Genomic DNA, 57671 nt, shown 5'->3' with positions numbered 1-57671 from the left:
GCCAAGCGACAATATTAATGCCCATTACAACACCTCTGGTAAAAGTTAATGCTGTGAAAAAGTTAAAAGCAAAAGTTATATTATTTGGTGATAATTATGATGAAACTTACAAAGAAGCAATAAGGATTAGCGAAGAAAGAAATTTATGTTTTATTCATCCTTTTGATGATCCAGATGTAATAGCAGGACAAGGAACTATAGCTATTGAACTAGAACAGCAACTAAAGGAAAAACCCTATGCAATTTATATTGCTGTTGGTGGTGGAGGATTGATATCAGGAATATCCTTATATATTAAAAAAATATGGCCTGAAGTAAAAATAATTGGGGTAGAGCCTGAAGATGCAAACGCTATGACAAAGTCTTTGGAAGAATCAAAAATTGTGGAATTATCTTCTGTTGGTCAATTTGCAGATGGAGTGGCGGTTAAAAAAATTGGTAAAAATACTTTTGATATTGGCAGAAAATATATAGATAAGATGATTACCGTTAATACTGATGAAATATGTGCAGCTATAAAAGATGTTTTTGAGGATACCAGATCAATACTAGAGCCCGCAGGAGCATTATCAATTGCAGGGATGAAAAAAGATATTTTAAATTTGAATCATTCAAATAGAAAAATGGTTGCGATTGCATGTGGTGCAAATATGAATTTTGAGCGGCTTAGATTTGTCGCAGAAAGAGCAGAACTTGGTGAGTGTAAAGAAGTAATGATGGCTGTTGAAATTCCCGAACGTGCTGGAAGTTTAATTGATTTTTGTAAGTTACTTGATAATAGAAATTTAACTGAATTTAGCTACAGGATGTCCAATTCTAAGAATGCCCAGATCTTTGTAGGAGTTCAAGTCTATGGATTAAATGATAAAAAAAATCTTATAAATTTATTTAGAAATTCGGAGTACTCATTTATTGACATAAGTGATGATGAATTATCTAAAAATCATCTAAGACATATGGTAGGTGGAAGATTACCAAAGAATTTTAAAGAGATGGATAATAAAAACTTTGTTGAGCTTTTATACAGATTTGAGTTTCCTGAAAGGCCTGGCGCATTAATAAACTTCTTAAATAATATGAAATCTAATTGGTCAATAAGCGTATTTCACTATAGGAATTATGGAGCTGATGTTGGGAAAATTGTTATTGGAGTTTTAATCGATAAAAATGAGATTTTCGAGTGGAATAAATTTGTAAGAATTCTAGGCTATAAATTTTGGGATGAGACTCAAAACGATACATATAGATTATTCCTTGGTGCATCAGATTAAATTTAAGGTAAATTAGGAAAGATTTCGGTAATTAAAATCAATCAATCTGATCTAAATACCACGCCAATATCTGATATAGATCTTGTTACTAAAGTTGAAGCTGTTCTATATTTGAAAGGCAGACCAATAACAAAAAAGGATCTTTCAGAAATTACTAATTCTGATATAAACTTAATAAATGATGCAATTAAAGATCTAAAAAATAAATACTCTAATCCCAACTCAGCTATTGAATTAAATGCAGTTAATAACAGTTTTTCTCTCGAACTAAAATCTAGTCTTAATGAATTCGTCGATGATTTACTTCCTTCTGATTTGAAAACATCAGAATTAAGGACATTGGCTACTATTGCGATCAAAAAAAAGATCCTACAGTCGGATCTTATACTTCTTAGAGGTTCAGGTGCTTATGATCATATTAAAGAATTATTAGAAAAGAAATTTATCGTCAAACGAAAGCAAAAAGATGGTAGATCATATTGGTTATCATTATCAGAAAAGTTTTTTCAAACTTTTGCTGTAAGTAATGAATATCTCTCAAATATAGGAAGCAGTAATAATAAGCAGCAATAATAAGTAAATGTTAGGATATATTAAATTAGGAAAAAATAATGTTATCTGAGATTTTTGCAGTTCTGGGCCAAACTTTATCAATTTATTCTTTCATATTGATAATTAGAATTTTACTTACATGGTTTCCAGGGATTGATTGGAGTAACGGTGTTTTATCTGCATTAACTTCTATCACAGATCCTTATCTAAACATTTTTAGAGGTATTATCCCTCCAATAGGTGGATTTGATATTTCATCCTTATTAGCTTTTTTACTTTTAAATGTTATACAAAATTTAATTACAAATCTCCAGTATGCAAGCTTAGGTTATAGCTGAACTTACCTATCATCTCCAGAACCTCTTATCTTTCCTTTAGCAGCTCTTAATTTTAATTTTTCAAGGTTTTGTAATGCAACATCCTCTAAATTGAAATTTAATTCTGTACAAAGATTTGATATGTACCACAAAACATCTCCTAACTCTTTTTTAATACCTAATTTTGATTCGTTATCAAATATTCCATTTTTATCTCTTATGACCTTTTTCACTTTTTCTGCCACCTCACCAGCCTCTCCAACTAAACCAAGAGTTGGATAAATAATATTTGAGCCTAAATCTGGATATTGTGCTGTTTCTCTAGCTTTTTTCTGATAAGTTTTAAAATCCATGACTTAAATAACTAACTTTGGGTATGGTAAATTTATTTATATCTAGCAATATTATCTATATATGTCGAATATTGATTTAAAAAGAAGAACAAAAATAGTAGCAACTATTGGACCTGCAACTCAATCTGAAGAGATAATTACAAATTTAATTAAAGCTGGAGTAACAACATTCAGATTAAATTTCTCACATGGAGATCATAAAGATCATGCTGAGAGAATAAAAACCATAAGGGAAGTATCAAAAAAGTTAGATATAGATATTGGAATATTGCAAGATCTTCAAGGACCTAAAATACGATTAGGGCGCTTTAAAGAAGGGCCAGTAAAAGTTAAAAAAGGCGATAAATTCACACTGACATCAAATGAAGTTGAATGTACAAATACTGTGGCAAATGTAACCTATGACAAACTTTCTCAAGAAGTTAGCGAAGGGAAAAGAATACTTTTAGATGATGGAAAAATAGAAATGATTGTAGAAAAAGTTGATAAAAAAGCTAATAATTTGGAGTGTATTGTAACTGTAGGAGGGGTTCTTTCAAACAATAAAGGTGTAAATTTTCCAGATGTTCAATTATCAGTAAAAGCATTAACAGAAAAAGATAAAGAGGATTTAAAATTCGGTTTATCTGAAGGAGTTGATTGGATAGCACTAAGTTTCGTAAGAAATCCATCCGATATAAATGAGATAAAAGATTTAATAAACAAAAATGGGCATTCAACTCCTGTAGTAGCAAAAATAGAAAAATTTGAAGCAATTGATCAGATCGATTCAGTATTACCCTTATGTGATGGGGTTATGGTTGCAAGAGGTGATTTGGGAGTAGAAATGCCTGCTGAAGAAGTTCCTCTTTTACAAAAGGAATTAATAAGAAAAGCTAATACATTAGGTATCCCAATAATTACAGCGACTCAAATGCTTGATTCTATGGCTTCTAACCCAAGACCAACTAGGGCTGAAGTTAGTGATGTTGCAAATGCAATTCTGGATGGTACAGATGCTGTAATGCTTTCAAACGAAACTGCAGTTGGCGATTATCCTGTAGAGGCAGTTGAAACGATGGCAACCATAGCAAGAAGAATTGAAAGGGATTATCCACTTAAGGCTATTGAAAGCCACTTACCCAGCACGATCCCAAATGCTATTAGTGCAGCAGTAAGTAATATAGCTAGACAACTTGATGCAGGAGCTATAATCCCTTTAACTAAATCAGGTTCTACTGCTCGAAATGTAAGTAAGTTCAGACCACCAACACCTATCTTGGCAACTACTACAGAGAGGAGTGTAGCGAGAAGATTGCAACTTGTTTGGGGAGTTACTCCCATAGTAGTTAAAAATGATGAAAGAACTGCAAAAACTTTTAGTTTAGCAATGCAAATTGCTCAAGAAATGGGGATCTTAAATCAAGGAGATTTAGTTGTTCAAACTGCAGGCACATTAACTGGCATTAGCGGCTCGACAGATTTAATAAAAGTCGGTTTAGTAAGAAAGATTGTATCAAGAGGAATTTCAATAGGGGAAATCGGAGTTACAGGTAAAGCAAGAATAATAAAAAATAATCTTGATATGTCCTTAATTTGTCCAGGAGAAATATTATTTGTTCCCGAGGAATTAATGAAAAATATTCCACTTAGTAAAAATATTGCGGGCATTGTTACGAACCAAAATGTAAATGATGTTTATGGTTTGTTTAATAAAAATAATAAAAAAATTTCTACAATTTGTAATTTAGAAAATATGGATAATCATCAAATTAGCAATGGCGACCTTGTTACACTGCAGCTAAATGAAGGTGTTATATACATGGGGCAAATTGAAGATGAGGATTCAATAGATAAATATAAATATGTCTAGGAATATCTCAATAAAAGAAGCCTTAGGCATGGCCACAAAAACCTTGGTTTCGAACAAATTGAGAAGTTCGTTAACAATGCTTGGGATTATTATAGGAAATGCATCAGTTATTACACTTGTTGGACTTGGAAGAGGTGCTCAAACATTAGCAAAAAACCAATTAAGTAATTTAGGTGCAAATGTTTTATTCATTGTTCCTGGAAATAATGATACAAGAAGAAGAGGTATTTCATTTCCTAAAAACCTAGTTTTAGAAGATGCATTAGCAATAAGCAATCAAGTCCCAACAGTTAAAAAAGTTGCTCCTCAAATCTCTGCTAACGAAATAGTACAATCAAATTCTAAAAGCCTTAATATTTCAATTGCTGGAGTTACTCCAGAATTTCTTGAAGTAAGAAGCTTTGAAGTAGATAAGGGAAGATTTTTATCAAAAAGTGATGTTAATAGTGCAAGAAGTTATGTTGTAATAGGTCCTGATCTTAAAGACGAATTTTTCAAAGATAAATCTTCATCACTTGGAAAAAATATCAGAATTAAAGACCACACTTATGAAATTATCGGAATATTAAAACCAAAAGGTGCTGTATTTGGAAGTAATCAAGACAAAAATGCTTATATTCCATTAACCACCATGGTCAATAGGATTACAGGGAAGGACCCAACATATGGAGTAAGTTTAAGCTTCATTAGTGTTGAAGCGATAAATAAAAATGCAACTAGTGCCGCTAAATTTCAGATTACTAACTTATTAAGGCAAAGACATAAAATAATCAGAGATGATGACTTTGCGGTTAGATCACAAGAAGATGCATTAAATATAGTAACCAACATAACAAGTGGACTAACGTTTTTATTGGCTGGTATTGGGGCAGTATCTTTAGTTGTTGGAGGCATAGGAATCATGAATATTATGCTAGTTTCTGTAAGCGAAAGGACTGAAGAGATTGGACTTAGAAAAGCAATAGGAGCTAAACAATCAGATATATTAATTCAATTTTTAATTGAGGCATTGATTTTATCTACAATTGGAGGATTAATTGGAACAACAACGGGATTATCAGGTGTTTTTCTTTTATCTCTGATAACACCACTTCCTGCATCAGTAGGAATTACAACTACTTTTTCCACCATGATCATTTCAGGATCAATAGGCTTAATCTTTGGCGTTTTACCTGCAAAAAGAGCTTCTAAATTAGATCCAATTGTTGCATTGAGAAGTTTATAAATAGAACTTATAATGATGCTCAATTTTTATAAATTAATTGAGATACTGGTGAGTCTTCAATTACTAGTAATAACATCAATGATATCTGTTTATATTCCACTACCCTTTATCTATAATTCTAGTAATAACTTTGAGTTGCCTATCACATGGCAAATTCCAACCATAATTATATTAACACTTATATTTCATAAAAAAGTTGTTTTCAGAGCATTTTTTATATATATAATTCTGGGTTTATTTATAATTCCTGTTTTTCATCAAGGAGGTTCAATAGGTTATTTGCTAACTCCAAATTTTGGCTATTTATTAGGTTTATATCCATTAATCAAAATAATTGATAATTTAAATAATAGAAATAAAATTAAAGTTGGAAACTTTTTAAAAAATGGATTTTTAGCAATAGGTGCTATGCATTTAACTGGAATATTTTACAACTTCATACAAATTATATTCTACAGTCAATTAAATATATTTTTATATAATTTAGGGAAATACTCATTAGGTAAGATTGGATATCATTTTTTAATGCTTTTTCCACTTTTATTACTTATTAAACCTATAGAACGTTTAAAACGTAGTAAATAATGATTAATAAAATACAAACAAAAATATATTTTTTATCTCTAAGTATTTTTATTGTTCTAATAGATCAATTGACGAAATATTTAATGCTTTATTATAAAAAATTATTTATTAATAAAGATCTTCTTTTATTCAAATTAGACTTTGTAAAAAATTACGGGGCAGCATTTAACATATTTAGTGGTAGTAGAATATTTTTATCTTTAATAAGTATTTTGTTTTCAATATTACTTATTTATTTAATATTTAGGAAAAATACTTTAAACGCATTCGATCTATATTCTTACAGCTTTATACTTGGGGGAACTATTGGTAATGGTATAGATAGGATATATAAAGGTTTTGTGGTTGATTTTATAAATTTAAATTTTATAAATTTTCCAGTCTTTAATATTGCTGATATATCTATTAATATTGGGTTCATTTTTTTACTGTATAACATTTTTAAAAATAATCGTTAAAATGAATTACTTGAAATTAAAGTATATAAAATATATATTATTAATATTATTTTTATATATTTTATTTTCGATATTTATAAGAATAGTAAATATTTATACCCTTATATTTTTAATAGTAATTATTTATATTTTTTATAATATTGATAAAAAATTATTCAAAAAAATAGTTTATAAAGTTATATATAAAAATAAAAAAAATACACTTTCATTCAAAAATACATATGGTGCTGCCAAGATAAGTTTGGAAGGGGTAGATAAAATTAATAAAAAAATTAACGATAAAGTAAAAGTTGAACTTTTAAATTACCAAAAAAACAAACTAGAATCTCAATTAAAAACAGGAGATTATAAAGTTACTCTTTTTGGAGCAGGTTCCTCAGGAAAAACATCTATTGCAAGATCTTTATTAAAAAATATTGTCGGACAAACTTCCGCAAAAATAGGTACAACAAAGCAAATTAATAGCTATAAAATTCGCATCCCAATTTTAAAAAGAAACATTAATATAGTTGATACTCCGGGTTTATTCGAACCATCTAAATTAGGAGAAGAAAGAGAAAAAGCAACAATTATACAAGCATCAAATTCCGACTTAGTTCTCTTTGTGTTAGATCAGGACATAAATAAATACGAAAACTATTTAATTAAAGAATTATTAAAATTAAGAAAAAAAATTATAATAGTTCTAAATAAATGTGATTTGAGGTCTAAAGATGAAAATAACCTCATCAAAGAAAATATAATTTCTATAACTTCCGCTAGAAAAAATAAAATTTCTGTTGTTCAAACAATTGCTGTACCTCAACAATATTCCTTTATTAAATCAGATGCTTTAGATTTAGTTCCAGAGGTAGGAAGTTTATTTAGAGAAATAATTGAAACGCTCGATAATAATGGTGAAGAGTTATTGGCGGATAATATTCTTTTTCGCTCAAATAAATTAGGTATTAAAAGTAAAAAGTTCGTGCAAGAACAAAGATATTTAATGTCAAATAAAGTTATTAATAAATATATGTGGATAACAGGAGGGGTAATACTAGTTAATCCATTACCAGCTGTTGATTTCCTTACTACTACCTCCGTAAACCTTCAAATGATAATGGAATTATCAAAAATATATGAAATAAAGCTTACAAAAAAAGATGCAAAAGATTTAGCGACTTCATTGCTAAGCGCATTGGCTAAACAAGGAATCCTAAAAGGGGGTCTCGCCATTCTTTCTCCTGCTTTAGCTACAAGCCTGACTAAAATTATATTATCTAAATCTATACAATCAGTTACAGCAGGCTGGTTAATAAGAATAGTAGGACTAAGTTTGATTGAATATTTTAAAAATGGGCAAGATTGGGGAGATGGAGGAATCCAAGAAGTAGTAGATAAGATCTATAGAATAAGTAAGAGAGAGGACATTTTAAATAACTTCGTAAGAGAAGCTATTTCAAAAATTGAAATGAAAAAGTATTTTAAATCAAATAAAAGTTTGCCTCCATTTACTATGTAAAATTGGATAATTGATCATTTAGATAAGTTCTGAAATCAAAGATAGTTATTAAGAGTAAATAAGCAATACAAATAGCTATAGATATAAACCCTGTTACTATTGCAATAATTTTTGGTCTACCCATATTCATAAGTTAGGCATCTAAAAGTCTCAAAAGTTCTTTAATATGAGATTCCTTTGTATTGTAATTTCCCATGACAACCCTTAAAAAATATCTACCTTTAAATTTAGGTCTAGAAAGCATAAAATTATTGTTAATTAGTTCATTAACTTTAGTTTGAGTCCATGTATCAGAGTCTTCTGGCTCAAGTTTCTTTGGTATAAATGAAACAATATGAAGAGGACCTGAATATATATCAAATTTATTCTTACTAATATTTTTTATAAAAAAATCTTTTCTTTTAATTGATGATTTTAATATATTTTCTATTCCATTCAGACCTAAAAAACGTAACCCAAGCCATAATTTGATAACCTCTGCAGGTCTAGAACCTTGTATGCCAATTTCTCCTCTATTTATAATATTTTCTTTAGATGATATATATGGTAGTCCAGTATTAAAAGTATTTTCTAAAGTACTCATATTTGAAACCAACAACAAAGATGATGTCTTAGTAATGCCTATGATTTTTTGCGGATTTATCGTTATCGAATTAGCCTGATTAATATTATTTAGACCTTTTATTGGAATAGAGGTTACAGCAAAAATGCCTCCAATAGAGCCATCTATATGAAGCCATATATTTCTTTCTTTGCATATTTCACTTATTTCTTTAATAGGATCAATGGCTCCCCTCACAGTTGTCCCAAGGGTGGCAACAATAGCAAATATTTTTTTATTTTTTATTGTACATTTATCTAAAGACTTTCTGAGATAGTTTATGTCCATTCTACCTTGATTATCAGTTTTAATCCTGACAAGATTGGTAGTATCAAGACCCATTACTCTTATACATTTAACGAAGGAAGAATGAGCATCTTCACTAACAAGTAATACAGAATTAGGATTTGTAGCTAATCCAGCATTATTTCTAGCTGCTATAAGGGCATTAAGATTACTTAATGTACCTCCGCTAGCAGCTATACCTCCTGAGAGATCATTAAACCCTATTTTCTTGGCAAACCATTTGCATAATGATTCCTCAAGCAAAGTTACACTTGGTGATAACTCGTAAGCGAGAAGATTATTATTTAAACCAGCAGCAATTAAATCTCCCAAAATAGAGAAAATTAAAGGTGGGGGATCAAGGTGAGCTAGTGAACCAGGATGAACGGGATTAAATGAATTATTCAAAAGAGATTCAATCTCAGAAAACAAATCTTCTTCAGAGTTGCCATCTTCTGCAGGCATAATGCACTTGAAATTATCATCAAAAGGTAAAGGACCATTTTTATCAGCTTTAGAGAACCAGTCACAAAGAGTTTTACTTGCTCTATTAAGAAGAGTAATCAATTTGTCATTAGTCCCTAAATATGAGGGGAAATATATATCTTTATTATTAATTAAATCTTCAGCCATCAGATAAGATATCTATTAATAATTCTATTCTCAATATTTGTAAATGAGATATATTTTTGAAAATGGAAATAGTAATAAAGATCAACAAAAAAAAACAAATAATTCGAATTACACTTTGTGGATGAAGTCAATATTAAGAAGATCAAAAGAAATTGGAAAAGTTGAGCTACCAATCTGTTCAATAATTTTAGATGAGAGAGGAAGATGTATCGGGAGAGGGGTTAACAGGAGGAATATAAATAAAGACCCATTAGGTCATGCTGAGATAATGGCACTTAGGCAGGCATCACTAATAAAAAATGATTGGAGATTTAATGAATGTACGATTATCACAAATCTAGAACCATGTACTATGTGTTCCTCTGCTCTTATTCAAGCGCGGATGGGTAAAGTTATTTTCGGAGCTTACGATAAGAAAAGAGGTGGATTGGGAGGCTCAATCGACCTATCAAAACATGAAAGTGCTCATCACAAAATGGAAATTGTAGGAGGTATTTTAGAAGACGAATGCAGTCAAATTTTACAGCTATGGTTTAAAAAGTTGAGGACTCAAAAATAGAATATTTTTTTAACTCAGTATCAAATAGGTTTAATAATCTATCAACATTCTCCTCACTTGAGTTAAAACCCATTAATCCTATGCGCCATACCTTACCAGACAATTCTCCAAGTCCATTTCCTATTTCTATTCCAAAGTTTCTTAAAAGATGATTTCTAAAACCATCTCCATCAACTGCTGGAGGTATTTTAACTGTGGTTAAAGTTGGCAATCTATAATCCTCTGATACATGTAATTCCATTCCAAGACTTTCTAACCCATTCCACAGTTTCTTTGCATTAGTGTTATGTCTATTCCAAACATTTTCTAAGCCCTCATTCGCAATTAATCGTAAACCTTCACGAATAGCAAAATTCATATTTACAGGGGCAGTATGATGGTAAACGCGATCAGAACCCCAATATTTATTTAATAGAGATAAATCTAAATACCAGTTAGGTACTTTTGTTTTTCTTGAACTTAGTTTTTCTTCAGCTCTATTATTCATCGTAAAAGGGCTCAATCCTGGAGGACAACTTAATCCCTTTTGACTACAACTGTATGCTAGATCAATTTTCCATTCGTCAATCAATAGTTCTAGAGCTCCAAGAGAAGTAACTGCATCAACTAAAAACAAGCAGTTATTTTTTCTACATACATCCCCAATACCATCAAGAGGTTGTAAAACACCACTTGATGTTTCAGCATGGACAATAGCAAAAATTGCTGGTTTTTTAGTTTCTATTTCATACTTGATTTCTTCATAAGAAAAGGATTCTCCCCAAGGTTTTTCAATAACAGATACATCTGCTTTATATCTTGTTGCCATATCAACAAGTCTGTCTCCAAAATATCCTTTTTTAGCGATAAGAATTTTTTCTCCTTCCTCTATAAAATTAGCTATTGATGCTTCCATAGCTGCACTACCAGTACCACTCATTGGAAGAGTCAGACGATTATTACATTGCCAGGTATATCTTAGAAGTTGTTGAACATCAGACATCAATGAAATATATGCTTCATCTAAGTGACCAATAGGATTCAAAGAAAGAGCGCTTAAGACTTCTGGATGCGCGTTTGAAGGACCAGGACCTAATAAAAGTCTAGAGGGAACATAAGTCTTTGAGAAATGAGATAAATTCTCTTCATTTAAAGCCGAAATAAGTTTTGCTTCTGTCAAAGCATTACATTCAATTACTTTTAAATTAAACTAATATCTCCACATAAGCGATATTTATTTAAAGAAATTCATTCAATTTAAATATTTAAGTAAACAATTATTAAACTTATGACTTGAAACACTAAAAGAAGACATCAAGTCTTAAAAAAAGTTACCGTTGATACATAACAAGAATCATCAAGTTATTAATTTCATAGAAGGTATTAAAAAATTATGTCTAAATCTCCTCAAGATGTTTTAAGTCAAATTAAAGACGAAGGAATTGAACTCATCGATTTAAAATTCACTGATATTCATGGAAAATGGCAACATTTAACTCTTACATCAGACATGATAGAGGAGGATTCTTTTACAGAAGGTTTGGCATTTGATGGCTCATCAATAAGAGGTTGGAAAGCAATTAATGCCTCGGATATGTCAATGGTGCCCGATGCAAGTACAGCTTGGATAGATCCTTTTTATAAACACAAAACTCTAAGTATGATTTGCTCTATTCAAGAGCCAAGAAGCGGAGAACCTTATGATAGGTGTCCAAGAGCTCTAGCTCAAAAGGCATTAAAATATTTAGACTCGACTGGTATAGCCGATACTGCATTTTTTGGGCCAGAACCAGAATTCTTTTTATTTGATGATGTTAGATATGACTCTAAAGAAGGAGGTTGCTTTTATAGTGTAGATACTATTGAAGCCCCATGGAATACAGGGAGAATTGAAGAAGGGGGAAACTTAGGATACAAAATACAATATAAAGAAGGATATTTTCCGGTAGCTCCAAATGATACTGCGCAAGATATCAGATCTGAGATGCTTCTTCTTATGGGTGAATTAGGTATCCCCACAGAAAAACATCACCATGAAGTTGCTGGTGCCGGCCAACACGAGCTAGGAATGAAATTTGATTCGTTAATAAATGCTGCTGATAACGTTATGACTTATAAATACGTTGTCAGAAATGTTGCAAAAAAATATGGAAAAACAGCAACATTTATGCCCAAACCTGTTTTTAACGACAACGGAACAGGAATGCATGTTCATCAAAGTTTATGGAAGAGTGGACAGCCACTATTCTTTGGTGAAGGATCATATGCAAATTTATCTCAAACAGCAAGATGGTACATCGGAGGCATACTTAAACATGCTCCATCATTCTTAGCATTTACTAACCCAACTACTAATAGTTATAAACGATTGGTTCCAGGATTCGAAGCACCTGTGAATCTAGTTTATTCTGAGGGTAATAGATCAGCTGCGGTAAGAATTCCTTTAACAGGTCCAAGCCCTAAAGCTAAAAGATTAGAATTCAGATCAGGTGACGCACTTGCAAATCCTTACTTAGCATTCTCTGTAATGATGCTTGCTGGTATTGATGGAATTAAAAATCAAATTGATCCTGGTGATGGAGTAGATGTAGATTTATTTGAACTTCCAGCTGATGAACTTGCAAAAATTGATACAGTACCTTCATCTCTAAATGACTCACTTAATGCGCTAAAGGCAGATAAGGATTATCTATTAGCTGGTGGAGTATTTACTGAAGATTTTATTGATAACTTTATCGATATAAAATACGAAGAGGTACAACAACTAAGACAAAGGCCTCATCCCCATGAATTCTTCATGTATTACGATGCATAATTAAAAGAACACATTAGTTTAAATTATTCAATTTGAGAAATATCACAAAATATTCTCAAATTGATTTTTTTTTTGTTGGAATATAGATATATAAATTGAAAAATGGCTAGGGAATCAATTTCAAAAATTGCATATAAAACGCTACAACAAAGTAAAAGCATTGCAGGTTTCGCTCACAAGCAGATCAGTTCAAGATTAATGAATTTTATTCTTCCCGATTCAAAGCTTGAAAATTTTGATATAGATAGAGATCTTCTAATGCAAATCCAAAATTCAATGGATATCTTAAGAGAAGAAGATTGGAATGATGCAGAAAAAAATATATATCCAAAAAAATTATTGTTTGACGAACCATGGCTTAGATATATAACTCAATATCCTAAAATTTGGCTCGATATGCCTAATACATGGGATAGACGCAGAAAACAAAACTTTGATGATCTTCCAAAATCAATTGATAAAGATAATTATCCTCAATATTACTTGAGAAATTTTCATCATCAAACAGATGGTTATTTATCAGATTTTTCAGCTAGCATTTATGACCTACAAGTAGAGATACTTTTCAATGGAAGTGCTGACTCAATGAGGAGAAGAATAATTAAGCCAATAAAAGAAGGACTTGAAATTTTTAGCGATAGAAAAAAAAGTTCCATAAAAATACTTGATGTGGCTACAGGATCAGGAAGAACATTAAAACAACTAAGAGCCGCATTTCCTAAAGAAAAAATTACAGGAATTGATTTATCTGATTCATACTTAAAAGAGGCAAGTAGATTTATTTCAGATTTAGATGGGGATTTAATTGAGTTAATAAAAGGTAATGCTGAAGAATTACCTTTTGAAAATGATAGTTTTCAATGCATTTCTTGTGTTTACTTATTTCATGAATTACCTAGAACAATTAGATCTAAAGTATTAAATGAATTTTTTAGAGTTCTTGAACCTGGGGGGATATTAGTATTAGCTGATTCAATTCAAATAAGTGATTCACCTGACTTTACATCCGTAATGGAAAACTTCTATAAATCTTTTCATGAGCCCTTTTATTGTGATTACATAAAAGAGGATATAGATTCTAAAATAGAGGAAGTAGGGTTTAAAGATGTAAAATCAAATTCCTTTTTTATGACCAAAGTATGGTCTGCTATAAAATAAATAAAAACTTCTATGACCTATTGGGATAAAGATACTATTCAGCTAGTCCAAAGTCTTAATGACAAATTAAAGATTGATCATTCTAAATGGCATAAAGATAAAGGAAATAAATATAAACGATCTGCAGAACTAATTTCGGCGGGATTATGCCATTTAATTATTTCTTGTAATGAGAAAGAAACAATTGAGTATATAGAAGAAAGTATTAAATGGTTAAAAGAAATTAACGTAGATAAACCTTGTCCTAGTAAAAATCATCTTTTTAAAGCCAACTGAAGTCTATTACCTTTAGTACTCCATCTAATATCATCAAAACATTCGTTAATAATATATAGGCCACGGCCATTTACACTACTTACTTTTTTTGGTAATTTGTAGTCTCTTTTTTTTATTTCTAAACCATTACCTTGATCTTGAATTTGCCAAACACACCAATTAGGAGTAATTATTCTTCTTACTCTAATATTTTTTTTAGGATCTAATTTATTTCCATGTTTTACTGCGTTAACTAGAGCTTCATGTAAACCAAGTTTTATAAGATAGCATGATTGAGAATTTTTAATTGGTTCTAATAATTGATCGACAAATTCATTCAACTGTAATGATGATTCGAATTCATAATTTGACCAGTTAATCTTTGGTCTTTTAAAAAATTTTTTTAAATTATTTTTGCCCCGGAATAAGGACATAATAATATTTTGATACTGTCTTAATTTTAACTTATTAAATACCAGAATTTAAAGAATATTATTATGTCTCTCTGCAATAGCAGGGTGCCGTAGAATAGAGTCCATAAGTCTTACTCCTCTTAGTTGATTTATTAAAGGCATATGTCCATCAGGAGCATCCAATGACCAGCAAAAAGCTCCAGGATATCTAGTCCATAAGCCCTCTTTTTTCCAACCTATTTTCGGCCACATTAACTCATATTTTTTTCCTACTGATTTTAATATCTTTGCCTGAATTGAGAATCCAAATCTACCAGTAGAATAAATAGTCCATAACCTATCTATTGTTTCTAGATCTTTACCTGACATATCCTTAACTTCACTATAGAAAACATATCCACGTTTTTCAGCTAATTTTCCAGCCAATCTTCGTAAATAGGAACTTGTTAATCTATCTGCCTCTTCAAATGCTTGCTCAACCAACATCAATTGCAAATCTTCATAATTAATATCAATATCTGAATATGTATTAAACCAATTATTAAATTGAGAGTTTTCAAAGAATTCAGGCTTAAATTTTTTTAAAACTTGCAATATCCAACCAGCAGCCCAGTCATCTCCATCCCTATCAAAGATATCAAATAGTGAAGGGCCAATATTAAAAATATTTTCGACTTCAAATTCTATTTGATTTAATGTATTTATTCTTTTTCTTTGATTGGAATCTACAAATTTTTTTATCAGATCTAATGTAGCATTATTACAGTTATCTTGTTCTTTGTTATTCATTTTAAAAAATCAATCTAAAAAAATAAAAACTATCCATGTATTTCAAAAGAAAACAACTAGAGAAATTTAGAAGTTTTAAAGGACCACTTATAGATGTTAGGAGCCCGAGTGAATATTATAAAGGACACCTGCCTAATTCTATTAACATTCCACTATTTGATAATGATGAGAGATCTATAATTGGCACGATTTATAAAAAAGAAGGAAGAAAAAAAGCAGTCATAAAAGGATTAAAATTTTTTGAAAAAAAAATGGAATTACTTCTTGATAATTTATTTATAAGTATTGATTCTTATAAAACTATTCCTAATAAAAATAATGAATCTCTTATCAGAATATATTGCTCTAGAGGAGGAATGCGTTCACAAAGTATTGCATGGTTATTAGAAAAATTTAAATTAAATCCTGTTACACTTGATGGAGGATACAAAATATATAGAAGATGGGTATTAGATAGTTTCTCAAAAAAATTGAATATAGTAGTTATAGGCGGAAAAACAGGAACAGGGAAGACAAGATTATTATCATTACTAGAGAAATATAAATATCAAACTATTGATCTTGAAGCATTTGCTTGTCATAGAGGCAGTACATTTGGAGGTTTAGGAATGAAAGAACAACCTTCAAATGAACAATTTGAAAATACAATAGCAGAAAAATTAAATACTTTTAAATGTTCTAATAATATTTTTGTAGAAGCTGAAAGTGCAAATATAGGTAAATGCAAAATTCCTCATGAATTCTTCAATCAGATGAAAAATTCAAGAAGAATTGAAATTTTAAGGAGCAAATCTAACAGGTTAGATGAGTTGATAAATACTTATAGTATTTTTAAGAAAGAGGAACTCAAAGAATCTGTATTAAGGATAAAAAAAAGATTAGGACCGCAAAGAACAAAAATAGCTCTTGAATCAATTAACAATGAGAAATGGGACTTAGTTTGCAGATCAGTTCTAGATTATTACGATAAGTGTTATGAATTTGAAAAGGTTGGCAAAACAAATATTAAGTTATTAGATTTAACTGACAAAAAATATGATGAAAGCATTCTAGAGTTAATAAATAATGTTTTATAAAATAATTACAAACGAATGTGAAAAATATTTCCTAAGATAAAAAATTAATAAATGAATATTATGACAGCAAATAAAACTGCAAAAATACAATTTTATGAAGGAACTAATGAACCAGTAGTGCCTGAAATAAGACTGACTAGGAGTAAAGATGGTACTACGGGCCAAGCATTATTTTTGTTCGAAAAACCTCAGGCATTATCTTCAATTACAGAAGGTGAAATCACAGGTATGCGTATGATTGATTCCGAGGGGGAAATACTAACTAGGGAAGTTAAAGTCAAGTTTGTTGATGGAGAACCCATATTTTTAGAAGCAGTTTATATTTGGAAGAACACATCAGACTTTGATAGATTTATGAGATTTGCAAATAGTTATGCCAAATCAAATGGATTAGGATATTCTGAGAAGAAGTAGAATATTTTGAAAATTGAGTAGTTCATCATATTTCAAGTTAGTAGTAATTTTAATCTCTTCATTAATAATATGGACTTTAAGAGATTTTCTCCTGTTAATAATTTGTTCTCTAGTAATTTCAAATATTGTATGTAATTTATGTAATCAAATGCAAAAGGGGTTGAAAATTCCCCGATCGCTGTCTTTATTTCTTGTCTTAACTGTTATATCAGTAATTGTATTTACTATTTTTATTCTTGTATTGCCTCCATTTATAAAAGAATTTAATGAAATTTTAGTTGATATTCCAAATGGTTTATCAAAAATAAATATTTTGATTAATACAAATCTGAACAAATTTAATAGCCTATTTTATGGCGAACAATCAGAAAATGTTATAGACATATTCAGTCTTATAAATAATGTAGTTACAATTCCAGATGCCTCAACTATTGCAAAAGCTATTCAAGAAAGTTTTAAGAATTTAATAAATATAGCGGGAAATCTGGGTTCTGGTCTTTTGAAATTAATATTTGTATTAGCAGTGAGTTTGATGATTTCTATTGAACCAAAACAATATAAAGAAAATATACTTCTATTAATTCCAAAAAATTATCGCAACAAATTTAGAAATATTCTGGAAAAATGCAATATTGCATTAGCAAATTGGACCTTTTCTATGGTCATAAGCTCATTATCAGTAGGTCTATTATCACTAATAGTTTTGTCTATATTGGATGTTAAATATGTTGTCTCAAATGCTTTAATAGCAATGGTTCTTAATATAATTCCAAATATAGGTCCAGTTATTAGTGGTATATTTCCAATTTCAATTGCACTATTAGATAATTTTTGGAAGCCAATGGCTGTTTTAGGAGCATATGTAATCATTCAAAATATTGAAAGCTACATAATAATGCCATCTATAATGAAGAAAAAAACAAACTTACTTCCTGGTTTGACATTAATATCACAATTTGGATTTACCTTCATTTTTGGTCCATTAGGCTTAATACTATCTCTTCCATTAGCTGTAGTAATACAGGTTTTAATCAAAGAATCATTTAAAGATATTTAAAAACTACTTAATTAATTTTTTATATAAATATGGATAGGAAAAAAGTATAAAGAAAGCTAAGGGATGTTTACCGATAGCAAAATATAGTGAATTAAAAGTAAAATGATCAAATAATATTCTTAGCTCAGTAGAAAGATCTATAAAAACCAAAGAAAATAAAATTATCAAATAGTAATTCAATTTCATGAAATTAGAAGCTTAAGTTCAGTCCTTAAGCAAGAAAGATGGTGCCAATAAAATACTTGAATAACTTCCTACTATAATTCCTAATGATAAGGCCAAAGAAAACCAAAATAGCGAGTAAGATCCAAATAAAATTATGCTTAATAAAGGGATAAGGGTTGTAATACTTGTAAACGTTGTTCTCCTAAATGATTCGTTTACTGATAATTGAATAGTTTCGTTATAGCCTTCTTTATTTGATTTTAAATTCTCTCTAATTCTATCAAAAATAACAACAGTATCATTTACAGAATAACCAGCTATAGTTAATAAGGAAACAGCAAATAAACTATTTACCTCGACAGATAATATAATTCCCAACCAGGAGAATAAACCGAAAACAATTACTAAATCATGGAATAAAGCTAATAGTGCAAATAATGCATATTTTTTATCAAATCTAATTGTTATATATAAAGATATTGCAAATAAAGAAACTAACAATGAAGTAACACAATTAGTAAGTAATCTTTTCCCAAGCTTTGGACCTATTAATCTTGAATCCTTACTCTCGTAATTAAGAGGCCCAATAATATTATCAAGATTATTAATAAGATTATTTGATTCTTCTATACTCAAATAAGGGGTTCTTATTGAAATTAATTTATTATTATTTTGGAATTGCAATTTAATATTATTTAAAACGTTTTTATTTTTAGAGATCTCTCTTAACTTTTCTAAAACTGAATCTGGGGAAAAATTAGAACATTCTTCTTCACAAACTCTCTCTATTCTTAGTTCATTTCCTCCAATAAAATCCATCCCTAAATTTATAGGTTTTTTATAAGAAGTATTAAAAGTAGAATATAAAATTCCTAAAATACTCAACAAAATAAGAACAGTTGAAAAACCTATTATCTTTCTTTTATTTTTTATTAGTTCAAGATTGTATTTCATGGGAAAATTGTAAATAAAAAATTTAATTTGAAAAATTATTCCTTGGAAGATAGAGATTTTTTTGTCTTAAAGATTGATATGTTATAAAAAATCGCAAAATAGTTTTAGAACAATTTAATGAGGTAAACAAGCTTATTAAGACTCCAATACCTAATGTTGCCGCAAAACCTTTAACAAAATTTGTTCCTAATAAAAACAATACAAAACAACTTAGAAGAGTTGTAATATGGCCATCAATTATGGATGAATTAGCTCTTTGAAAACCGCTATCAATAGATCTCGTAAGAGTATTACCATCATATAATTCTTCTCTAATTCTCTCAAATATTAGAATATTTGCATCAACAGCCATGCCAATGCTAAGTATAAGCCCAGATATTCCAGGTAAAGTCAAAGTTACAGGAATTAAAGAATATAGGGCTAAGTTAAAAAAACCATAAAGTACTAAAGAAAGAACTGAAACAAAACCTAAAACTCTATAATTAAAAATCATAAATATACCAACAAATATTAATCCGCTAATAGCTGCATAAAGACTTTTTAAAATATTATTGGATCCCAACAGAGCCCCTATAGTGTTAGTTTCTACTATTTCAATTGGCAATGGCAAAGAACCTCCTTTAAGTTGAACTTCTAATTCTCTGGCATTTTCAGCACTAAAATTACCGCTTATTGTTGCTGATCCACCTGTAATCCCTGTATTAGCAAACTGATTACCAACACTGGCTTCACTTATTGATTCGCCATCTAGAATGATGGCCAATAGTTGATTAGTGCCAGCAATTGACTTTGTAATTTCTGCAAACTTTTCACCTCCTGAATTACTAAAAGTTAATAAAACTTCCCAATTACTATTTGTTTGTTCTTGTCTCCTTCCTGCGTTAATAAGATCCTTACCAGATAAATCTGTTTTATTAAATAAATTTGTAATTTCTTTATCAACATACTTTTTAATTTCAATTAACTTCCCATTTAAATCATTACTAGTAGATGAGTAATTTAATTCTTGCTCTATCTTTTTAAGATCATCTTGAATAATTTGTAAGAAATTATCATCATATTGACTTTTTTCTGCAGAAGAATATTGTTCAATAAATTCTTTAATTCTCAATCTAGTTAGTTGCAGGGTTTTTAAATCTGTAGATGTTCCTTCTTTTTGGGTTCTAAATTCTAATAAAGCAGTCTTACCTAAAACCCTTGAAGCAGCATATGGATTTTGTTCACCAGGTAATTCTAAAATCAATTGATCACCACCTAGGGTTTGCAAGTTAGACTCGGAAACCCCTAAATTATTAACTCGTTTATCTATAACCGAATTAACTGCTTCAAGTTCATCCCTTGTTACCTTACCTTCCTCTTTAATAATTTGTAGTGTAAGTTGAGACCCCCCTCGTAAATCCAATCCCAACTGTAAGGGATAATTGATTAATAGATAAACAGATAAAGTAAGTAGAAAAATAATAAAGAAAAGCCAACCTTGCCTTCTTTTCATTGCCTATATACTCCCACCAATTAATTCTTCAACTTTTTCAACTATTTGATGTGGTTGTATTATTGTCAAATTCTCAAGATTTCCATTATACGGAGTTGGAATATCCTGACTAGATAATCTAATTGGTCGGGCATCAAGTTCATCGAAACACTCTTCTGTTATCAAGGCAATTAATTCTGCACCAATACCTCCAGTCTTCATACATTCTTCAACAATAATTACTTTATTTGTTTTTCTTATTGATTTTGAGATGGTTTCCATATCAAATGGTTTTAAACTTATTAAATCAATTAACTCAACATCTATTCCTTTTTTTTCTAATTCTTCAACAGCTTTAAAGCAGTGATGTCTCATTCTTGAATAAGTCAATAAAGTAATATCTTTACCTTCTTTTACAAGGTCAGCCTGATCTAAAGCACAAGTATAATCACCCTCAGGTAATTCTTCAGACAAGTTGTAAAGAAGAACATGTTCGAAAAATAGAACAGGATTATCATCTCTTATAGCTGCTTTCATTAAACCTTTAGCATTTGTAGGTGTACTGCATGCAACAATCTTTATACCAGGAACTGCATGAAAATATGCTTCAAGTCTTTGACTATGTTCAGCTCCAAGTTGACGACCAACTCCTCCAGGCCCTCGAACTACTGCTGGTATCTTATAATTTCCACCACTTGTATACCTAAGCATACCCATATTATTTGATATCTGATTAAAAGCTAAAAGCAAAAAACCCATATTCATTCCTTCAACTATTGGTCTTAACCCAGTCATTGCTGCACCGACAGCCATACCCGTAAAACTATTCTCTGCAATTGGAGTATCTAAGACTCTTAACTCTCCATATTTTTCATATAAATCCTTAGTTACCTTATAAGATCCTCCATATTGACCAACATCTTCTCCCATAACGCAAACATTTACATCATTTGCCATTTCTTCATCAATTGCCTCTTTCAAAGCATTAAATAATAATGTTCCAGCCACAATTAATTACCTAATTAATCTCATATATAATCCTACCACTTAGATTAATTTATCCTCCTTCAGCAAAGGTTATCAGTAGTAATATTGACAAAATCATTCCTGGTGAAAGCAAAAGTATTAAAAGTCCTAGGTCATGTAAAGACATTCAAAGAAAGTGTTTTTTTTATAATATTGGCAATTCAACTTTTCTTCAGAAAAAAACTGCGAATAAATACAATAAAAAGTCCAATACCTATAAAAGCAAAAGAAAAAGTTAGCAAAAAAGATAATCCAATTATTAAGGTATTGATACTAGAAGAAATATTTTGGACTATTTCAGAAGAATTAGATGGTTTATGTATTGAAAAATAAATTGCAATTTTATTACTTAAAAAATAAAAAAATATAAATAATAAAAAACTAGTTAATGATCCAAGAATAAAATTTAATGGTCCTTTTTCGGGAACATTTTTTTCAATATTCTCACTATTATTTTCAGCCACAATAATAATTTGTATAAAAAAAATTTAAATGAATGATATTCCCTTTTCAAGGAAAGAGCAAACCCATGAATCATAACCTTTATCTTTAAATAATTTATAATTTGTCGCTAATTCTTTTTTAGCAGTATTTACATCTTTAAAGAGTGCAAAGCAAGTAGGACCTGATCCACTCATTGAAAATGTCAGACAATTCTCTAATTTAGAAAGTAAATATAATGCCTGTTTTACAGAATCATTATCATTCTCAACAACTAATTGCAAATCATTTTTTATAGTTAAATGTTGATTATCAAAATTTAAGTTTTTTAAACCATTATCTCTTAAATTTTTTCTTATGTTCTCAATCATTACTCTATTAGTAAGAAATTGATCACAAAATTTATTACTATATTTTTTATAAGTTTCAGCAGTAGATACTGATACATTTGGATTTTTTAAAAGAATTACTCCATATTCAAAGTTTGAATCTAATTCCTCCAAAATTTCGCCTCTTCCAAAACATAATTGAACACCACCTTTTATAAAAAAGGGAATATCAGATCCTAAAGTTGATGCTAATGAACATAATGTTTCTTGATCTAAATTCAAACTCCATAACTTATTAAGACCAATTAATGTTGCTGCTGCATTACTGGATCCTCCAGCTAATCCTGCACCAATTGGAATATTTTTTCTTAAAAATATATTCGCACCGAAATCTATATTTGATTGTTTCCTTAATAGATTTGCCGATTTAATAATTAAGTTATCACTAGATAAGCTTAAATCATTACAATCAGATTCAAGTTTAATTAAACTTTCATTATTTATTTGAAATTCCAAATAATCAGAAAGATCAATATTTTGCATTATCATCGCTAACTCATGGAATCCATCCTCTCTTTTACCAATAACTTCAAGGTGCAAATTTATTTTGGCAGGAGATTTTATAACAATTTTCTTTTTAGCTGAATCTTGCATATACTTAATTTTTTATTTTTTAATTTTAATACAATTTTCTGCAAGCTTAATCCATTGTTCAATTGAAATATCTTGTGGTCTTAAATTAAAACAAACTTTTGAACATTCAGATAATTCATTTATCTCTTCATTTGAAAATATTGAATTAAAAGTATTTTTAAGCATTTTTCTTCTTGAATTAAATGAAATTCGAAGAAGTTTATCTATATATTTTTCTAAACTTAATTCCAATCTTAAATCATTTTTAATTGGTTCGAAAACTACTAAAGAAGAAAAAACTTTTGGTGGGGGACTAAATGATGAAGGCGGTACATCGCAAATTTTTTTTATTTTTGATAAGAGTTGCATTCTTATACTAAGCGCACCAGTATTGGAAGTACCTTCTTTTGATAAAATCCTATCTACAACATCTTTCTGCATTAAAAAAATTATTTTTGTGTAATTATAGTTTCTTATAACGCCCAATCTTCCTATGAAAATATCCAATATTGGGCCAGTTATATTGTAAGGAATATTTGCAATCACTTTTGTAATCTTCTTATTAATCGAATCTAAATTTACAGAAAGAATATCTCCCTGCTGAAGTGAAAACTTATCATTATTATTGAATTTATCATTTAATAAATTTATTAAATCTTTATCTAATTCAATCGCATGTAATTTTTTAATTTCAGAATCTAATAACTTAGATGTTAAAGCTCCTTTACCTGGACCAATTTCTAAAATAAAGTCATTTTCGTTAAGATCAGCAATTTCTTTAATTTTTTCTAATATTTTTTTATTTACCAACCAGTGTTGTCCAAATCTTTTTTTTTGATGATAGTTTTTAGAATTCATCTAAAAGATAAATAATATGTTTAAATTAAATATGAATTTATTTAATACTTTATATCATGAGCTTATCAAAAAAAAATTTAGATAAACTCAATAAATTGATAAAAAATAAAAATTTAAATAACGAAAGTAATAATATAAGTAATTACACACAAATAACTAAAAATGATAATTTAATCACCAATCCACTTAATTCAGAAGATCCCAATAAAATTTTTTATTCATTAATTGATAATTCAGAATCTTTAGAAGAGACTTCTAACGTCAATAATTCACTAAGAAAAAGTGAGCTTAATCAAATTAATATGAATTCTAGAAAAGCTAATTTTTCTAAGAAATTAACAACAGAAGAGGAACTATATGATGAATTTAATTATCTTCTTGATGAATAATTATTTTTAATATTTACTTATGCTTCAGAGTAACAGATTAACGATTTATGCTATTGGCAAAATAAAGAAACTTTGGATTAGAGATGGAATTAGTCAATACAAAAAAAGAATGCCTGAACTTATCATTACAGAGTTAAAGGCTTTTAATTTTAATAATCTTAGATCCAATAACAATATTATTATCTGCCTAAGCGAAGAAGGAAAGCAGTTTAATTCAGTTGAACTATGTTCTTTACTTTTAAATTTTAAAAATAAAAAAATTAATTTCTTAATCGGTGATACTGATGGAATTAGTTCAGATATAAAAAATAATTCAGATCTTATACTAAGTCTTTCTCCTTTAACTTTTCCTCATGAACTAGCCAGATTAATCCTAATTGAGCAAATCTATAGAGCTGTTTCTATATCTAACAACTCCCCTTACCATCGTTCTTAAAAAAATTAGATTTAATCTAAAATTAATCTATAAAACTTTAACAACTAACTATTTTTTGATTTTTTATTATATAGTACATATATACTATTAATTTAAGTCTTGGATTCCTTTGATTCAACTAGTAAAAAGTTTAAAATCCCCTTATTAAATGATTCGGTATCTGCAGGATTTCCTTCTCCCGCAGACGACTATACAGAAGAAAATATTGATTTAAATGAACATTTAATATCTAATCCATTTAGCACTTTTTTCCTTAGAGTTAAAGGTGACTCAATGATAAATGCAGGAATTAAAGATAAAGATTTAATAATAGTAGACAAGAGTTTAATGGCCAAGCCAGGGAATATTATCATTGCAATGATAGACGGGGAATTTACAATAAAAAGATTATCTATAAAAAATGGTGAATTATATTTAAAAGCAGAAAATCATAATTATCCTGATTTTAGATTTAAAAACCATATTGATGTACAGATATGGGGAGTTGTTATTTATTCAATACATAGCTATTTATGAGAATTTCAAGTATTGATGCTATAGCTCTCATAGATGCTAATAATTTTTATGCGTCATGTGAACAAAATATTAATCCTCATTTGAGAAATAAACCAGTAGTAATTTTATCTAATAATGACGGATGTATCATTGCGAGAAGTCCTGAAGCTCGAGCTTTAAAAATTAAAATGGGAACTCCTTATTTTAAGGTCAAAGAAAAATTAAATAACTTAGATGTAGCAGTCTTAAGCTCAAACTACTCGCTTTACGGCGATATGAGCAGAAGACTAATGAATTTACTAAAAAACTACTGCGAACAAATAGAAATTTATTCTATAGACGAAGCATTTGTCTCAATTTCTAGACCTAATGATAAAAATCTATATCCTTGGGCAAGAAACATAAGATCATTAATATATCAGAATCTAGGGATTACCATAACAGTAGGAATAGGAGAAAATAAAGTAAGAGCAAAAATTGCTAATAAATTAGCCAAAAATATTGATTATTCAGCTGGAATATTTGATTTAGCTAGGACCAGAAATGAGAATAATTATTTAAAAAGAATTAGCGTAGATAAGATATGGGGAGTCGGGAAACAAACCTCTAATTGGTTGCAAAGTAAAGGTATTAAAAATGCAAAAGAATTAAGAGATATGGAAGAAAATGAAATCATTAAGAAATTAGGCATAGTAGGAAAAAGATTGCAATTAGAACTGAAAGGTTATAGATGTCTACCTATAGAAAAAAACAAGAAATCAAAAAAAGAAATTCAGGTAAGCAGGAGTTTCGGTACTCCTGTCACAAAATTAGAAGACTTAACTCAAGCACTGGCGACTCACGCAATAAAAGCATCTGAAAAAATGAGAAGTCAGAATTTGCAATCATCTGATATTAGAGTATTTGCCAGAACCAGTAAATATTCAAGCCAAAATTATCAAAGAAGCGTTCATAGAAAACTTGCAAATGCAACAGACGACACAAACAGCATTTTAAAAATAGTAGTTGAATTATCTAAAGAAATTTATAATCCCGAATATAAATTTTCAAAAGCTGGTGTTTTAATGCAGGATTTAACCAATAGCGAATATTTACAGCAATCAGTTATCAATTACAAATCTCAGAAAGACCTGAAAAAATCAGCAAATCTAATGAGAACTATTGATCTATTAAATAAAAGATTTAATAACAATGCAATTACATGGGCGATTACAAAAAAACCAAAAAGTTGGACGATGAATAAGAATTTCTTAAGTCGCTCATCTACAACTGATATAGACCAGATCCCAACTATAGTAAAATAAAAAAACATGGAATTTATTATATTTTTAAGCAAATTAGATAAAGAGATTCTTGAATTATTAATAAAAGCAAACTACATAGTTGAAGAAAATAAAATTGAATGTCTCTTAAATAAAGAAATAAAAGGACTACATAATTTTGTAGAAAATAAAATAATAATATGTACTGAAAATGCAAAAAGAAAAACAAATTATAGAAATGAAAAGAAACTACCAAAAAAAGATAACTTCAAAACAGAATTGGCAATAAGAAAAGCATTAAGACATGAAGCTACTCATGCTATTCAAAAATGTAACAACAATAAGACCGTAGGTGATATAAAAAATTTAGAAGGTAAATTACATCAAAGTAAGAGGAAATCATTAGAGTTCTCTACTTCCAATTTTTCTGGAACTTATGCAAAAGAAGTAGAAGCTTATATTCTTGAAGACAAGCCTAAAAAGGTAAAAAATATGATAAAAAAATACTGCCTATAAATTTAAATAAAACATGTTAACTAGCAATAAAATCTCCGCAGCGTTGTTTATCTAAAAAATTTATATGCTGTCTTTCTAAGTAATATAATTCCTGAAATTTAATAGCATCTGAGTTTAAATCCTTAAAAAGATCATCTATCTCTTGATTATTATTGTCTGATAAACCTGAAGAGGGATTATCAATCAATATAGATATACAATTCTCTAAAGTTTTTAATCTTTGAGATCCCCAAGATTCGATCAAGTGTCTACATCTTTTTAAAGAATTATATTTCTCAAGAAGTGATAAAGTTCCAAGCAAATTATCTTTAGGATTACTAAGCAATGTTAAAAATAATTCATTTGGGTTAACAAAATTATTAATTTTGTTTGATGAATCAGGATTATTAAGAGCTAAGTAGTCAGGCAGAAGAGATATTAGGTTAAGGGCAGAAAACTCTTTTAGAGTAATTTGACTATTTGATTGTTTTAATTCATTTAAATAATTTAAACCCAAATTATTTTGTTCAATTTTTGAGATAGTTTCCCATAAATTTTGAATAAATTTTGTATTAAAACCATTAATTTCTCGTTTCAGAAATTCATCACGAATAAAAAGCCGAAGATCCGGACAATGCAAATAATAAAAAATTATTTCAGATTCATTTTTTTCACGCCGAGAAATTTCATTTGGTTGTTCGAATTTTTTTGATCTACCATGCCAACGAAATCCCTTAACTTGATTTCGTAAATCTTGTTCAAACTGTATCGCTAACCTTGCTTGCCCCTTACTCAATCGTTCGGAAACTTTTTGTAAGTAATGTGTTCTAGTTGATGATTGAGGTAATTTACTCAACAATTTCACCAATAAAGAAATAACACTCTGGAAATTTTCAGACTTAGTTAAATCTTTATCTTTAAAAATCTGATCAATCTCCCAATCAATCCAAAAGGATGAATTATCAATTAAGTTAAAATAATCTTCTCGAGTATGACTATTCAAAAATTCGTCAGGATCTTTAAAATCATTAAGTTGAAGTATCTTTAGATTAATTTGATCATGGAGAGATAAGCTTTCGACTTCTTTTATTACTCTTTTTGTAGCTAATATTCCCGCATTATCAGAATCAAAATTCAATATTATATTTTTATTATCTGTACATCTACATAGTTGGGAGATTTGATACTTATTTAATGCGGTACCTAGGGAAGCTACAGAATTAGCAATACCTTTTGAATGAAGAGAAATTACATCAAAATATCCTTCAACAATAATAGCTTTATCTCTTTTTCTTATATTGCTTGATGCTTTTTCAAATGCAAATAACATTTTGCCTTTTTCAAATATCTCTGATTCAGGAGAATTAAGATATTTGGGTTCCTGTCCATCAAGAGATCTCCCACCAAAGGCAACTACTCGTCCCTGCATATCATGTATTGGAACGATTAATCTATTTCTAAAACGGTCATATATCTTATCAGAATTATCTTTAGAAATTGCTAGACCTGAAGCCAATATTTGATTAATAGGAAATTTTTCTACCTTGGATAGATAATTAAATAAATCATTCCATGAATTTGGGGCAAAACCCAATTCAAAGTCATCAATAATTTTATTACTCAAGTTTCTTTTGGATGATAAATATCTCATGGCTTCAACACCTAGAGAATTATTTAATTGAGACTTAAACCAATTTTTAGTTAATCTTAATATTTTATAAAGCTCCTCCTTTCTAGATAATTGTTTTTTGTAAGCTTCTACTTGGGGGCCCTCAAGATTTTCAACATTAATATTATTTTTCTTAGCAAGAGAAAGCACAACATCAGAAAAATTTGCACGAGTAAATTCCATTAAAAATTTAATAGAGTTTCCACCAGCACCACAGGAAAAACAATAATAGAATTGTTTACTTGGAGATACTGTCATAGATGGCTTAGTATCATCATGAAAAGGACAAATCCCTACAAATTCCTTGCCTTTCTTCTTAAGAACAATATGTTCAGATATAACGTCAACAATATCTGCCTTTTCCTTAACCTCTTGAATAGTTCTTGGGTGTATAGAATGAACCATTGAGATTATTATCAAAAAATATATAATGATTTATTTGTTATAAGTCAAAATCGAATAAGAATCTACTTAATTTCACAATAAAAGTATTTTTTAAATGATAAATATCACAGAATTAGAAAAAAAATTTAATTCATTTAATAAATTTAATTTGATATTAGCCTCATTCTTCTTTAGTTTGATGACTTTGTGCGTAAAAAATATTGATAAAAGGATACCTATTTATGAATTAGTTTTATTTAGATCATTATTAAGTTTAATGATTACATTATTCATAATTAAACTAAAAAATATAAATCCTTGGGGCAAGAATAAACAATTACTTATCTTAAGAGGTGTTTTAGGAACTTTAGCTTTAATTTGTATTTTTTATGCGATAAGAAATATGCCTCTAAGTATATCTACTGTCATTCAGTACACATATCCTATTTTTATATCTATATTTGCTGGAATATTTATAAACGAAAAAATAACTCGGAATATAGTTTTTGCTTTAATTATTGGCTGGATTGGAATATTAGTAATATTAAACCCAAGTCAATTATCAAATATAAACGTTGAGATTCAAAATGTTTCGATTTCAATAGCATTTCTCGGTGCAATTTGCACTGCATTAGCTTACGTTACAGTAAAAAAACTTTCATATACTGAAGATGTTTATGTAATTATTGAATATTTTCCACTTGTTTCATTTATAACTTTATCTCCAATTGTTTTAATTAACTGGGTTACCCCTAATTGGAATGAATTAGTTTGGATAATTGGCATTGGCTTATTTACTCAATTAGGTCAGACTTTTTTAACTATAGGATTAAAAAATTTACCTGCCTCTGAAGCTTCAACAATTAACTATTTGCAAGTTTTATTCGGGTCACTTTGGGGGATTTTGTTTTTTCGTGAAATAATAAACATAAATTTTTTATTAGGCGCCTCACTAGTTTTATTAGGAACTATTATTTCCACTAGCAAAATAATCAAAAGGACATAGAATATAATTATTGGAATATAAAAAATTGAAATTTTTCTATTTAGTTTTATTACTTTGTTTTTCTCCTATTATTAAAGTTAATGCAACAACCCCAAAGTCAGTAACCTGTACAAGAACTGAATATAGGGAGGAGTACATTCCTGGAACAAAATCAAACCCAGGCTACGTAAAAAGTTATGAAGTAGATGTTGTAATACCTTGCGGAGGTCAAAGCAAAGCTGAAAAAATTGATGATAATGACTGTAGTGAAGGATCTGTTATTGGTGGAATTCTTGGTGCTGGTATAGCTCTGTCCTCCTCTAGAGGAAAAGACAGATTTTGGGCTGTACCTGCTGGCGGGACAGCAGGAGCTCTAATTGGATGTCAGGTGGATGGTGGTTAATTGATTAGTTGGATAAGTGGAGAGTTGGTTGAATTATGGCAAACTAATCAAAAATTTTTTATTTTAATAAATTGTCAAGGATTAGGATACGAAATACAAATACTAGAATCCTTCTTTCTCAAATTAAAAACAAATCAGGTATCTAATGAAAACATAACACTTTGGATAAAACATATTAAGAAAGAAGATTCAGATTTATTATTTGGCTTTACGTCAAAGGAACAAAAGAATTTCTTTATCGAAATTTTAAATATTCGAGGTATTGGTTCTCAAATTAGTATGGGGATATTAAATAAATTTTCTATTAAAGAAGTAATCAATGCAATAAAAACTCAAAACAAAAAATTAATTTGTTCCGTACCTGGTATAGGACAAAAAATGAGTGATCGATTATTTTTAGAATTAAAAAGTAAATTTAAAAGTAAAATTCTATTTGAAGAAGAAAAAAGCAATGATCAATTAGAGATTAAGGATCCTGAAATTAATAAAATGATGGAGGACCTTCAGTTAACCCTTCAATCATTAAATTACAAAAATAAAGAAATAAATACTATTTTGCCAATTATCATTAAAGAAGTAGATCTCCCTGCTAAAAAAGAAAATAATTTATCATTTGAAAATCTATTGAAATTAGCTATGAATTATCTAGATAAGGGTAGTAGTAATTTAGCTAGATGACGTAGTATCATAGAATAGAAGAAAATAAATTTTATGTCATTAGATACAGCTGAAAAACAGAAGCTGATTGAAACTCATCAAGTACATCCAACTGATACAGGTTCAGTAGAAATTCAAGTAGCAATGCTTTCTAAAAGAATATCGAAATTAAGTGACCACCTCCAAGGAAACATTCATGATTTCGCTTCAAGGCAAGGATTGTTAAAAATGATTGGTAAAAGGAAAAGATTACTATCTTACATAAAAGACAAAAACGTTCAGAAATATCAAGAACTAGTAAAAAAAATTGGAATCAGAGGATGATCTCAATTAATGAAAAAAAAGCAAACAAAAAAAAAGACACAAAATAAAAATAAGAAAATTTATTCTGAGACAACTGCTTTCGCAAATCTAGAAAAAACATCTAATAATGTAACTATCCCAAAGCGATCCTCAAGTGGCATACCTAAATATGTTGCCGATAGAATGGCAAGAAGAATATTTTTTACAGCTGGAATACCGACAATATTAGGAATGTCTGTTTTTGTTGTTAGTTACATTATCGTTACAAGAAATATTGCTGAAATACCTCCTTCTTCAACAATTGCAATTTCAGCGTTGTTTTTCTTATTGGGTCTCGCAGGATTAAGTTTTGGAATATTATCAGCTAGTTGGGATAAGGAGCCTGGATCTTTTTTCGGTATTGAAAATATTCCAATGAATATACAACGAGCAAAAGAAGCCTTCAAACCTGCAACTCAAAATTTCGAGGATAAAAGTTAATCTAGGAAACTAAAGATTTCAAATTAATTTGGAATGATTTATCTTCTAATAATTTGCATGCTCCTTGAATATCTCCAATACAGAATTGTTCACCAAATTTTACGTAGGTAACACTATTTTTATTTTTTACTGCAGCTAAAACTGGAATCTTGATTCCACAACTTCCTTTATCTGGTTTAAATTTAATCAAACAGTCTCTTAAAGTATTTTGTACTCTTACATCTGATGCTTGAGAACTATCAAGATTAATAATAAGCAATTTTAAATTATCTATTTCTCTACAATCATCAATTATTAATTGAGTCTTATCACTTTTTTTATCTATTGTTCCCCACACCAATAATCTAGTATCAGTCAAAAGAAATTCTGATAACCTGACATAGGTTTTTGGAAAAACAATTGCTTCGCAACTTCCAGAAAGATCTTCTAGCTGAACTATAGCCATCCGATCTCCTTTTCTCGTTGTAATTTGCTTCAAATCAGGGATCATTCCAACTAAAGAGACTTTGGTTCTATCTTTTGTTTCTTCTAACTGCAAAATGCTTATAGGAGATATAAGTTTTGCTGGCTTAGTTAAATGCTTTAGAGGATGATCAGATAAATAAAAGCCTAATAGTTGTTTTTCTAACTTTAACTTTTCAATAAGTGAATAATCATCAACCTTAGCTAATTGTGAATCTGAAAAAGCAACATTAGAAAATTCTTCTTTAGAATCAAATAGATTTCCTTGCCCGGATAACCTATCACGATTTCTTGAAGAGGCCCATTCAATAACATGTTCAAGATCTGACAATAATTGTGCTCTATTATTATCATTTGAAAACTCATCTAGTGCTCCACAATGAATGAGAGATTCTAGACTTCTTTTGTTAAGAACATTAGAGGGCAAACGATTGCACAAATCCGATAATGACTTAAAGATTCCAAAACTATTTCGGTTTTCAATTATATTTCTTATTGCAGAATCTCCTAAATTCTTAATTGCAGATAACCCAAATAAAATCTGATTATTCTTAATGGTGAAATCAACACCAGAATAATTAATGCTTGGTGAAATAACTTCTATTCCCATGGAATAACAATTAGAAATATATCTTTGCATCTTGTCGCTAGAGCCAGAATTTACGCTTAGAAGGGCTGCCATATAAGCGACAGGAAAATGGGCTTTTAAAAATGCAGTTTGATAAGTTACAGCACCATAAGCAGTTGAATGACTTTTGTTAAAACAATATTCAGCGAATAAAACCATTTGATCAAAAAGATCATTTGCTAATTTTTCATTTACACCTTTCTTCATGGATCCGTCTACAAAAATATTCCTATGTTTTACCATCTCAGATACTTTCTTTTTCCCCATTGCTCTTCGAAGTAAATCAGCATCACCTAAAGAATAACCTGCTAAGTCTTGAGCAATTTTCATAATTTGTTCTTGGTAAACCATAATTCCATAGGTTTCAGTGAGAATAGACTTAATAAAAGGATGAGGGAAATCAACCTTTTCGTTCCCATTTTTTCGATTTATGAATTTAGGAATGAGGCCAGCATCAAGAGGACCAGGTCTATAAAGGGCAAGTATGGATGATAAATCCTCTAGGGAGTTAGGTTTGAAATCCTTAACGACCTGTTTCATTCCAGAAGATTCAAGCTGAAAAATACCTTCAAGATCTCCTCTCCCAATAAGATCAAAGGTTTTACCATCATTTTGAGGTAACTCATCAATAATTATTTTCTTACCAGTAGATTGATTAATAAGAGAAACTGTCTTTTCAATCATAGTAAGATTTTTAAGACCCAAGAAATCCATTTTCAATAATCCAAGTGATTCAATATCATCCATAGAATATTGGGTTATTATTTGTCCTTCATTATTCCTTTGAAGAGGTACAAGTTCGTCAAGAGGATCTGATGCGATAACAACGCCAGCAGCATGAACTCCATATGTTTTATTAGTTCCTTCAATTCTCAAAGCTAAATCAACCCATTTTTTCACTCTATTATCATTAATATATTTGTCTCTAAACTCTTGGCTGGGAGAATTCTTATCAATCATTTCATTTAGTTTATAAGGTTTGCCTCTTACAACCGGTATTAACTTAGCCAATTTATCAGCCTCTCCATATGGGATATCTAAAACCCTTGCAACATCTTTTAAAACAGCCTTAGAAGTCATTTTATTGAAAGTAATTATTTGCGCAACTTTATCCTCTCCATAACGATTAGTAACATAATCAATAACTTCATTTCTCCTATCAATACAAAAGTCAGTATCAATATCTGGCATAGACTTTCTTGCTGGATTTAAAAATCTCTCAAACAACAATCCATGTTCAACAGGATCAATATTTGTGATTTGAAGAGCATAAGCTACCAGTGATCCTGCCGCAGAACCTCTACCTGGTCCTACTGGGATAGAGTTATCTCTAGCAAATTTGATGTAGTCCCAAACAACCAAAAAATAATCTGGAAATCCCATATCTTTTATAATTTTTAATTCGGAAGTTAGTCTTTTTTTATATTTCTCATCAACTTCTGTAAGATCATTTTTTTTAAGTCTTTTCAAAAGACCTTCGTTAGATAATTGTGTAAGGAAAGAAAATGAATCTGTATCTTCATTAAGAGGGAATTTTGGCATTCTATAATTACCAAACAAATCAAATACTTCAACTTTTTGAGAAATTTCTAATGTATTGTTAACTGCCTCAATAATTGATTCATCTTCAATATGATCTTTAAAAAGTTCAAGCATTTCTTTTTCACTTTTAATATATTCTGTACCGGTATATCTCAATCTTTTTTCATCACTTATTAGTTTTCCTGTTAAAACACAAAGCAAAGCATCATGTGCTTCAACATCCATATTTGATAAGTAATGCGCATCGTTGGTAGCAATGACTTTTATTTGATGCTTCTTCCCAATTTTTATCAATTCAACGTTAACAATTCTATCCTCCATAGAGCCGTGATCTTGTATTTCTAGATAAAAATCATCTCCAAATAATTTTTTATACCAAAGAGCTATATCCTCTGCTACTTCTAATCTACCTTTTAAAATAGCCTGAGGTATCTCTCCGCCAAGACAAGCTGTAGAAACTATAAGACCATCACTATATTTACTTAAAAGAGATTTATCAATACATGGTCTAGAAAAAATACCTCGACCTCTCATCCCATTTAGGTGACTAATTGTTGTTAACTTAACTAAATTCCTATATCCAGTATAATTTTTTGCTAAAACAACCAAATGATATCTTTTTTCTTTTTTAGGTTGAGGATCATCAATTGAACCATTAATAACGTACATTTCATTACCAATAATTGGTTTAATCCCTTTCTCTTTACACTTCTTGACCAAATCAAGAACACCATACATAACTCCATGATCAGTAAGAGCTATAGATTCCATTCCAAGATCAGAAGCTCTATCTACAATTTTTGAAATTTGACTGGCTCCATCAAGTAAGCTGTAGTCACTATGATTATGAAGCGGAACGAAACCCATATTCAAATAATTTATATTTATAAGATAGAGAAAATTTCTAAAAGATCTATAGTTTGTGATTACAAATTAATTATTAATACAAATTTAGAATAGAGGTCTTTTCTTAATTACCTGAGCATCAATTTCGAAAATATTTGCGACATTCAATATTCTATCCTCTTCTAATACATTACCTATTAGTTGCAATCCTATAGGTAATCCTTTTTTATCAAAACCACAAGGGATACTGATTGCTGGGAGGCCTGCTAAGTTAACAGGAACAGTTAATAGATCAGACAAATACATTGAAAGTGGATCATTGACAAAATCACCCTTCAAAAAAGCAGTAGTTGGGCAAGTTGGAGTCAACAAAACATCAACTTGCTTAAAAGCATTATCAAAATCTTTTCTTATAAGTGTCCTAACTTTTTGTGCCTTCTTGTAATAGGCATCGCTGTATCCAGCTGACAAAGCATAAGTTCCTATCAAAATTCTTCTTTGTACTTCATCTCCAAAACCTTCAGCTCTACTTTTTGAAGTCATATCTATGAGATTTGAACCATCATTAGATCTATAACCATATTTAACTCCATCATATCTAGCTAAATTTGCAGAAGCTTCAGATGGTGCAATAACATAATATGTAGCAATTCCATCATTAAATCTAGGACATTCAACTTCGATAATTTCAGCTCCTAAAGTTTTGAATCTATCTACTCCAGAGAGAACAGATTCCTTAACTTCTGGATTAAGACCTGGGTGCTCAAAACATTCTCTAATGATTCCTATTTTTAAACCCTTTATAGATTTATTTAAATCAGCCAAGTAATTTGGCACTGGCTTATCAAGACATGTTGAATCAAAGGGATCTTTACCAGATATTAAATAAAGAATTTCGGCCGCATCTGAGACAGTATTTGTAATTGGACCAATTTGATCAAGAGAGCTAGCAAAGGCTACCAGTCCCCATCTACTAACTCTGCCATAAGTGGGTTTAAGACCTACGACACCACAAAAAGAAGCTGGTTGCCTTATTGATCCTCCTGTATCAGAGCCTATAGCCGCCGCACAAAATCCAGCGGCAACTGAAGCAGCACTACCGCCTGAACTACCTCCAGGAACTCTATTAATATCCCAAGGATTTGAGGTGACTCCAAATACAGAGGTTTCTGTTGAACTACCCATTGCAAATTCATCTAAATTTGTTTTTCCTAAACAAATTCCCCCTGAAGACCATAATTTACTTGAAGCTGTGGATTCATAAGGTGCAACAAAGCTTTTGAGCATTTGACTTGCACAAGTTGTTGCAACTCCTTTAGTGCAAATATTATCCTTTATTGCTATTGGCATCCCAGCAAGAGGAGGAAGTTTTTCTTTATTTTGAATTAATTTATCGATGTTTTCTGCTTGCGCGATAGCATTATCTTTTGTAGTACAAATATATGAGTTAATTTCAGGATCTTTATGATCGATTTTGTTAAAAATATCATTAACTAATTCCTTAACAGAAGCATTATTTCTAATAATTTCTTTTCTTAAAGAATTAAAATTCATTACTTAAAATTAAAGCTATCAAACAGTTAGTGGTTCTTCTTTTTTGCAACGAACCAAACTATGTTTAATATTTTTAGACCCTTCATCAGATAGATCTTTAATAAAAGATGTAATATTTTCTTTTAAACTACGTTTAGTAATAAATGGGCCGAACCAGTAAGTTCCACGAGGTTGATCTGTCTCAATTTTAGCCCACCAAGCTAATCCGAGTTTGTTGCCAAATTTTCTTATCAAATTTTATTGGTCATTTAGACCATACAATTCTTGTTAAATTCTATACAATTTTGTAGTGAAAATTCAATAAATTTTTATTAATCATATAAATATATTGAAATAACAACATTTTAGAGGGCTTAAATAACAATGATTATTAACAATTATAATTATTTACTTGTCAAGTGAAATAGTGAAATTGCTGCCGCCACAGAGGCATTTAAGCTAGAAGTCTTACCTTTAAGAGGAATGTTTAAAAGAAAATCGCATTTTTTTTGAGTAAGCAAAGAAATGCCTTTATCTTCAGAGCCAACAATAACTACCAAGGGTGCTTTTTCTTGAAAATTGGAAATAGATAATTGACCATCGCCAGATAAGCCAACAACAAGAAAACCATATTTCTTAAGCTCCTCAAGAGCTCTATTTAAGTTAACAACTCTACTTACTTGCAAGTGTTCTAAAGCTCCTGCAGCTACCTTAGCGACTGTTCCCGTTAATCCAGCAGATCTTCTCTGGGGAATGATGATTCCCTTGCAGTCAAATGCTTCAGCAGATCTTATAATCGCACCAACATTATGTGGATCAGTTATACCGTCTAATGCAAGTATTATGGGATTTGCACAGTTGTGTTTAGAAAAATCGATTAATTGCTCTAGGGATATTGTTTTAGCGCATGCTAACTGCAATGCGACACCTTGATGTGAAGCACCATTAGTCATTTGCGAAAGCCTATTCCAAGAAACTTCTTCAATTAGGACTCCTTTCGATTTAAGGTCCTTCAGCAAAATATAAAACTTGTCTGATGAAAAGATTTCCGAAGTACACCAAATCCTATTAATCGCTCTTTCACTATTAAGAGCCTCATAAACTGAATGTTTACCCCATATCCAATCATCAAAATTTCTCTTACTAGTAAACTCTTGATGATTGTCAGAATTTTTTTTAGAAAATTCTGTATTAGATTTAAATATTGGCTTTGTCCTTTTTAAAGAGGAAAAAGTATTGTTAGTTTTATTTAAATTTTCAACATTATTGTTATTAGCAGAATTTTTCGAAAATCTTTCATTTTTTTCCGAACGATTTGTTTTTTTTGAAGAATAACCAAGAACTGAATTTTTTTTGTAATCTTTATTATTTTTTCCGGGAAATTTTTTTTTAGAGGAGTTTTTCATAGATTCAATTAATTTTTTATTCTAAATATTCAAATAGTTTTGATAATCTTTGAGGATCTTTTAAAAATAACCAACCAATGAGAGTTTCAAAACCAGTTGCTCTGGAGTAAATAGTAGGGTCTGCAGACTTTGGATATCTCTTTGTTTTATTTCTAGCACGCCTAATTAGATCTATTTCATTTGAATTTAATAAATGCTCAATTTGACTAAGTGATTTTGATTGAGATTTTGCTTTTACTTCGTTTACTACAGATAAATGTAGATCTTTAGATTTTAAAGGGAAATGAACATGTCTAAGTCTCTGGTGAAGCTCCCATACCGAATCTCCAAGCCAAGCAAGTTGAATAACACCTATATCCTCGGGAGATCCATATGGAACCAAATTTTGAATCCAATAATTCAATTTTTTAAATAATTTAATGCATCTTCAAGGTTTGACTTCAAGTTAAGGAAATCCCCTAATCGAACAAGTTTAATTGTTTGGGCCACTCTCGAATTACCAACGACAGAGAAGCCAAGTTTCGACTTTTTGCATTCTTTAGCTGTCTGAACAAGAGCTCCAAGACCCGAGGAATCTAAAAAATCTATTTTTGTAAGGTCTATAACGAATGGATGCTCATTTTTTAAGTTATTAGTAACAAAAGTCTTAAATTGTTTTTCTGAGAAAGCATCAAGTTGGCCTTTAAAAGTAAAAACAATAATATTTGTTTTAAACTCAAGGTTTCCTCTTAAAGAAACGGTTAACTTCTGAAAATCTTCTATGATTTAATACCTCCAAAAAATTTATGTATCAAATGTAATTATCAAATCAAAAGAAAACAATATGTCAACATCTTTCTAACATTAGAGAAACAAATTTTTTAAATAAATAATCCGAATCATGTGGCCCAGGTCCTGCTTCAGGATGATATTGCACACTAAATATTGGTTTATTATTAACTTCTAGGCCAGCCACAGTATTATCATTAAGGTTGTAATGGGTTATTCTAACTAAGTCTTTTGAGATTGAATTAGGATCAATAGCAAAACCATGATTCTGACTAGTTATCTCAATTTTATTATTTTCACCACAAGGGTGATTTAAACCACGATGTCCAAAAGGGAGTTTATAAGTTGAACCTCCTAATGCTAATCCAAATATTTGGTGGCCAAGGCAAATTCCAAACATAGGAATCTCACCATATTCAATAAGCGATCTTGCTAAGTCTATACCTTCAGAAACAGCAGCAGGATCGCCAGGACCATTTGAGAAAAAAATACCATCTGGCTTGTGAGAGAGAACATCTTTTAGAGAAGATCGAGATGGCAAAACCAAAACTTCACAACCATGGGATACAAGTCTATTTAGAATTGAATTTTTAATTCCAAAATCAATAGCTACTATTTTTAATTTTTTAGAGGATTCAGCATATCTTTTTCTTACATCAAAATTTGTTTGTGTATGATCTTGCCATAAATAATATTGCTTTGTTGAAACTACTTTTGATAAATTTAACCCCTCCATTTTTGGTGTATCATGAATTATCTTTAAACAACTTTCTACAGATTTATCTTTAGAGGTAATAACTCCATTCATAGAGCCACTAGATCTTAAAATTTTAACGAGCGCCCTTGTATCAATTCCATGAAGACCTATGATGTTTTTTTCTACTAACCATTGATTAAAATTCTTTTTTGATCTCCAATTGCCATTATTAGATGAAAAATTTCTGACAATTATACCTTTAACATGAATATTAGATTCTGAATCTTCAAAATTAATACCAGTATTTCCAATCTCAGGATAAGTGAATGTTAATATCTGTCCGTAATAACTTGGATCAGTAATAACTTCTTGATATCCAGTCATGCCCGTATTAAAGACTATTTCACCAATAGCCGTACCTGAAGCACCAAAATAAAATCCAGGGAATACAATTCCATTGCTTAAAACTAATTTTGCATTTTTCTTAAATGGATTAATCATCAATTTAAAATTAATTAATTCGCGGACAAATAATTTTTTAATAGTAAAAACTTTTTCCAAGGATCTCCTTGATTAATCGAAAATAAAGCCTTATGAAATCCTTCTATTAAATCATCCTCAATTCCTGCTACCCAAAGCACTAAGGCAGCGTTCAAAGCAACAACATCGATATGAGATTTTTGTCCAGAACCATTTAGAACAGACTTTAATATTTCCTCGTTAGATTCAAGATCAGAAACCGCAAGCTTTTCGTTAGCAATATTTTCATGGTTAAAATCTGAAATATTTATTTCTGAAAAACGTAATTCACCATTTTCAACAAATACTAATTTATTTTCTCCTTGAAGCGAAGCTTCATCAAGGCCACCAGAACCATGAACGACTATTGCTCTATTCATACCCATTTTTAAAAGAGCGCTGCCCATAGGTTTTAAAAGATCCTCAGAAGCAACACCTAAAACTTGCGCATTGGGTCTTAAAGGATTTACTAATGGTCCAAGTAGATTAAATACTGTCCTTATTCCAAGGGTCTTTCTTAATGGGGCAAGTTTTATTAAAGATTTATGCCAAACAGGTGCAAACAAAAAAGTTATTCCAATTTCACTTACAGCTGTGATTACTTTTTCTAATGAACAATTTAAATTCAACCCAAGATTCATCAAAACATCAGCAGAGCCAACTTTACCACTAGCACTTTTATTTCCGTGTTTTGCAATTTTTACCCCACAAGATGCCGCTACAAATGCTACTGCTGTTGAAATATTAAATGTATTAGCTCCATCTCCTCCTGTTCCACAAGTATCTACCAGATACAAATTTGGTCTTTCTACTGGCAATTCGCAAACATTTAAAAGTTCCTCAGCCATAGAACTTAGTTCGACACCTGTAGAGCTCTTAGCTCTCAAAGCACTCAAAAAAGCTCCTGTTTCAACATCTGAAATTTCATCATTAAGCCATCTTTGCATTAAAGATCTAGAAGTTAAATCGTCAAGGTTCCTACCCTCTAACAAATTATTTAGAATTTCAGCGTTTGAGAGATTAGAAAACATTTATTTATTGAAAAAAATTAACCAGATAAAATTCAATTTGAGGTATCAAAACCTGAGCCAACTAAATCTTTAGTTGTATTAGAAGGCCTGAAGCTTTTTGACCAAATATTTTTTGTTTTTGAAAAAAGTTCATTTTTAGTTATTTTCCAAAAATTTAAAATTTTTTCAATATCGTTTTTAATTTCAATTTCTCCAGGGAAATTGGTATAACGATTTATCAATCTAGCTAGGTTTATATAGTCAAGATCTTCTGGCATTTTTTTAGTGATAAGGGAATCTATAATGTTTTTGTCGGTTTCATGTAATGGATGAGTTTGTTCGTTACCCATAGATAAATACTGAATCATTTATAAAATTAGCTCACATATTCCAAAATGAAACATTATCTTAATCATATCGGCAAAATAAAATGAAAAATTTGAAGATAAAAATTATATTTAAATACCTAAGACCATACAAAAAAGAATTTTTATATGGAGCTTTGGCTCTCTTGGTAGTAAATATATTAAGTGTTGTAATACCATTGGAAGTAAAAAAGATTATTGACCAATTACAAAATGGATTCTCATCTGATTTTGTTATTTCTAAATCATTGTGGTTAATATTTTTAGCAACTTGTATGGGTTTAATAAGACTATTTTCTAGACAGATTGTTTTCGGTATTGGTAGAAAAGTAGAGGTAAATCTTCGTCAAAAACTTTTTGACCATCTACTTAGCCAAGATCCAGAATGGATCCAAAAAAAAGGTAGTGGAGACATTATTAGTAGAGCAACAAGCGATGTTGAAAACATAAGAAGACTTTTAGGTTTTACTGTTTTAAGCTTGTGCAACATTGTCTTAGCTTATTCATTCACTATTCCTGCAATGTTTTCGATTAATAAAACATTAACAATATCAGCTTTAATGATATTTCCATTAATCCTTGGAATTGTAAGTCTATTCGGCGGCAGAATGGTTAATCAAAGAAAAGCTCAACAAGAATCATTATCCAAACTTAGCGATTTAATACAAGAAGATCTTTCGGGCATAAGCGCGATCAAAATTTATGCCCAAGAGGATTCTGAGATAAAAGAATTTAACTCGTATAACAATGCCTATCGAAATTCAGCGATAAAACTTGCAAGAACAGCGAGTACCCTATTCCCATTGTTGCAAGGTATTTCCTCAATTTCTTTATTGATTTTATTATCATTAGGAACTTTTCAACTAGAGAGTGGATTTATTTCGATAGGAGGTTTAGTAGCATTAATTCTTTACGTAGAAAGACTTGTCTTTCCTACAGCTTTATTAGGTTTCACCTTAAATACTTTTCAACTCGGTCAAGTAAGTTTAGATCGTGTGGAAGAAATCTTTCAGAACAATCCAAATATTGTAGATAGAGCAGATACTAAATTTTTAAAAAGAAAGGTTAGAGGATTGTTAGAAGCAAAAAGTTTAACGATAAAATATCCAGGGTCAAAATTTAATTCATTAAATGGTCTTAATTTTAAAATTTATCCTGGAGAACTTATTGCAATAGTTGGCCCAGTAGGTTGTGGTAAGACAACCCTCGCAAAATCTCTAGGAAGAACTATTGAAATTCCAGACAATCAATTATTTTTAGATGAGCTTGATGTAAAAACATTAAAATTAAGTGATCTTAGAAAAAATATTTCAATTGTTCCTCAAGAAGCATTCCTATTTACTTCTACAATCTCAGAAAATCTTAGTTTTGGAGAACCTAAAGCTTCTAATTTTTTAGTTAAAGAAAGCGCTACAAAAGCTGGATTGATTGGTGATATAAATAGTTTTCCTCAAAAATTTAAAACTATTGTTGGTGAAAGAGGTATTACATTAAGTGGTGGACAAAGGCAAAGAACTGCACTGGGAAGAGCACTACTTGTTAATTCTCCTATTGTTGTTCTTGATGATGCTTTAGCAAGCGTAGATAATAAAACAGCAGCAAGAATAATAGATGAAATAAGTGATAGAAGTAATAAGACAATCATAATGATTAGTCACCAACTTTCTGTTGCAGCTACTTGTGATAGGGTTTTAGTAATGAATAAAGGAGAAATAGTACAAGAAGGGAAACATAGAGATTTAGTTAAAGAGAAAGGGCTATATAAACAACTTTGGGAAAGAGAACTAGCTACCAGAATTGTTAAGAGCTAGAAGAAATTTTTTTTCTTATAATTAATACATTTAAATTATGTTTAAATTCCTTAGAAAGATCATGAATAATGAGGATGTAAATTTCACTAATGATTCTTATTCATTACATAGAATATTAAAAACAGATATTAAAAAAGAACCTAATATCCAAGAAGATGAAATAATTTTTGGATGTGGTTGTTTCTGGGGAGCTGAAAAATGTTTTTGGAAGCTTCCTGGAGTTGTAACAACTTCTGTAGGTTATGCTGGTGGGCAAAAAAACAATCCCACTTATTATGAAGTATGTTCCGGTTTAACTGGTCATTCAGAAGTTGTAAGAGTTATATGGGATAAAAGAGAAATAGATATAAGTGATTTATTAAAAATGTTTTGGGAATGTCATGACCCTACTCAAAAAAACAGGCAAGGTAATGATATGGGAACTCAATATAGATCAGCAATATATTACACAAATGATAAAAATTTCAAAACCATATTAGCCAGTAAGGAACAATATCAAAAAGAACTAAACAAAAAAAATCTTGGTTTAATTGAAACGGAAATAAAAATGATTGATGCATATTTTTATGCAGAAAAATACCATCAACAATATCTTGCATCAGCTGGAAGCAGACAATATTGTTCAGCTTCCCCTACAAAAGTTAAGTTAGGAGTTTTTACTGGAAGCAACTATAAATTAAAAGACCATATATGGGAAAACTTTAATTGGGAAGTTGACAAGTGCGTATTGAGATCTGATAACAATCCTATCAAGAATAACATTTAAATCAATCTTATCTTTATAGTAAATATACGGGGCGTAGCGCAGTTTGGTAGCGCACCACTTTGGGGTAGTGGGGGTCGTGGGTTCAAATCCCGCCGTTCCGATTACTTATCGTCTTCGTTTATAAGGGATTTGTATAGTTTATAAGAACTTATTCCTACAGCTATGAAAGTAAAAGAAGAAAAAAATGCTAAAACCAATATAGTAAGATTTGAAACTTCTACTTCACCTAGTTGGAAAGATATAAAAATATTCATTGGAAAGAAATTATATTAAACCATAACACAATTGTAAAAAATTTTTTTTCACAATCAATTATAAATTCAGAAGAATTACAACACCAAAAATAACTCTATAGATAATAAATATTTTCAATCCATTAGAAGAAAAATACTTTATTAAAAAATCAATAGCTAATAAAGAGGACAAAAATGTCGAAACAAGACCAACAAAAAGAGGGAGAAAACCTAATGAAAAAAATTCATTAAAAGAAGAAATAAACTCAACAATCGCAGCAATAGAGATAGCTGGCATCCCTAGTAGAAAAGAAAATTTCGCAGCATCGCCTCTTTCCCATCCTGATATTAGAGCGCTAGAAATAGTAATACCCGATCTTGAAACACCAGGAAAAATGGCAAATGCCTGAAAGAAACCTATCAAAAAACTATCTGAATAATTATGGTTTTTAATATTAATAGAACCTCTTTTAGAGCTATCTGCCAAATACATAAAAAAAGCCATTAGGAATGAGACCAATGCTATTGATAAATTTGAACGAAGAACACTATCAAAAAAATAAGGAAAAAATAATTTTATACTCCCGCCAAGCAAAACAATTGGGATAGTCCCAATCAAAACAGACCAATATAATCTTTGATGCAAGATATACTCATAAATTTTTTTTGAAGACTGACTTCTAAAATTAAAAATATCATTCCTAAAATACCAAGCTATAGCAATAACACTTCCAAGTTGAATAGTAGCGGACAAAGAGGCTCCAGGATCATCAATACCTAAAAAAAGAGAAATAACTTTTAAATGAGCTGTACTACTTACAGGAATAAATTCCGTAAAACCTTGTATTAAGCCATATAAAATAAATTTTAAATATTCCAAAAAATTATTAAATTTACCTCATTAATTAATAGCAATTTACATTTAATAATTAGAAGCTAATATAGAAAAATGAAAAAAAAATTTATTTTAATATTATTTTTTCTTTTTTCCTTAATCTTTTCTGATTCTGCAAAAGCTAACTATTGGTTAATAATTGGAACTTATAGACAAGGGCCAGGAAGAAGGCCAGAGGTTAGTGGAATAACGAGTCCTTCTTTACATTCAATTCCCATGAAAGATTTAGATACATGTCAAAAGGCAGGTGAAAAAATTACAAATGAAATATATAAACCTGTTTGGCAATTTGATAGTAGATGGACATGTATATTTAGAGGTGATTAAAATTAAAATTACCTTTTAACATCATGAGCACAACCATCTCCTTTATAGTTTTCACTCTCGTAAAAATCATTTTTTGTACCAAAGTAAACAGTTAATAAAACAAATGGTAAGCTTAATATAAATAAAATAGTTGTTAAATCCATAGAGTTAAAATTATTTAGTAAGGTTATGAAAATTTAAATAACCCTTTGTTAATTAAACTTAGTGTTAATAATCTGTAGGTCCTTTAATACCCAGATAAAAGAAGGCTCCTAAACCAACTAAAAGTAAAACTCCAGCGATGGCCGCAGAAGGGACAAAACCTCCTATTGCAAAGGATGAAAAATAATACATTTATAAAACAAAAACTAGTTTGATAATATCAATAAAAAATAGGTATTTGTAAAAAATTTTGACTCGAAGACAATTAGAGAATATCTATACTAGGCAACTAAAGTCGAATCTTCGTTATCAGCAGAAATTCTTATTCTCTCTTCCAACTTAGGGCCATATAATTCATTTCCCCAGATTTCAACTCTTGAATCATTTGGGGCCATAAAAGTAAGAATGTCAGTTGGGAATAAAACTCTCTCTAAAAAAAAATTTGATGGGCCAATACATCTCAAAACGACCATTCTAGCTCCTTCATTTTTGTAAGAAAACTCAACCATCCCTTAACAGCAAAATAAAATTAATTAAACACCATTTAGAGCTATAAAAAATGTATAAAAAATTACTGAAAAAAAAGAAATTTAGAAAATACTATAAATTTAATCCAGCCTCAATTAAATTTCTTTCTTGATCAATTAATAAAAGCGCATAAGAATTTATAAAATCAAAACTTTTATGAGGGATAGAGACATTAAGCATTCTTAGGAAATTAGATAATTTTTCATCTTTAAGAGCGTTGCCTTTCTGTAAAAACATTTCTTTTTCTTGATCTTTTTTCCAACTATTCATATATTCAATCTTCAATGGCTTTAAGTGCCAAATTTTATCGATTAAGGTCCAAATATCTAAATACTCATTTAGGTTATTTTGGATGTTATATATATAAGAAGACTCATTAGGACTCAAATTCATTGTATTTATAAATGGATCATTTATGTCAATAGGGTAAGGTTTTATTCCCAAAAACCATCCCTCAAGAATTAATAAATCAGGATTATCTAATCTCCAATGAGATCTATCACCTAAGCCATTTCTTAAAGATTTATCGAAAACCGGTACATTTAATTCTCCATTTATCTTCCAATTTAATAATTTTTCATGCATTAATTTTACTGAATGACTACCAGGAAAGCCTCTTGAAACATTCCAAGGGTTATTCTTAATTGCTAATTTCATTTCATCTGATGGGAGATAAAAGTCGTCAATTGAAATAACCGCAATTTTGAAGTTTAATTTTAACGATATAGCTTCGAGCCATTTACCTAGTGTTGTTTTGCCTGTACCAGGTAGCGCTGAGATCCCAATTATTTTTCTATCAGAAAAATAATTTTTAAATTTATAAGCCTGAGAAAAAATGGGTAAAGCTAAACCCCAAATCCAATCATCATTTACTTTATTGTTCCAATATTGATCGATTGAAAGAATATTTCTTTGATTATTCCAAAAATTGAACCATTCATCCAAGGATTCCCAACCAATATCAATAATTAATCTTTCAAATTTATCAAGAGGAAATTTAATATCTAAATCTTTCATCTTTCTAACTTAGTTCTCGCTTATTTATCAATTTATTGATTTCATTTTTCCAACCATATCCATTTGGTTCAGAAGCTAAAATAAATTCCAAATCTTTTAATTGATCTAGTAAATTTATGTTAGGTCCTTCTATTCCAGGTATAACAATTTTAATATCTGAGTTTAATAGTAGAGGCAAATCATTTGGAGAATCACCCAAACCAATAATTTCAATATTTTGTATATTTGAATATTCTTTAAGAGCATTTATTGCTTTACCTTTATTCGAATTTGTAGATAATAAGTGACTCATTCTATTTCCCTTAAAAATATCAACATTAAATTTTCTACAACAGATATTAATTTTCTCTTCTAAATAACCTGGGGGATTTAAAAAAGGCATGCTCCAGTGTCTATCTCGCATTAAGTTCAAAGAGTTGCCTTCTAAACCTGTAAGCTGAGTAGCTTCTTGATCAGTGAGATTATTAAGAGGCGTAAGTTTGTAATCAATTTCTATAGAAATAAAATTTAAGATTTCTTCTAGAGATTCGTATTTTATTCCAAGAATAATTTCTCCATTTACTCTTTTAAGAGATTCACCATATATTGCCGCACCATTCTCAACAATATAAGGATCCGTCAAGTTAAGTTCCTTTCTAATAACTTTTACTTCAGAAGCGGTTTTGCTTGTACAAAGAATTACGGGTATAGATAATTTTTGTAGTTTTTTTATAGTTTCTTTAGCAGGTGATAAATCATATGAGTGATCCATTAAAGTACCATCTACATCACTTACTACCCAAATAGAAGAATTTCCTATCATATTTATAAAGCACTAAGCCAAACCACTTGAAAAGGATCAAGACTAATATTTTTGCAATTGTATTTAGTGGATGTTAAAAAATCATGGGTATTGAAATCATTATCAATTATTTTTGGTAGATCATTATCATTCAATTGATAATTAATTTTATTTTCAGTCATATTATGGATTGCAAAAACAGACGTAAGACCTTTACCTCTTTTAATTACAACAATATCACTTCTATCTTTAGACAAACATTTCATATTTGAACAAGGGTGAAATTGTTTTAATTCTGACCTGACATTCATAGCATTACGAAGATATTTTAAGTTTTTATTAGCATTAGATTCAGGATTATTTAAAACGGCTGAAAGATTTTCTGCTTTAAACTTTTCTCTGTTTAGATCTCTTCTTTGACCTGTCATAGAAAAACTTTTGATATCATTTTCTGAAGCTAGTAATGCTGGTAAATAAAATGCAGGGACCCCTTTCAGAGCCATTACTAATAATTGACTCAAAATAAATCTCTCATATTGAAATCTTTTAGAATCTCTACTGGAGTCTTCCATTGCACTCCACCAACTAATATTCAATTCATAAGGTTTATCATTACCATTTGATAAACGTCTATGACTTACTAATCCTCCTCTTTTTTCACAATTAATTAATAAATCTTTAATTCTCTGCTCATTCATTAAACCCTCAAGAGCTCTTAAACCAACGCCATCATGTGATGCAGTAAAATTGAATAGAGTAGTATTGTCAGGTAATATTGGCCAATCATAAATCCATGAGTTTAGAATATCAGCTTTTGAAGAAATAATTGCCTCTAGGAGAAGAGGAGGCAATGGGAAATTATATGCCATATGGGCTTCATCATTAGGAATCAGATAAGATAGATTTTCCTTTTGAGGAACATTAGTTTCAGTTATTAAAACTCCATCTTCTAGAAGATTATTTAAAAGAACTCTTAAAATTTTTACAATTGAATGTGCTTTTGGCAAATGTAAGCATGTTGTCCCTGATTCCTTCCAAATAAAACCTACAGCATCAAGCCTGAACCATTTAATTCCATTAGATAAATAAGTAATAATTAAATTTAAGAACTCAAGAGTCATTTTTGGATTATGCCAATTCAAATCAATTTGATCTGGACCAAAAGTTGTCCAAACTTGTTTAGGGCCATCGTTTGTATTTATTTGAGAAAACAAGGAGGAACTTCTTGGTCTAACTACATTTGACCAGTCAAGATTATGTTTGGGTGAAAAAACATTTGATATCCCTGGTTCTTGAGATTTAATAAATTGTTGAACCCATGGGTGAGAGGATGAAACATGGTTTAATACCAAATCAGCCATCAAATCATGATTTTTTGAAATACTTTTGAGATCATCCCATCCACCAAATTTTTCTTCTAGGGAATCATAACTTGAAACGGCAAAACCTCCATCGCTTGTTGATTTCAAAAAAGGAAGAATATGTACAACTTTAGAAAGACTGCCAAAATGTTTACTTAACAAGTCCTTAAGAGTAGTTAATGTTGCCTCACCATTTTTGTAAACACTATCAGCATAAGTTATCAAAACCGAATGAGATTCATTCCACCTTTCTCTATCTTTTATTTCTTCATAAGCAGATTTCTCTGAGAAATCATCTAAAATCTGTAATAATTGATTTGAAATAAAATTAATTTCTTCTGTAGTATTATTTGAATAAATTGTTTTCAACAATTTATAAATTTTTAATCTATCTAATTTTTTCTCTGAATCAATTTGCTTCACTTTGAAAAAATCATCGAAGTATTAATACTATTCTGCACACCAATTAGAAAATGGACTTTCAACAAGGGTTAATCACAACAATACATGAATATGGAGTCACAAGAAATTTACTTAAAGAATTAAACAAAAGTCTTACAAAAAGATCAACCAGCATTCTAATTCCTTGCTTATATGAAGAGTTTGAGAGACCAGCTTTAAAAGATATCAGAGAAGTTTTAAAAAACCTTACAGGTTTAAATGAATTAGTTATTGCTCTCTCTGCAAAAACTGTTGAGCAAGTTAAAGCAGCAAAATCATTTTTTGACTCAATGCCATTCCCAGTTCACGTTCAATGGACTAATTCTCCCTCTGTAATAGAGCTGTTAAAAAGCCAAGAAAAAAATGGGTTAGAACTTTTAGGGACTCCAGGTAAAGGATGGGCTGTCTGGCAAGGCATAGGAGTTGCAACTAGAAAATCAGAGGTTGTTGCTCTTTTTGATGCTGATATAAGAACTTTTAGCCCTTTATATCCTTCAAGAATGATCCTTCCACTTCTAGATGAATCATATGGAATATCTTATGTAAAGGCTTTTTACAGTAGGTTATCTTTAGAAACAAATCAATTGCAAGGAAGAGCAACAAGATTATTTGTGGGTCCTTTATTAGCGAGTCTTGAGCAATTAGTTGGGAAGGGGCCCTTTTTACAATATCTACAATCTTTTAGATATCCATTGGCAGGAGAGTTTGCTTTTACTAAAGACCTAGCTATGAATTTAAGAATACCTTGTGACTGGGGCTTAGAGATAGGTTTATTATCAGAGGTTTATAGAAATGTAAGAACCTCTAAAATAGCCCAAGTTGACCTAGGTTTGTTTGATCATAAACATAAGAATATTGGTGATTCTTCTAAAGAAGGATTGCAAAAAATGTGTACGGAAATACTTTCAAGTGTTTTAAGAGGTCTAATGGAGCATCAAGCCGAAACCTTAACTAGCACTCAACTGGCAACTTTAGAAGTTCTCTACAAAAGAGTTGGAGAAGATCGTGTAAAACAATTTGGATTAGATTCAGCAGTTAATCAACTTCCATACGATAGGCATGAAGAAGAACTATCAGTACAAAAATTTGCGAAACTTTTGAGACCTGCTACAAAAGATTACCTAGCTTGTCCTACAACACAACAGTTACCAAGTTGGTCAAGAGTTTTATCTTGTGAGAACAAACTGCAAGAAGATTTAGCTATTGCTGGGACAAAAGACATAAAGACAAGTGAAAAAGAATTAATTAAAAACTTCTAAAGCAAAAAATACCTCTGAGCCATTGGGACTACATCAAGTGGTTCACAAGTAAGAAGTTCCCCATCGGAAAAAACTTCATAAGTTTGAGGATCAACAGAAATATTGGGTAGTTTACTATTTAGTTTTAAGTGTGATTTATTGATAGTTCTCGTATTTTCTACGGCAATACAATTCTTTTGTAATCCTAATTTCTTTGGAATATCTTGATCAATTGAATTTTTACTTAAAAAGGTAAAAGAACTCTTAATTAAGGAATTACCAAAATTTGCAAACATAGGTCTACCATGAACTGGACCTGGAGTAGGTATTGAAGCATTTGCATCACCCATTTGAGACCAAACTATAGATCCTCCTTTAACAACTAATTCAGGCTTTACTGCAAAAAAGGAGGGTTTCCACAATACTAAGTCTGCAATTTTTCCTTTTTCAATAGAGCCAACATATTTATTAATTCCATGCGCTATGGCAGGATTAATTGTAACTTTAGAGATATATCTCTTTACTCTGTAATTATCGTTCCTATCAGAATCCTGTGATAAAGGTCCTCTTTGTACTTTCATTTTATGGGCAGTTTGGAAAGTTCTTGTTATTACTTCACCAACTCTTCCCATAGCTTGAGAGTCACTAGCGATTATTGAGAAGGCTCCTATATCATGAAGGATATCCTCTGCAGCAATAGTCTCTCTTCTTATCCTTGATTCAGCGAATGCGATATCTTCTGGGATTTTAGAATCTAAATGATGACAAACCATTAGCATATCAAGATGCTCTTCTAGTGTGTTTCTTGTATAGGGTCTTGTTGGATTAGTACTACTTGGAAGAACATTTTTTTCTCCACAAATTTTAATGATATCTGGGGCATGACCTCCTCCTGCTCCTTCTGTATGAAAAGTATGAATTGTTCTTCCTGCAATAGCATTGATAGTATCTTCAACAAAGCCTGCCTCATTTAAAGTATCAGTGTGAATACAAACTTGAACATCAAAGTTATCGGCAACGTTTAAACAAGAATTTATAGTTGATGGAGTCGTTCCCCAATCTTCATGAAGCTTTAATCCGCATGCACCGGCCTCGACTTGATCAATAAGATTTCTCTCATTCGTTGAATTTCCTTTACCAAAAAAACCTAAATTCATAGGAAATGCTTCTGCAGATTGAAGCATGCGAGAAATATGAAAACGGCCAGGTGTGCAGGTAGTCGCATTTGTTCCGGTTGCAGGTCCAGTTCCTCCTCCCAACATAGTTGTGATTCCTGAAGCGAGTGCCGTTTCAATTTGTTGGGGACATATAAAGTGTATATGAGTATCTATTGATCCTGCAGTAAGAATATGCCCCTCACCAGCTATTACTTCTGTTGAGGCTCCAATAACAATATTAACTTTATCTTGGATATCAGGATTACCAGCTTTCCCGATTTGAAAAATCTTCCCGTCTTTTAATCCTACATCCGCCTTAATTATTCCCCACCAATCTAAAATCAAAGCATTGGTTATTACGGTATCTACAGCTCCATCTCCTCTTGTAACTTGAGACTGTCCCATCCCATCTCGAATAACCTTACCACCTCCAAATTTAACTTCATCTCCGTAAGTAGTTAAATCTTTCTCTACTTCTATAAATAATTCGGTATCTGCAAGCCTTACTCTATCCCCAGTAGTGGGTCCGTAAGTTTGAGCGTAAGTTTTTCTATCAATTTTATAGGACATAATTTTAACTATCTAAAGAACCGTTAACTAGTGAATTAAAACCAAATGCATTTCTCAAACCTGTAAATGGTACTAATTTGACATCTGTAGTGTCTCCTGGTTCAAATCTAATTGCTGTTCCTGCTGGTATGTTAAGACGCATACCAAGTGTTATTTCTCGATCAAAAATTAATGCCCTATTTGCTTCAAAAAAATGATAATGAGATCCTACTTGCACAGGTCTATCACCAGAATTCGAAACGGTTACAGTTTTAACTTCCTTGCCAAGATTTAGTTCGATTTCACCTTGTTCAGGAATTATTTCGCCAGGAATTAAATTGCTCATAACTAATTAATTGGATTGTGAATAGTAACTAATTTAGTCCCATCAGGAAAAACTGCCTCTATTTGAACTTCATCAACCATTTCCGGAATGCCCTCCATAACTTGTGATTTTGAAAGCCAGGTAGTTCCCTCTGACATTAATTGACTAACACTTTTCCCGTCTCTAGCTCCTTCAAGAACTTGAAAACTTAAAAAAGCAATTGTTTCAGGATAATTCAGCTTCAGACCTCGATTAAGTCTTCTTTCAGCTAAGAGCGCAGCAGAAAAAATCAATAATTTATCCTTTTCTTGAGGTGAAAGATGCATAATAAAAAATTAATCTATTAATTCTTAAAAAAGGTTCTCTCTGAACATAATTAATAATTCATAGAATCTTGTAAAGGCCATACACCTTGATATTTTGGCTCACAAAATCCACACACAGACCTAATTTGTTTCCAAATACAAAAAAAACATTTCCTAGCATCTTGAGAAGAACTCCCTAGGAATCTTACAGAGACACCATTTTCAAGAATTCCAATAGATAAATTATTATCATTTTCATAAAAAATCTTTTTTATATTTACCACTAGATTATTTATTTTTGATTTGGAAAAATCTTTTTCGCAAATCCAAATTAAGGATCCAAAAACGGGCATGTAATCCATACCTGACTTGGCCACAAAACTTGCTTTAGATAATTCAATTTGATCAACATATTCCCAATCATCATATAAATCATTATTTCTCATAATTTCTAATTTGGACCTAAAAACTCCACTTTCAATAGACTCTCCAGAAGAAGATCTTCCAAGTCTTATTAAATCAGTAAATAAAAAACTTGAAGTTTCTGAAATAGATATTTTAAACTTTTGCTCATATAAACCATTTGCAAAGATAATCGTTTCTTGGGGGAGATATTCCAAATGAGAATTGTCAAGAATGTTTATGAGATTCTTTTGCTTTGAAAAAATTCCTTTTGGATTGATTTTAGATCTTCCAACAGATCCATATACTTTCTGAGCTGAAGAAGTAGTCAACAAAACCTTAGAGTTTTTTTCAAGATTTACTTCAAAATCAAGTAAATCTCCCCCTACTAACCCCCCTGCAGTATGTAGAACAGGCAAAATGCATCTGCCCTCTTGATCATGAGTAGACTTCAATAACTTATAAGGAGAAGTTGCTTTAGATTTAAAGATTGTTTTATCAACATTTCCTAAACTTGCTTTATTATTGAAAAAATTTAAGAAACAATTACCTTCACATGAAGTTTTAATCATAAATTGTTTTCTTTAATTACTAAATTAAAGTAACTAAAAATTTTGATTATGAGAATGAATAAACAAATTGTTGTAACTGATTGGATTAAGGAAAAACCGAAATTAGGTTCATTTTTAAAACTTACCTTAAGTTCAGATGAAAGAAGAATATTACGAGGTAGAAGATTAACTGATTGTGATCAAGAAATATTTTTACAATTACCTAGAAAGGGCAAATTAAATGATGGAGATATTCTTTTAACTAATGAGTCAAATTATTTTGTAGAGATAATTGCCAAAATAGAAGATTTAATTGAAATAAGTTCAAATTCAAAAATTGAGCTTATTAAAACTGCTTATCATCTAGGCAATAGGCACGTGGAAGTAGAAATCGAAGAAAGCATTATTCTAACAAAAAGTGATTATGTCATTAAAAATATGCTCCTTAGTTTTGAAGTTGATGTAAAAAATACTAAGAAAAAGTTTTTTCCTGAGAGAGGAGCCCATAGTCATGAGTAAAAGTCACTTATTAAAATATTTATTAATAAGTCCTAACCTACCAGTTGGAGGATTTTGTTATTCTGAGGGAATGGAGAGCTATCTTCATAATAAAAATTTAAAAGACTCAAATTCGGTAAAAGAATTAATCATAAGTGAACTAAAAATTGGCCAGATCAGACTAGATGCAAGACTTTTATTAAATTTTTTTGATATTTTCAATGAGATAAACGACAGCAAAATAAATTTAAAAAGTAACTTGCAAAAGCTAATGAGTCTGGATAAATGGATACTCTCATCAAAGGACTCTCTCGAAATGAGAGAACAACAAATTCAAATGGCAAAATCTCTCTTTGATTTAACCAAAGAATTTGGATTTGAATATCTATATGAAAATAATAAAAAAAGCTCCTGGTCATTAGCTTGGAGTTGGGCTTGTTATTGTTTTGAAATTACGAAGTTAGAAATGGTTGAGAATTTTTTCTACTCGTGGAGTGCAAACCAACTTAGTGCTGCATTAAGAATTATTCCTATTGGGTCAACAGATGCGCAATTAATTCAGAGAGACTTATTAGCAATAATTTCTAAAGTTTCTAAAGAAATTATGGACAAAGATATTGATGACATTTATTTTGGCAATGTAGGTTTAGCTATGGCACAACAAAAACATAATGACCTTTATACAAAACTTTTTAGAAATTAATTTATGAGCAGCAAATTGAGAGTAGGGGTTGCTGGGCCGGTAGGTTCAGGAAAAACTGCATTATTAGAGACTCTATGCTTAAGCCTTAAAAAAAATTATGAGATAGCAGTTGTCACCAATGATATCTACACCAAAGAAGATGCTAATTTTCTAATAAATAAAAAAGTTTTAGAGGAAGGAAGGATTATTGGTGTAGAAACAGGAGGTTGTCCTCATACAGCGATAAGAGAGGATTGTTCCTTAAATAAAAATGCAGTTTTAGATTTAGAAAATAAATATAATCCTTTAGATTTTGTTTTTGTAGAAAGCGGAGGTGATAATTTAGCATCTAGTTTTAGTCCAGAACTTGTAGATTTATCAATATACGTTATTGATGTATCTGCAGGAGACAAAATTCCTAGAAAAGGGGGACCAGGGATAACAAGATCAGATTTATTATTAATAAACAAAATTGACTTAGCAGATATGGTTGGTGCAGATTTAAATATTATGAAAAGTGATACGGAATTTATGAGAAAAGATAAACCTTGGTTTTTTACCAACCTTAGTTGCGGCATAGGAGTTGAAAAAATAACTCAATTTTTAGAATCTCATATACCAAACAATCGAAACTAGAAAAATGTCTATTACTAATATATTGGATTCAACAAAAAGTTACGACTGATACAAAACTAATCCGCACTCGTTAATAACTTTTACTTTATCCCCCTAATGAGGGTCAATTACCTAATTTATCCTAATTCATGAGAATTTCAAGGCGTATTTTGGCAGGATTAGCTACTGCCTCTCTTGCGGTCACAGCAACTTCATGCGGTGGAGGTGGAACCTCCGGAAGTTTCGACGACACAGTAACCGTTGGTATTTTGCATTCGTTATCTGGAACAATGGCAATTTCTGAATCAACCCTTGTTGATACTGAAAAAATGGCTATTGAAGAGATAAATGCTGCCGGTGGTGTAACAGTTGGCGGTAAAAGCTACAAAATAGAATACATAGTTGAAGATGGTGCATCTGACTGGCCTACTTTTGCTGAAAAATCTAAGAAACTTATAGACCAAGACGGAGTTCCTGTCGTATTTGGCGGTTGGACATCTGCTAGTAGGAAGGCAATGTTACCAGTCTACGAATCAAAGGATGCTTTCCTTTACTACCCAATTCAATATGAAGCTCAAGAATGTTCTAACAACATTTTCTATACAGGAGCCACCCCAAACCAACAGTCAGAACCCGCTACAGATTTCATGTATAAGCGTTCTCCAGCAGCTGGTGGAGATTTCTTCCTTGTAGGTTCTGATTATGTTTTCCCAAGAACTTCCAACACAATCACAAAAGCTCAGGTAAAACAGTTAGGAGGTAAAGTCGTTGGAGAAGATTACCTTCCATTAGGGAATACTGAAGTTGCTCCAATTATCTCAAAAATCAAAAAGGCGCTTCCTGAAGGTGGAATAATCATTAATACACTTAATGGTGACCAAAACGTTGCATTCTTCAAACAGATTCAAGACGCGGGTATCACGCCTTCTAGTGGCTACTACGTAATGAACTATTCAATTGCTGAAGAAGAGATTAGTACAATTGGTCCTGAGTTCCTTGAAGGTCACTACGGTGCTTGGAACTACATGATGTCAATTGATACTCCTGCATCTAAGAAATTTGCTGCAAGTTTCAAGAAAAGATGGGGAGCAGATCGTGTTGTAGCTGATCCACAAGAATCTGCTTATAACATGGTTTACTTATGGAAACAAGCGGTTGAAGATGCTGGAACATTCGACGACAACGCTGTAAGGGAAGCCCTAGTTGGACAAACTTTTGATGCCCCACAAGGTCCAGTTGAAGTTATGCCTAATCACCACTTATCTCAAACAGTAAGAATTGGAGAGATT

65 protein-coding genes and 1 tRNA gene (2 of these 66 cut by a window edge) are annotated in these 57671 nt (G+C 30.4%); 34 read left to right on the top strand and 32 right to left on the bottom strand.

Annotation, left to right across the window (positions count from 1 at the left end; translation table 11 throughout):
• The 3 genes from ilvA to HA149_RS04595 all read left to right on the top strand — a co-directional run.
• Positions 1-1271, top strand: the 3' portion of a protein-coding gene (gene ilvA, locus HA149_RS04605) for a threonine ammonia-lyase, biosynthetic (RefSeq protein ID WP_209113455.1). The gene continues 271 nt to the left of window position 1, outside the view; the window shows 1271 of its 1542 coding nt (coding positions 272-1542); its start codon lies off the left edge, out of view; it ends in the stop codon at positions 1269-1271.
• A gap of 66 nt (positions 1272-1337) precedes the next feature.
• Positions 1338-1844, top strand: a complete 507-nt coding sequence (gene scpB / locus HA149_RS04600; RefSeq protein WP_209113944.1) for an SMC-Scp complex subunit ScpB — start codon at positions 1338-1340, stop codon at positions 1842-1844.
• A gap of 38 nt (positions 1845-1882) precedes the next feature.
• Positions 1883-2161 carry a YggT family protein gene (locus HA149_RS04595; RefSeq protein ID WP_002807500.1) on the top strand — a complete coding sequence of 93 codons (279 nt, stop codon included), beginning with the start codon at positions 1883-1885 and terminating at the stop codon, positions 2159-2161.
• Positions 2162-2163: 2 nt separating this feature from the next.
• Here the strand turns inward: HA149_RS04595 and HA149_RS04590 are convergent, their stop codons facing one another.
• Positions 2164-2493, bottom strand: coding sequence for a nucleoside triphosphate pyrophosphohydrolase family protein (locus HA149_RS04590; protein WP_209113453.1), 330 nt, complete (start codon positions 2491-2493; stop codon positions 2164-2166).
• Positions 2494-2554: 61 nt separating this feature from the next.
• On the opposite strand from HA149_RS04590, the gene pyk reads away from it, so the two are divergent.
• Genes pyk through HA149_RS04565 form a run of 5 tightly spaced genes read left to right on the top strand, consistent with a single transcriptional unit; the run spans position 2555 to position 8114 of the window.
• Entirely contained in the window at positions 2555-4345 is a 1791-nt protein-coding gene (gene pyk / locus HA149_RS04585; protein WP_209113451.1) for a pyruvate kinase, read from the top strand.
• Positions 4338-5570, top strand: a complete 1233-nt coding sequence (locus HA149_RS04580) for an ABC transporter permease (protein WP_209113449.1) — start codon at positions 4338-4340, stop codon at positions 5568-5570. Before pyk ends, HA149_RS04580 begins: the two co-directional genes overlap by 8 nt.
• A 48-nt stretch (positions 5571-5618) precedes the next feature.
• Entirely contained in the window at positions 5619-6155 is a 537-nt protein-coding gene (locus HA149_RS04575) for a biotin transporter BioY (protein WP_348535633.1), read from the top strand.
• A complete protein-coding gene (gene lspA / locus HA149_RS04570) occupies positions 6155-6613 on the top strand; it encodes a signal peptidase II (RefSeq protein ID WP_209113445.1) in 459 nt (152 codons plus the stop codon). Before HA149_RS04575 ends, lspA begins: the two co-directional genes overlap by 1 nt.
• Position 6614: 1 nt before the next feature.
• Positions 6615-8114: a GTP-binding protein gene (locus tag HA149_RS04565; protein WP_209113443.1), complete on the top strand. Its 1500-nt coding sequence runs from the start codon at positions 6615-6617 to the stop codon at positions 8112-8114.
• A gap of 133 nt (positions 8115-8247) precedes the next feature.
• On the opposite strand, the gene HA149_RS04560 is transcribed toward HA149_RS04565, so the two are convergent.
• The gene (locus tag HA149_RS04560; RefSeq protein ID WP_209113441.1) at positions 8248-9633 is read right to left on the bottom strand and encodes a pyridoxal phosphate-dependent decarboxylase family protein; all 1386 of its coding nucleotides are present in this window, start codon (positions 9631-9633) and stop codon (positions 8248-8250) included.
• Positions 9634-9676: 43 nt separating this feature from the next.
• Between HA149_RS04560 and HA149_RS04555 the strand changes: the two genes are divergently transcribed.
• A complete protein-coding gene (locus HA149_RS04555) occupies positions 9677-10192 on the top strand; it encodes a nucleoside deaminase (protein ID WP_209113439.1) in 516 nt (171 codons plus the stop codon).
• On the opposite strand, the gene HA149_RS04550 is transcribed toward HA149_RS04555, so the two are convergent.
• Positions 10167-11351: a pyridoxal-phosphate-dependent aminotransferase family protein gene (locus HA149_RS04550; RefSeq protein ID WP_209113437.1), complete on the bottom strand. Its 1185-nt coding sequence runs from the start codon at positions 11349-11351 to the stop codon at positions 10167-10169. The genes HA149_RS04555 and HA149_RS04550 overlap by 26 nt on opposite strands.
• A gap of 213 nt (positions 11352-11564) precedes the next feature.
• On the opposite strand from HA149_RS04550, the gene glnA reads away from it, so the two are divergent.
• The 3 genes from glnA (at position 11565) to HA149_RS04535 (ending at position 14420) form a co-directional block, all read left to right on the top strand.
• Positions 11565-12986 carry a type I glutamate--ammonia ligase gene (glnA, locus tag HA149_RS04545; RefSeq protein ID WP_011818380.1) on the top strand — a complete coding sequence of 474 codons (1422 nt, stop codon included), beginning with the start codon at positions 11565-11567 and terminating at the stop codon, positions 12984-12986.
• 102 nt (positions 12987-13088) lie between these two features.
• Entirely contained in the window at positions 13089-14144 is a 1056-nt protein-coding gene (locus HA149_RS04540) for a class I SAM-dependent methyltransferase (protein WP_209113435.1), read from the top strand.
• A gap of 12 nt (positions 14145-14156) precedes the next feature.
• Entirely contained in the window at positions 14157-14420 is a 264-nt protein-coding gene (locus HA149_RS04535; RefSeq protein WP_209113433.1) for a DUF6439 family protein, read from the top strand.
• On the opposite strand, the gene HA149_RS04530 is transcribed toward HA149_RS04535, so the two are convergent.
• Positions 14399-14833 (bottom strand): ATP-binding protein, encoded by a 435-nt coding sequence (locus tag HA149_RS04530; protein ID WP_209113431.1) that lies wholly within the window; start codon positions 14831-14833, stop codon positions 14399-14401. The two genes, HA149_RS04535 and HA149_RS04530, sit on opposite strands and share 22 nt — an antisense overlap.
• 48 nt (positions 14834-14881) lie before the next feature.
• Positions 14882-15601: a GUN4 domain-containing protein gene (locus HA149_RS04525; protein WP_209113428.1), complete on the bottom strand. Its 720-nt coding sequence runs from the start codon at positions 15599-15601 to the stop codon at positions 14882-14884.
• Between the two features lie 35 nt (positions 15602-15636).
• Here HA149_RS04525 and mnmH point away from each other — a divergent pair, with 35 nt between their 5' ends.
• The 3 genes from mnmH to HA149_RS04510 are packed head-to-tail and all read left to right on the top strand — an operon-like array spanning position 15637 to position 18148.
• A complete protein-coding gene (gene mnmH, locus HA149_RS04520) occupies positions 15637-16677 on the top strand; it encodes a tRNA 2-selenouridine(34) synthase MnmH (RefSeq protein ID WP_209113426.1) in 1041 nt (346 codons plus the stop codon).
• A 60-nt stretch (positions 16678-16737) separates the two neighbouring features.
• Positions 16738-17091, top strand: coding sequence for a photosystem II reaction center protein Psb28 (gene psb28, locus HA149_RS04515; protein WP_209113424.1), 354 nt, complete (start codon positions 16738-16740; stop codon positions 17089-17091).
• A 13-nt stretch (positions 17092-17104) separates the two neighbouring features.
• Positions 17105-18148: an AI-2E family transporter gene (locus HA149_RS04510; protein ID WP_209113422.1), complete on the top strand. Its 1044-nt coding sequence runs from the start codon at positions 17105-17107 to the stop codon at positions 18146-18148.
• Positions 18149-18352: 204 nt separating this feature from the next.
• Here HA149_RS04510 and secF read toward each other — a convergent pair whose 3' ends face one another.
• The 6 genes from secF to rsmA all read right to left on the bottom strand — a co-directional run bounded on the left by secF (position 18353) and on the right by rsmA (position 24025).
• Positions 18353-19267: a protein translocase subunit SecF gene (gene secF / locus HA149_RS04505; protein WP_209113420.1), complete on the bottom strand. Its 915-nt coding sequence runs from the start codon at positions 19265-19267 to the stop codon at positions 18353-18355.
• Positions 19268-19289: 22 nt separating this feature from the next.
• The gene (gene secD / locus HA149_RS04500; RefSeq protein WP_209113418.1) at positions 19290-20759 is read right to left on the bottom strand and encodes a protein translocase subunit SecD; all 1470 of its coding nucleotides are present in this window, start codon (positions 20757-20759) and stop codon (positions 19290-19292) included.
• Between the two features lie 3 nt (positions 20760-20762).
• Entirely contained in the window at positions 20763-21746 is a 984-nt protein-coding gene (locus HA149_RS04495; protein ID WP_209113416.1) for a pyruvate dehydrogenase complex E1 component subunit beta, read from the bottom strand.
• A gap of 179 nt (positions 21747-21925) precedes the next feature.
• Positions 21926-22228, bottom strand: coding sequence for a DUF3082 domain-containing protein (locus HA149_RS04490; protein WP_209113414.1), 303 nt, complete (start codon positions 22226-22228; stop codon positions 21926-21928).
• Between the two features lie 24 nt (positions 22229-22252).
• Positions 22253-23188 carry a 4-(cytidine 5'-diphospho)-2-C-methyl-D-erythritol kinase gene (gene ispE / locus HA149_RS04485; RefSeq protein ID WP_209113412.1) on the bottom strand — a complete coding sequence of 312 codons (936 nt, stop codon included), beginning with the start codon at positions 23186-23188 and terminating at the stop codon, positions 22253-22255.
• A gap of 12 nt (positions 23189-23200) precedes the next feature.
• Entirely contained in the window at positions 23201-24025 is an 825-nt protein-coding gene (rsmA, locus tag HA149_RS04480; protein ID WP_209113410.1) for a 16S rRNA (adenine(1518)-N(6)/adenine(1519)-N(6))-dimethyltransferase RsmA, read from the bottom strand.
• A 56-nt stretch (positions 24026-24081) separates the two neighbouring features.
• Between rsmA and HA149_RS04475 the strand changes: the two genes are divergently transcribed.
• The 5 genes from HA149_RS04475 (at position 24082) to HA149_RS04455 (ending at position 27123) form a co-directional block, all read left to right on the top strand.
• Positions 24082-24414, top strand: a complete 333-nt coding sequence (locus HA149_RS04475) for a hypothetical protein (protein WP_209113408.1) — start codon at positions 24082-24084, stop codon at positions 24412-24414.
• Positions 24415-24433: 19 nt separating this feature from the next.
• Complete coding sequence (locus HA149_RS04470; RefSeq protein WP_209113406.1) at positions 24434-24850, top strand: 23S rRNA (pseudouridine(1915)-N(3))-methyltransferase RlmH; 417 nt, start codon at positions 24434-24436, stop codon at positions 24848-24850.
• A 99-nt stretch (positions 24851-24949) separates the two neighbouring features.
• The gene (locus tag HA149_RS04465) at positions 24950-25366 is read left to right on the top strand and encodes a LexA family protein (protein ID WP_209113404.1); all 417 of its coding nucleotides are present in this window, start codon (positions 24950-24952) and stop codon (positions 25364-25366) included.
• The gene (locus HA149_RS04460) at positions 25363-26649 is read left to right on the top strand and encodes a Y-family DNA polymerase (RefSeq protein ID WP_209113402.1); all 1287 of its coding nucleotides are present in this window, start codon (positions 25363-25365) and stop codon (positions 26647-26649) included. Before HA149_RS04465 ends, HA149_RS04460 begins: the two co-directional genes overlap by 4 nt.
• Before the next feature lie 6 nt (positions 26650-26655).
• Complete coding sequence (locus tag HA149_RS04455) at positions 26656-27123, top strand: serine hydroxymethyltransferase (protein ID WP_209113400.1); 468 nt, start codon at positions 26656-26658, stop codon at positions 27121-27123.
• A gap of 16 nt (positions 27124-27139) precedes the next feature.
• On the opposite strand, the gene dnaG is transcribed toward HA149_RS04455, so the two are convergent.
• Positions 27140-29176 carry a DNA primase gene (dnaG, locus tag HA149_RS04450; RefSeq protein WP_209113398.1) on the bottom strand — a complete coding sequence of 679 codons (2037 nt, stop codon included), beginning with the start codon at positions 29174-29176 and terminating at the stop codon, positions 27140-27142.
• Positions 29177-29270: 94 nt separating this feature from the next.
• On the opposite strand from dnaG, the gene HA149_RS04445 reads away from it, so the two are divergent.
• The 5 genes from HA149_RS04445 to HA149_RS04425 are packed head-to-tail and all read left to right on the top strand — an operon-like array spanning position 29271 to position 31983.
• Positions 29271-30161: a DMT family transporter gene (locus tag HA149_RS04445; protein WP_209113396.1), complete on the top strand. Its 891-nt coding sequence runs from the start codon at positions 29271-29273 to the stop codon at positions 30159-30161.
• A 25-nt stretch (positions 30162-30186) separates the two neighbouring features.
• Complete coding sequence (locus HA149_RS04440; RefSeq protein ID WP_209113394.1) at positions 30187-30543, top strand: glycine zipper 2TM domain-containing protein; 357 nt, start codon at positions 30187-30189, stop codon at positions 30541-30543.
• Positions 30544-31221, top strand: a complete 678-nt coding sequence (ruvA, locus tag HA149_RS04435) for a Holliday junction branch migration protein RuvA (RefSeq protein WP_209113392.1) — start codon at positions 30544-30546, stop codon at positions 31219-31221. It begins immediately after the preceding gene.
• A gap of 33 nt (positions 31222-31254) precedes the next feature.
• Entirely contained in the window at positions 31255-31524 is a 270-nt protein-coding gene (rpsO, locus tag HA149_RS04430) for a 30S ribosomal protein S15 (protein WP_209113390.1), read from the top strand.
• 9 nt (positions 31525-31533) lie between these two features.
• Complete coding sequence (locus HA149_RS04425) at positions 31534-31983, top strand: PAM68 family protein (protein WP_209113388.1); 450 nt, start codon at positions 31534-31536, stop codon at positions 31981-31983.
• A gap of 1 nt (position 31984) precedes the next feature.
• On the opposite strand, the gene HA149_RS04420 is transcribed toward HA149_RS04425, so the two are convergent.
• The 9 genes from HA149_RS04420 to HA149_RS04380 form a co-directional block, all read right to left on the bottom strand.
• Positions 31985-35482, bottom strand: coding sequence for a DNA polymerase III subunit alpha (locus HA149_RS04420; protein WP_209113386.1), 3498 nt, complete (start codon positions 35480-35482; stop codon positions 31985-31987).
• Positions 35483-35566: 84 nt separating this feature from the next.
• Entirely contained in the window at positions 35567-37015 is a 1449-nt protein-coding gene (gatA, locus tag HA149_RS04415) for an Asp-tRNA(Asn)/Glu-tRNA(Gln) amidotransferase subunit GatA (RefSeq protein ID WP_209113384.1), read from the bottom strand.
• 18 nt (positions 37016-37033) lie between these two features.
• The gene (locus HA149_RS04410; RefSeq protein WP_209113382.1) at positions 37034-37249 is read right to left on the bottom strand and encodes a DUF1816 domain-containing protein; all 216 of its coding nucleotides are present in this window, start codon (positions 37247-37249) and stop codon (positions 37034-37036) included.
• Between the two features lie 149 nt (positions 37250-37398).
• The gene (gene rlmB, locus HA149_RS04405) at positions 37399-38400 is read right to left on the bottom strand and encodes a 23S rRNA (guanosine(2251)-2'-O)-methyltransferase RlmB (RefSeq protein ID WP_209113380.1); all 1002 of its coding nucleotides are present in this window, start codon (positions 38398-38400) and stop codon (positions 37399-37401) included.
• Positions 38401-38416: 16 nt separating this feature from the next.
• Positions 38417-38803 carry a Mini-ribonuclease 3 gene (locus tag HA149_RS04400; RefSeq protein ID WP_209113378.1) on the bottom strand — a complete coding sequence of 129 codons (387 nt, stop codon included), beginning with the start codon at positions 38801-38803 and terminating at the stop codon, positions 38417-38419.
• Positions 38800-39162, bottom strand: a complete 363-nt coding sequence (locus HA149_RS04395; protein ID WP_348535640.1) for an STAS domain-containing protein — start codon at positions 39160-39162, stop codon at positions 38800-38802. Before HA149_RS04395 ends, HA149_RS04400 begins: the two co-directional genes overlap by 4 nt.
• 64 nt (positions 39163-39226) lie before the next feature.
• Positions 39227-40366 carry a glutamine-hydrolyzing carbamoyl-phosphate synthase small subunit gene (gene carA / locus HA149_RS04390; protein ID WP_209113375.1) on the bottom strand — a complete coding sequence of 380 codons (1140 nt, stop codon included), beginning with the start codon at positions 40364-40366 and terminating at the stop codon, positions 39227-39229.
• 14 nt (positions 40367-40380) lie between these two features.
• The gene (gene trpD, locus HA149_RS04385; RefSeq protein ID WP_209113373.1) at positions 40381-41415 is read right to left on the bottom strand and encodes an anthranilate phosphoribosyltransferase; all 1035 of its coding nucleotides are present in this window, start codon (positions 41413-41415) and stop codon (positions 40381-40383) included.
• Between the two features lie 32 nt (positions 41416-41447).
• On the bottom strand, positions 41448-41744 hold the full coding sequence (locus HA149_RS04380) for a DUF3288 family protein (RefSeq protein WP_209113939.1): 297 nt from the start codon (positions 41742-41744) through the stop codon (positions 41448-41450).
• An 80-nt stretch (positions 41745-41824) separates the two neighbouring features.
• Here HA149_RS04380 and HA149_RS04375 point away from each other — a divergent pair, with 80 nt between their 5' ends.
• The 3 genes from HA149_RS04375 to HA149_RS04365 all read left to right on the top strand — a co-directional run bounded on the left by HA149_RS04375 (position 41825) and on the right by HA149_RS04365 (position 44437).
• Positions 41825-43570: an ABC transporter ATP-binding protein gene (locus HA149_RS04375; protein ID WP_209113371.1), complete on the top strand. Its 1746-nt coding sequence runs from the start codon at positions 41825-41827 to the stop codon at positions 43568-43570.
• A 37-nt stretch (positions 43571-43607) separates the two neighbouring features.
• The gene (msrA, locus tag HA149_RS04370; protein ID WP_209113369.1) at positions 43608-44336 is read left to right on the top strand and encodes a peptide-methionine (S)-S-oxide reductase MsrA; all 729 of its coding nucleotides are present in this window, start codon (positions 43608-43610) and stop codon (positions 44334-44336) included.
• Positions 44337-44363: 27 nt separating this feature from the next.
• Positions 44364-44437: transfer RNA gene (locus HA149_RS04365), tRNA-Pro, on the top strand.
• Here the strand turns inward: HA149_RS04365 and HA149_RS04360 are convergent.
• Together HA149_RS04360 and HA149_RS04355 are read right to left on the bottom strand one after the other, a co-directional pair.
• Positions 44438-44590 (bottom strand): hypothetical protein, encoded by a 153-nt coding sequence (locus HA149_RS04360; protein ID WP_193743001.1) that lies wholly within the window; start codon positions 44588-44590, stop codon positions 44438-44440.
• 58 nt (positions 44591-44648) lie between these two features.
• On the bottom strand, positions 44649-45449 hold the full coding sequence (locus tag HA149_RS04355) for an undecaprenyl-diphosphate phosphatase (RefSeq protein ID WP_209113367.1): 801 nt from the start codon (positions 45447-45449) through the stop codon (positions 44649-44651).
• Positions 45450-45518: 69 nt separating this feature from the next.
• Here HA149_RS04355 and HA149_RS04350 point away from each other — a divergent pair, with 69 nt between their 5' ends.
• The gene (locus HA149_RS04350) at positions 45519-45791 is read left to right on the top strand and encodes a hypothetical protein (RefSeq protein WP_209113365.1); all 273 of its coding nucleotides are present in this window, start codon (positions 45519-45521) and stop codon (positions 45789-45791) included.
• 207 nt (positions 45792-45998) lie between these two features.
• Here the strand turns inward: HA149_RS04350 and HA149_RS09580 are convergent, their stop codons facing one another.
• From HA149_RS09580 to HA149_RS04330, 5 genes are all read right to left on the bottom strand, one after another.
• The gene (locus tag HA149_RS09580) at positions 45999-46124 is read right to left on the bottom strand and encodes a hypothetical protein (RefSeq protein ID WP_257008987.1); all 126 of its coding nucleotides are present in this window, start codon (positions 46122-46124) and stop codon (positions 45999-46001) included.
• An 89-nt stretch (positions 46125-46213) separates the two neighbouring features.
• Entirely contained in the window at positions 46214-46441 is a 228-nt protein-coding gene (locus tag HA149_RS04345; protein ID WP_209113363.1) for a DUF1830 domain-containing protein, read from the bottom strand.
• 91 nt (positions 46442-46532) lie between these two features.
• Positions 46533-47477 carry a kinase gene (locus tag HA149_RS04340; protein ID WP_209113361.1) on the bottom strand — a complete coding sequence of 315 codons (945 nt, stop codon included), beginning with the start codon at positions 47475-47477 and terminating at the stop codon, positions 46533-46535.
• A 4-nt stretch (positions 47478-47481) separates the two neighbouring features.
• Complete coding sequence (gene yedP / locus HA149_RS04335; protein WP_209113359.1) at positions 47482-48279, bottom strand: mannosyl-3-phosphoglycerate phosphatase-related protein YedP; 798 nt, start codon at positions 48277-48279, stop codon at positions 47482-47484.
• 2 nt (positions 48280-48281) lie between these two features.
• On the bottom strand, positions 48282-50042 hold the full coding sequence (locus tag HA149_RS04330) for a sugar phosphorylase (protein WP_209113357.1): 1761 nt from the start codon (positions 50040-50042) through the stop codon (positions 48282-48284).
• A gap of 50 nt (positions 50043-50092) precedes the next feature.
• On the opposite strand from HA149_RS04330, the gene HA149_RS04325 reads away from it, so the two are divergent.
• Positions 50093-51319 (top strand): glycosyl transferase, encoded by a 1227-nt coding sequence (locus HA149_RS04325; RefSeq protein WP_209113355.1) that lies wholly within the window; start codon positions 50093-50095, stop codon positions 51317-51319.
• Here HA149_RS04325 and ureC read toward each other — a convergent pair.
• From ureC to HA149_RS04305, 4 genes are read right to left on the bottom strand one after another with little or no spacing between them, the layout of a single operon-like run.
• Positions 51316-53025 carry an urease subunit alpha gene (gene ureC, locus HA149_RS04320; protein ID WP_209113353.1) on the bottom strand — a complete coding sequence of 570 codons (1710 nt, stop codon included), beginning with the start codon at positions 53023-53025 and terminating at the stop codon, positions 51316-51318. The genes HA149_RS04325 and ureC overlap by 4 nt on opposite strands.
• A 4-nt stretch (positions 53026-53029) precedes the next feature.
• Complete coding sequence (locus tag HA149_RS04315) at positions 53030-53350, bottom strand: urease subunit beta (RefSeq protein ID WP_209113351.1); 321 nt, start codon at positions 53348-53350, stop codon at positions 53030-53032.
• Between the two features lie 2 nt (positions 53351-53352).
• On the bottom strand, positions 53353-53655 hold the full coding sequence (locus HA149_RS04310) for an urease subunit gamma (protein ID WP_025924424.1): 303 nt from the start codon (positions 53653-53655) through the stop codon (positions 53353-53355).
• Positions 53656-53705: 50 nt separating this feature from the next.
• The gene (locus HA149_RS04305; RefSeq protein ID WP_209113349.1) at positions 53706-54608 is read right to left on the bottom strand and encodes an urease accessory protein UreD; all 903 of its coding nucleotides are present in this window, start codon (positions 54606-54608) and stop codon (positions 53706-53708) included.
• A 48-nt stretch (positions 54609-54656) separates the two neighbouring features.
• On the opposite strand from HA149_RS04305, the gene ureE reads away from it, so the two are divergent.
• The 4 genes from ureE to urtA form a co-directional block, all read left to right on the top strand.
• Complete coding sequence (gene ureE, locus HA149_RS04300; RefSeq protein ID WP_209113347.1) at positions 54657-55106, top strand: urease accessory protein UreE; 450 nt, start codon at positions 54657-54659, stop codon at positions 55104-55106.
• Entirely contained in the window at positions 55099-55788 is a 690-nt protein-coding gene (locus HA149_RS04295) for an urease accessory protein UreF (RefSeq protein ID WP_209113345.1), read from the top strand. Before ureE ends, HA149_RS04295 begins: the two co-directional genes overlap by 8 nt.
• A gap of 3 nt (positions 55789-55791) precedes the next feature.
• Complete coding sequence (ureG, locus tag HA149_RS04290) at positions 55792-56403, top strand: urease accessory protein UreG (RefSeq protein WP_209113343.1); 612 nt, start codon at positions 55792-55794, stop codon at positions 56401-56403.
• A gap of 128 nt (positions 56404-56531) precedes the next feature.
• Positions 56532-57671: the 5' portion of an urea ABC transporter substrate-binding protein gene (gene urtA / locus HA149_RS04285; RefSeq protein ID WP_209113341.1), read on the top strand. It continues 138 nt past the right edge of the window; the window shows 1140 of its 1278 coding nt (coding positions 1-1140); it begins with the start codon at positions 56532-56534; its stop codon lies off the right edge, out of view.

The sequence above is a fragment of the Prochlorococcus marinus XMU1406 genome (assembly GCF_017696055.1).
Lineage (GTDB): Bacteria > Cyanobacteriota > Cyanobacteriia > PCC-6307 > Cyanobiaceae > Prochlorococcus_A > Prochlorococcus_A marinus_W.
This window is presented reverse-complemented; position numbering and strand designations above follow the sequence as displayed.

Bases quoted from the DNA above. Each gene is read 5' to 3' on its own strand.
- HA149_RS04595 (WP_002807500.1), top strand. From the start codon at position 1,883: ATGTTATCTGAGATTTTTGCAGTTCTGGGCCAAACTTTATCAATTTAT.
- HA149_RS04590 (WP_209113453.1), bottom strand. From the start codon at position 2,493: ATGGATTTTAAAACTTATCAGAAAAAAGCTAGAGAAACAGCACAATAT.
- pyk (WP_209113451.1), top strand. From the start codon at position 2,555: ATGTCGAATATTGATTTAAAAAGAAGAACAAAAATAGTAGCAACTATT.
- HA149_RS04580 (WP_209113449.1), top strand. From the start codon at position 4,338: ATGTCTAGGAATATCTCAATAAAAGAAGCCTTAGGCATGGCCACAAAA.
- lspA (WP_209113445.1), top strand. From the start codon at position 6,155: ATGATTAATAAAATACAAACAAAAATATATTTTTTATCTCTAAGTATT.
- HA149_RS04565 (WP_209113443.1), top strand. From the start codon at position 6,615: ATGAATTACTTGAAATTAAAGTATATAAAATATATATTATTAATATTA.
- HA149_RS04560 (WP_209113441.1), bottom strand. From the start codon at position 9,633: ATGGCTGAAGATTTAATTAATAATAAAGATATATATTTCCCCTCATAT.
- HA149_RS04555 (WP_209113439.1), top strand. From the start codon at position 9,677: ATGAGATATATTTTTGAAAATGGAAATAGTAATAAAGATCAACAAAAA.
- glnA (WP_011818380.1), top strand. From the start codon at position 11,565: ATGTCTAAATCTCCTCAAGATGTTTTAAGTCAAATTAAAGACGAAGGA.
- HA149_RS04540 (WP_209113435.1), top strand. From the start codon at position 13,089: ATGGCTAGGGAATCAATTTCAAAAATTGCATATAAAACGCTACAACAA.
- HA149_RS04535 (WP_209113433.1), top strand. From the start codon at position 14,157: ATGACCTATTGGGATAAAGATACTATTCAGCTAGTCCAAAGTCTTAAT.
- HA149_RS04530 (WP_209113431.1), bottom strand. From the start codon at position 14,833: ATGTCCTTATTCCGGGGCAAAAATAATTTAAAAAAATTTTTTAAAAGA.
- HA149_RS04525 (WP_209113428.1), bottom strand. From the start codon at position 15,601: ATGAATAACAAAGAACAAGATAACTGTAATAATGCTACATTAGATCTG.
- mnmH (WP_209113426.1), top strand. From the start codon at position 15,637: ATGTATTTCAAAAGAAAACAACTAGAGAAATTTAGAAGTTTTAAAGGA.
- psb28 (WP_209113424.1), top strand. From the start codon at position 16,738: ATGACAGCAAATAAAACTGCAAAAATACAATTTTATGAAGGAACTAAT.
- secF (WP_209113420.1), bottom strand. From the start codon at position 19,267: ATGAAATACAATCTTGAACTAATAAAAAATAAAAGAAAGATAATAGGT.
- secD (WP_209113418.1), bottom strand. From the start codon at position 20,759: ATGAAAAGAAGGCAAGGTTGGCTTTTCTTTATTATTTTTCTACTTACT.
- ispE (WP_209113412.1), bottom strand. From the start codon at position 23,188: ATGCAAGATTCAGCTAAAAAGAAAATTGTTATAAAATCTCCTGCCAAA.
- rsmA (WP_209113410.1), bottom strand. From the start codon at position 24,025: ATGAATTCTAAAAACTATCATCAAAAAAAAAGATTTGGACAACACTGG.
- HA149_RS04475 (WP_209113408.1), top strand. From the start codon at position 24,082: ATGAGCTTATCAAAAAAAAATTTAGATAAACTCAATAAATTGATAAAA.
- HA149_RS04470 (WP_209113406.1), top strand. From the start codon at position 24,434: ATGCTTCAGAGTAACAGATTAACGATTTATGCTATTGGCAAAATAAAG.
- HA149_RS04460 (WP_209113402.1), top strand. From the start codon at position 25,363: ATGAGAATTTCAAGTATTGATGCTATAGCTCTCATAGATGCTAATAAT.
- HA149_RS04455 (WP_209113400.1), top strand. From the start codon at position 26,656: ATGGAATTTATTATATTTTTAAGCAAATTAGATAAAGAGATTCTTGAA.
- dnaG (WP_209113398.1), bottom strand. From the start codon at position 29,176: ATGGTTCATTCTATACACCCAAGAACTATTCAAGAGGTTAAGGAAAAG.
- HA149_RS04445 (WP_209113396.1), top strand. From the start codon at position 29,271: ATGATAAATATCACAGAATTAGAAAAAAAATTTAATTCATTTAATAAA.
- rpsO (WP_209113390.1), top strand. From the start codon at position 31,255: ATGTCATTAGATACAGCTGAAAAACAGAAGCTGATTGAAACTCATCAA.
- HA149_RS04425 (WP_209113388.1), top strand. From the start codon at position 31,534: ATGAAAAAAAAGCAAACAAAAAAAAAGACACAAAATAAAAATAAGAAA.
- HA149_RS04420 (WP_209113386.1), bottom strand. From the start codon at position 35,482: ATGGGTTTCGTTCCGCTTCATAATCATAGTGACTACAGCTTACTTGAT.
- gatA (WP_209113384.1), bottom strand. From the start codon at position 37,015: ATGAATTTTAATTCTTTAAGAAAAGAAATTATTAGAAATAATGCTTCT.
- rlmB (WP_209113380.1), bottom strand. From the start codon at position 38,400: ATGAAAAACTCCTCTAAAAAAAAATTTCCCGGAAAAAATAATAAAGAT.
- carA (WP_209113375.1), bottom strand. From the start codon at position 40,366: ATGATTAATCCATTTAAGAAAAATGCAAAATTAGTTTTAAGCAATGGA.
- trpD (WP_209113373.1), bottom strand. From the start codon at position 41,415: ATGTTTTCTAATCTCTCAAACGCTGAAATTCTAAATAATTTGTTAGAG.
- HA149_RS04380 (WP_209113939.1), bottom strand. From the start codon at position 41,744: ATGGGTAACGAACAAACTCATCCATTACATGAAACCGACAAAAACATT.
- HA149_RS04375 (WP_209113371.1), top strand. From the start codon at position 41,825: ATGAAAAATTTGAAGATAAAAATTATATTTAAATACCTAAGACCATAC.
- msrA (WP_209113369.1), top strand. From the start codon at position 43,608: ATGTTTAAATTCCTTAGAAAGATCATGAATAATGAGGATGTAAATTTC.
- HA149_RS04360 (WP_193743001.1), bottom strand. From the start codon at position 44,590: ATGAATATTTTTATATCTTTCCAACTAGGTGAAGTAGAAGTTTCAAAT.
- HA149_RS04350 (WP_209113365.1), top strand. From the start codon at position 45,519: ATGAAAAAAAAATTTATTTTAATATTATTTTTTCTTTTTTCCTTAATC.
- HA149_RS09580 (WP_257008987.1), bottom strand. From the start codon at position 46,124: ATGTATTATTTTTCATCCTTTGCAATAGGAGGTTTTGTCCCTTCTGCG.
- HA149_RS04345 (WP_209113363.1), bottom strand. From the start codon at position 46,441: ATGGTTGAGTTTTCTTACAAAAATGAAGGAGCTAGAATGGTCGTTTTG.
- HA149_RS04340 (WP_209113361.1), bottom strand. From the start codon at position 47,477: ATGAAAGATTTAGATATTAAATTTCCTCTTGATAAATTTGAAAGATTA.
- yedP (WP_209113359.1), bottom strand. From the start codon at position 48,279: ATGATAGGAAATTCTTCTATTTGGGTAGTAAGTGATGTAGATGGTACT.
- HA149_RS04325 (WP_209113355.1), top strand. From the start codon at position 50,093: ATGGACTTTCAACAAGGGTTAATCACAACAATACATGAATATGGAGTC.
- ureC (WP_209113353.1), bottom strand. From the start codon at position 53,025: ATGTCCTATAAAATTGATAGAAAAACTTACGCTCAAACTTACGGACCC.
- HA149_RS04315 (WP_209113351.1), bottom strand. From the start codon at position 53,350: ATGAGCAATTTAATTCCTGGCGAAATAATTCCTGAACAAGGTGAAATC.
- HA149_RS04310 (WP_025924424.1), bottom strand. From the start codon at position 53,655: ATGCATCTTTCACCTCAAGAAAAGGATAAATTATTGATTTTTTCTGCT.
- HA149_RS04305 (WP_209113349.1), bottom strand. From the start codon at position 54,608: ATGATTAAAACTTCATGTGAAGGTAATTGTTTCTTAAATTTTTTCAAT.
- ureE (WP_209113347.1), top strand. From the start codon at position 54,657: ATGAGAATGAATAAACAAATTGTTGTAACTGATTGGATTAAGGAAAAA.
- HA149_RS04295 (WP_209113345.1), top strand. From the start codon at position 55,099: ATGAGTAAAAGTCACTTATTAAAATATTTATTAATAAGTCCTAACCTA.
- ureG (WP_209113343.1), top strand. From the start codon at position 55,792: ATGAGCAGCAAATTGAGAGTAGGGGTTGCTGGGCCGGTAGGTTCAGGA.